The sequence below is a fragment of the Serratia sp. LTN-2 genome, from assembly GCF_059740205.1.
The window spans coordinates 357,141-413,183 of sequence record NZ_JCAXDO010000002.1 but is presented as its reverse complement, the minus strand read 5'-3'; the positions used below and the strand labels follow the sequence as shown (position 1 = coordinate 413,183).

General features: G+C 59.1%; 56 protein-coding genes (2 of these 56 running past the window's edge). 30 read left to right on the top strand and 26 right to left on the bottom strand.

Going from position 1 to position 56,043, the window contains the following annotated elements:
* The 5 genes from rlmF to AC6BYQ_RS05650 all read left to right on the top strand — a co-directional run.
* On the top strand, positions 1-232 hold the end of the coding sequence (gene rlmF / locus AC6BYQ_RS05670; protein WP_019454626.1) for a 23S rRNA (adenine(1618)-N(6))-methyltransferase RlmF. It extends 734 nt beyond the left edge of the window; only the last 232 of its 966 coding nucleotides appear in the window; its start codon lies beyond the left edge, outside the window; the stop codon is at positions 230-232.
* Between the two features lie 293 nt (positions 233-525).
* On the top strand, positions 526-1,830 hold the full coding sequence (locus AC6BYQ_RS05665; RefSeq protein WP_498056471.1) for a methyl-accepting chemotaxis protein: 1,305 nt from the start codon (positions 526-528) through the stop codon (positions 1,828-1,830).
* Positions 1,831-2,012: 182 nt separating this feature from the next.
* Positions 2,013-2,582 carry a TetR/AcrR family transcriptional regulator gene (locus tag AC6BYQ_RS05660; protein WP_498056470.1) on the top strand — a complete coding sequence of 190 codons (570 nt, stop codon included), beginning with the start codon at positions 2,013-2,015 and terminating at the stop codon, positions 2,580-2,582.
* Positions 2,583-2,593: 11 nt separating this feature from the next.
* A complete protein-coding gene (locus tag AC6BYQ_RS05655; RefSeq protein ID WP_154746783.1) occupies positions 2,594-3,232 on the top strand; it encodes a GNAT family N-acetyltransferase in 639 nt (212 codons plus the stop codon).
* A complete protein-coding gene (locus AC6BYQ_RS05650) occupies positions 3,220-4,230 on the top strand; it encodes an alpha/beta hydrolase family protein (RefSeq protein WP_498056469.1) in 1,011 nt (336 codons plus the stop codon). The genes AC6BYQ_RS05655 and AC6BYQ_RS05650 overlap by 13 nt, the downstream gene beginning before the upstream one ends.
* On the opposite strand, the gene ybiO is transcribed toward AC6BYQ_RS05650, so the two are convergent.
* The 6 genes from ybiO to dps form a co-directional block, all read right to left on the bottom strand.
* Positions 4,227-6,452 (bottom strand): mechanosensitive channel protein, encoded by a 2,226-nt coding sequence (gene ybiO / locus AC6BYQ_RS05645; protein WP_498056468.1) that lies wholly within the window; start codon positions 6,450-6,452, stop codon positions 4,227-4,229. The genes AC6BYQ_RS05650 and ybiO overlap by 4 nt on opposite strands.
* A 153-nt stretch (positions 6,453-6,605) precedes the next feature.
* Positions 6,606-7,328, bottom strand: coding sequence for a glutamine ABC transporter ATP-binding protein GlnQ (gene glnQ, locus AC6BYQ_RS05640; protein WP_025159986.1), 723 nt, complete (start codon positions 7,326-7,328; stop codon positions 6,606-6,608).
* Positions 7,325-7,984 (bottom strand): glutamine ABC transporter permease GlnP, encoded by a 660-nt coding sequence (gene glnP, locus AC6BYQ_RS05635; protein WP_019454487.1) that lies wholly within the window; start codon positions 7,982-7,984, stop codon positions 7,325-7,327. The genes glnQ and glnP overlap by 4 nt, the downstream gene beginning before the upstream one ends.
* A gap of 103 nt (positions 7,985-8,087) precedes the next feature.
* Positions 8,088-8,831 (bottom strand): glutamine ABC transporter substrate-binding protein GlnH, encoded by a 744-nt coding sequence (gene glnH / locus AC6BYQ_RS05630; protein WP_019454486.1) that lies wholly within the window; start codon positions 8,829-8,831, stop codon positions 8,088-8,090.
* A 338-nt stretch (positions 8,832-9,169) separates the two neighbouring features.
* Positions 9,170-9,436, bottom strand: coding sequence for a DksA/TraR family C4-type zinc finger protein (locus AC6BYQ_RS05625; protein WP_019454484.1), 267 nt, complete (start codon positions 9,434-9,436; stop codon positions 9,170-9,172).
* Positions 9,437-9,578: 142 nt separating this feature from the next.
* Positions 9,579-10,082 carry a DNA starvation/stationary phase protection protein Dps gene (gene dps, locus AC6BYQ_RS05620; RefSeq protein ID WP_016928514.1) on the bottom strand — a complete coding sequence of 168 codons (504 nt, stop codon included), beginning with the start codon at positions 10,080-10,082 and terminating at the stop codon, positions 9,579-9,581.
* A gap of 368 nt (positions 10,083-10,450) precedes the next feature.
* Between dps and AC6BYQ_RS05615 the strand changes: the two genes are divergently transcribed.
* Entirely contained in the window at positions 10,451-11,002 is a 552-nt protein-coding gene (locus AC6BYQ_RS05615; protein ID WP_019454483.1) for a shikimate kinase, read from the top strand.
* Here the strand turns inward: AC6BYQ_RS05615 and AC6BYQ_RS05610 are convergent.
* Together AC6BYQ_RS05610 and rhtA are read right to left on the bottom strand one after the other, a co-directional pair.
* Positions 10,984-11,451, bottom strand: coding sequence for a YhcH/YjgK/YiaL family protein (locus tag AC6BYQ_RS05610; RefSeq protein ID WP_063919023.1), 468 nt, complete (start codon positions 11,449-11,451; stop codon positions 10,984-10,986). The genes AC6BYQ_RS05615 and AC6BYQ_RS05610 overlap by 19 nt on opposite strands.
* Before the next feature lie 131 nt (positions 11,452-11,582).
* A complete protein-coding gene (gene rhtA / locus AC6BYQ_RS05605; RefSeq protein WP_019454481.1) occupies positions 11,583-12,470 on the bottom strand; it encodes a threonine/homoserine exporter RhtA in 888 nt (295 codons plus the stop codon).
* A 400-nt stretch (positions 12,471-12,870) separates the two neighbouring features.
* On the opposite strand from rhtA, the gene ompX reads away from it, so the two are divergent.
* On the top strand, positions 12,871-13,389 hold the full coding sequence (gene ompX / locus AC6BYQ_RS05600; RefSeq protein ID WP_019454480.1) for an outer membrane protein OmpX: 519 nt from the start codon (positions 12,871-12,873) through the stop codon (positions 13,387-13,389).
* Positions 13,390-13,476: 87 nt separating this feature from the next.
* On the opposite strand, the gene AC6BYQ_RS05595 is transcribed toward ompX, so the two are convergent.
* Positions 13,477-14,460: a nitrilase family protein gene (locus AC6BYQ_RS05595; RefSeq protein ID WP_063919024.1), complete on the bottom strand. Its 984-nt coding sequence runs from the start codon at positions 14,458-14,460 to the stop codon at positions 13,477-13,479.
* A gap of 91 nt (positions 14,461-14,551) precedes the next feature.
* Here AC6BYQ_RS05595 and AC6BYQ_RS05590 point away from each other — a divergent pair, with 91 nt between their 5' ends.
* A complete protein-coding gene (locus AC6BYQ_RS05590) occupies positions 14,552-15,424 on the top strand; it encodes a LysR family transcriptional regulator (protein WP_498056467.1) in 873 nt (290 codons plus the stop codon).
* A 4-nt stretch (positions 15,425-15,428) separates the two neighbouring features.
* Here the strand turns inward: AC6BYQ_RS05590 and AC6BYQ_RS05585 are convergent, their stop codons facing one another.
* Positions 15,429-15,959, bottom strand: coding sequence for a GNAT family N-acetyltransferase (locus AC6BYQ_RS05585; RefSeq protein WP_019454477.1), 531 nt, complete (start codon positions 15,957-15,959; stop codon positions 15,429-15,431).
* 690 nt (positions 15,960-16,649) lie between these two features.
* On the opposite strand from AC6BYQ_RS05585, the gene AC6BYQ_RS05580 reads away from it, so the two are divergent.
* The 7 genes from AC6BYQ_RS05580 to AC6BYQ_RS05550 all read left to right on the top strand — a co-directional run bounded on the left by AC6BYQ_RS05580 (position 16,650) and on the right by AC6BYQ_RS05550 (position 24,921).
* The gene (locus tag AC6BYQ_RS05580; RefSeq protein ID WP_063919027.1) at positions 16,650-17,489 is read left to right on the top strand and encodes a winged helix-turn-helix domain-containing protein; all 840 of its coding nucleotides are present in this window, start codon (positions 16,650-16,652) and stop codon (positions 17,487-17,489) included.
* 165 nt (positions 17,490-17,654) lie between these two features.
* Positions 17,655-18,284, top strand: coding sequence for a helix-turn-helix transcriptional regulator (locus AC6BYQ_RS05575; protein WP_019454475.1), 630 nt, complete (start codon positions 17,655-17,657; stop codon positions 18,282-18,284).
* A 429-nt stretch (positions 18,285-18,713) separates the two neighbouring features.
* On the top strand, positions 18,714-19,301 hold the full coding sequence (gene ecpA, locus AC6BYQ_RS05570; protein WP_004939148.1) for a common pilus major fimbrillin subunit EcpA: 588 nt from the start codon (positions 18,714-18,716) through the stop codon (positions 19,299-19,301).
* A 76-nt stretch (positions 19,302-19,377) separates the two neighbouring features.
* Positions 19,378-20,046, top strand: coding sequence for an EcpB family pilus assembly chaperone (locus AC6BYQ_RS05565; protein WP_498056466.1), 669 nt, complete (start codon positions 19,378-19,380; stop codon positions 20,044-20,046).
* Positions 20,047-20,096: 50 nt separating this feature from the next.
* Positions 20,097-22,616, top strand: coding sequence for a CS1-pili formation C-terminal domain-containing protein (locus tag AC6BYQ_RS05560; protein WP_498056465.1), 2,520 nt, complete (start codon positions 20,097-20,099; stop codon positions 22,614-22,616).
* A complete protein-coding gene (gene ecpD, locus AC6BYQ_RS05555; protein WP_019454472.1) occupies positions 22,606-24,243 on the top strand; it encodes a fimbrial adhesin EcpD in 1,638 nt (545 codons plus the stop codon). Before AC6BYQ_RS05560 ends, ecpD begins: the two co-directional genes overlap by 11 nt.
* A 9-nt stretch (positions 24,244-24,252) precedes the next feature.
* Positions 24,253-24,921 (top strand): fimbrial biogenesis chaperone, encoded by a 669-nt coding sequence (locus AC6BYQ_RS05550; protein WP_019454471.1) that lies wholly within the window; start codon positions 24,253-24,255, stop codon positions 24,919-24,921.
* On the opposite strand, the gene AC6BYQ_RS05545 is transcribed toward AC6BYQ_RS05550, so the two are convergent.
* Complete coding sequence (locus AC6BYQ_RS05545; protein WP_498056464.1) at positions 24,918-26,384, bottom strand: sensor histidine kinase; 1,467 nt, start codon at positions 26,382-26,384, stop codon at positions 24,918-24,920. The two genes, AC6BYQ_RS05550 and AC6BYQ_RS05545, sit on opposite strands and share 4 nt — an antisense overlap.
* A 3-nt stretch (positions 26,385-26,387) precedes the next feature.
* Positions 26,388-27,101, bottom strand: a complete 714-nt coding sequence (locus AC6BYQ_RS05540) for a winged helix-turn-helix domain-containing protein (RefSeq protein ID WP_019454469.1) — start codon at positions 27,099-27,101, stop codon at positions 26,388-26,390.
* A gap of 150 nt (positions 27,102-27,251) precedes the next feature.
* Here AC6BYQ_RS05540 and AC6BYQ_RS05535 point away from each other — a divergent pair, with 150 nt between their 5' ends.
* The 4 genes from AC6BYQ_RS05535 (at position 27,252) to AC6BYQ_RS05520 (ending at position 29,551) form a co-directional block, all read left to right on the top strand.
* Positions 27,252-27,863 carry a cytochrome b/b6 domain-containing protein gene (locus AC6BYQ_RS05535; RefSeq protein WP_498056463.1) on the top strand — a complete coding sequence of 204 codons (612 nt, stop codon included), beginning with the start codon at positions 27,252-27,254 and terminating at the stop codon, positions 27,861-27,863.
* Between the two features lie 10 nt (positions 27,864-27,873).
* The gene (locus AC6BYQ_RS05530) at positions 27,874-28,650 is read left to right on the top strand and encodes a molybdopterin-dependent oxidoreductase (protein ID WP_498056462.1); all 777 of its coding nucleotides are present in this window, start codon (positions 27,874-27,876) and stop codon (positions 28,648-28,650) included.
* Positions 28,651-28,709: 59 nt separating this feature from the next.
* On the top strand, positions 28,710-29,015 hold the full coding sequence (locus AC6BYQ_RS05525) for a pentapeptide MXKDX repeat protein (RefSeq protein WP_498056461.1): 306 nt from the start codon (positions 28,710-28,712) through the stop codon (positions 29,013-29,015).
* A 65-nt stretch (positions 29,016-29,080) separates the two neighbouring features.
* Entirely contained in the window at positions 29,081-29,551 is a 471-nt protein-coding gene (locus tag AC6BYQ_RS05520; RefSeq protein ID WP_019454465.1) for a YkgB family protein, read from the top strand.
* Positions 29,552-29,594: 43 nt separating this feature from the next.
* Here AC6BYQ_RS05520 and AC6BYQ_RS05515 read toward each other — a convergent pair whose 3' ends face one another.
* Entirely contained in the window at positions 29,595-31,634 is a 2,040-nt protein-coding gene (locus AC6BYQ_RS05515; RefSeq protein ID WP_025159984.1) for a choline transporter, read from the bottom strand.
* A 400-nt stretch (positions 31,635-32,034) separates the two neighbouring features.
* Here AC6BYQ_RS05515 and betI point away from each other — a divergent pair, with 400 nt between their 5' ends.
* The 3 genes from betI (at position 32,035) to betA (ending at position 35,927) form a co-directional block, all read left to right on the top strand.
* Entirely contained in the window at positions 32,035-32,637 is a 603-nt protein-coding gene (gene betI, locus AC6BYQ_RS05510) for a transcriptional regulator BetI (RefSeq protein WP_498056460.1), read from the top strand.
* A gap of 14 nt (positions 32,638-32,651) precedes the next feature.
* Positions 32,652-34,124: a betaine-aldehyde dehydrogenase gene (gene betB / locus AC6BYQ_RS05505; protein WP_019454462.1), complete on the top strand. Its 1,473-nt coding sequence runs from the start codon at positions 32,652-32,654 to the stop codon at positions 34,122-34,124.
* Between the two features lie 135 nt (positions 34,125-34,259).
* Positions 34,260-35,927: a choline dehydrogenase gene (betA, locus tag AC6BYQ_RS05500; protein ID WP_440529540.1), complete on the top strand. Its 1,668-nt coding sequence runs from the start codon at positions 34,260-34,262 to the stop codon at positions 35,925-35,927.
* A 110-nt stretch (positions 35,928-36,037) separates the two neighbouring features.
* Here the strand turns inward: betA and AC6BYQ_RS05495 are convergent, their stop codons facing one another.
* The 3 genes from AC6BYQ_RS05495 to AC6BYQ_RS05485 all read right to left on the bottom strand — a co-directional run bounded on the left by AC6BYQ_RS05495 (position 36,038) and on the right by AC6BYQ_RS05485 (position 39,175).
* Positions 36,038-37,663: an FMN-binding glutamate synthase family protein gene (locus AC6BYQ_RS05495; RefSeq protein ID WP_019454460.1), complete on the bottom strand. Its 1,626-nt coding sequence runs from the start codon at positions 37,661-37,663 to the stop codon at positions 36,038-36,040.
* Between the two features lie 183 nt (positions 37,664-37,846).
* A complete protein-coding gene (locus AC6BYQ_RS05490) occupies positions 37,847-38,437 on the bottom strand; it encodes a LuxR family transcriptional regulator (protein ID WP_025159982.1) in 591 nt (196 codons plus the stop codon).
* A 21-nt stretch (positions 38,438-38,458) separates the two neighbouring features.
* Positions 38,459-39,175, bottom strand: coding sequence for an EAL domain-containing protein (locus AC6BYQ_RS05485; protein WP_498056459.1), 717 nt, complete (start codon positions 39,173-39,175; stop codon positions 38,459-38,461).
* A gap of 514 nt (positions 39,176-39,689) precedes the next feature.
* On the opposite strand from AC6BYQ_RS05485, the gene AC6BYQ_RS05480 reads away from it, so the two are divergent.
* Genes AC6BYQ_RS05480 through AC6BYQ_RS05465 form a run of 4 tightly spaced genes read left to right on the top strand, consistent with a single transcriptional unit; the run spans position 39,690 to position 44,656 of the window.
* On the top strand, positions 39,690-40,232 hold the full coding sequence (locus AC6BYQ_RS05480) for a fimbrial protein (protein WP_498056458.1): 543 nt from the start codon (positions 39,690-39,692) through the stop codon (positions 40,230-40,232).
* Between the two features lie 48 nt (positions 40,233-40,280).
* Positions 40,281-40,967 carry a fimbrial biogenesis chaperone gene (locus tag AC6BYQ_RS05475; RefSeq protein WP_063919038.1) on the top strand — a complete coding sequence of 229 codons (687 nt, stop codon included), beginning with the start codon at positions 40,281-40,283 and terminating at the stop codon, positions 40,965-40,967.
* A 12-nt stretch (positions 40,968-40,979) separates the two neighbouring features.
* Positions 40,980-43,574, top strand: a complete 2,595-nt coding sequence (locus AC6BYQ_RS05470) for a fimbria/pilus outer membrane usher protein (RefSeq protein WP_063919039.1) — start codon at positions 40,980-40,982, stop codon at positions 43,572-43,574.
* A 14-nt stretch (positions 43,575-43,588) separates the two neighbouring features.
* Positions 43,589-44,656 (top strand): fimbrial protein, encoded by a 1,068-nt coding sequence (locus AC6BYQ_RS05465; protein WP_370520183.1) that lies wholly within the window; start codon positions 43,589-43,591, stop codon positions 44,654-44,656.
* A 73-nt stretch (positions 44,657-44,729) separates the two neighbouring features.
* On the opposite strand, the gene AC6BYQ_RS05460 is transcribed toward AC6BYQ_RS05465, so the two are convergent.
* The 5 genes from AC6BYQ_RS05460 to AC6BYQ_RS05440 all read right to left on the bottom strand — a co-directional run bounded on the left by AC6BYQ_RS05460 (position 44,730) and on the right by AC6BYQ_RS05440 (position 50,450).
* A complete protein-coding gene (locus tag AC6BYQ_RS05460) occupies positions 44,730-45,179 on the bottom strand; it encodes a helix-turn-helix domain-containing protein (RefSeq protein WP_046896967.1) in 450 nt (149 codons plus the stop codon).
* Positions 45,180-45,384: 205 nt separating this feature from the next.
* Positions 45,385-46,965: a malate:quinone oxidoreductase gene (locus AC6BYQ_RS05455; RefSeq protein WP_063919041.1), complete on the bottom strand. Its 1,581-nt coding sequence runs from the start codon at positions 46,963-46,965 to the stop codon at positions 45,385-45,387.
* A 461-nt stretch (positions 46,966-47,426) separates the two neighbouring features.
* On the bottom strand, positions 47,427-48,854 hold the full coding sequence (gene phoA, locus AC6BYQ_RS05450; RefSeq protein ID WP_019454452.1) for an alkaline phosphatase: 1,428 nt from the start codon (positions 48,852-48,854) through the stop codon (positions 47,427-47,429).
* 130 nt (positions 48,855-48,984) lie between these two features.
* Positions 48,985-49,692: a glutathione S-transferase N-terminal domain-containing protein gene (locus AC6BYQ_RS05445; RefSeq protein ID WP_498056457.1), complete on the bottom strand. Its 708-nt coding sequence runs from the start codon at positions 49,690-49,692 to the stop codon at positions 48,985-48,987.
* Positions 49,693-49,766: 74 nt separating this feature from the next.
* Positions 49,767-50,450 (bottom strand): ArsR/SmtB family transcription factor, encoded by a 684-nt coding sequence (locus AC6BYQ_RS05440; protein WP_498056456.1) that lies wholly within the window; start codon positions 50,448-50,450, stop codon positions 49,767-49,769.
* An 80-nt stretch (positions 50,451-50,530) separates the two neighbouring features.
* Here AC6BYQ_RS05440 and AC6BYQ_RS05435 point away from each other — a divergent pair, with 80 nt between their 5' ends.
* The gene (locus tag AC6BYQ_RS05435) at positions 50,531-51,550 is read left to right on the top strand and encodes a cytochrome P450 (protein WP_498056455.1); all 1,020 of its coding nucleotides are present in this window, start codon (positions 50,531-50,533) and stop codon (positions 51,548-51,550) included.
* Between the two features lie 12 nt (positions 51,551-51,562).
* Positions 51,563-51,913: an antibiotic biosynthesis monooxygenase family protein gene (locus AC6BYQ_RS05430; protein WP_498056454.1), complete on the top strand. Its 351-nt coding sequence runs from the start codon at positions 51,563-51,565 to the stop codon at positions 51,911-51,913.
* 29 nt (positions 51,914-51,942) lie between these two features.
* On the opposite strand, the gene AC6BYQ_RS05425 is transcribed toward AC6BYQ_RS05430, so the two are convergent.
* Entirely contained in the window at positions 51,943-52,674 is a 732-nt protein-coding gene (locus AC6BYQ_RS05425) for an isochorismatase family protein (protein ID WP_498056453.1), read from the bottom strand.
* Positions 52,675-52,806: 132 nt separating this feature from the next.
* Between AC6BYQ_RS05425 and AC6BYQ_RS05420 the strand changes: the two genes are divergently transcribed.
* Together AC6BYQ_RS05420 and AC6BYQ_RS05415 are read left to right on the top strand one after the other, a co-directional pair.
* Positions 52,807-53,703 (top strand): LysR family transcriptional regulator, encoded by an 897-nt coding sequence (locus AC6BYQ_RS05420; RefSeq protein ID WP_025159980.1) that lies wholly within the window; start codon positions 52,807-52,809, stop codon positions 53,701-53,703.
* 169 nt (positions 53,704-53,872) lie between these two features.
* A complete protein-coding gene (locus tag AC6BYQ_RS05415) occupies positions 53,873-54,370 on the top strand; it encodes a P-loop nucleotide/nucleoside kinase family protein (RefSeq protein WP_498056452.1) in 498 nt (165 codons plus the stop codon).
* Positions 54,371-54,402: 32 nt separating this feature from the next.
* Here the strand turns inward: AC6BYQ_RS05415 and AC6BYQ_RS05410 are convergent, their stop codons facing one another.
* The 4 genes from AC6BYQ_RS05410 to AC6BYQ_RS05395 all read right to left on the bottom strand — a co-directional run.
* Positions 54,403-54,909 carry a GNAT family N-acetyltransferase gene (locus AC6BYQ_RS05410; RefSeq protein ID WP_019454444.1) on the bottom strand — a complete coding sequence of 169 codons (507 nt, stop codon included), beginning with the start codon at positions 54,907-54,909 and terminating at the stop codon, positions 54,403-54,405.
* 63 nt (positions 54,910-54,972) lie between these two features.
* On the bottom strand, positions 54,973-55,230 hold the full coding sequence (locus AC6BYQ_RS05405; protein ID WP_063919048.1) for a YjhX family toxin: 258 nt from the start codon (positions 55,228-55,230) through the stop codon (positions 54,973-54,975).
* 233 nt (positions 55,231-55,463) lie between these two features.
* Positions 55,464-55,934 carry a cyanase gene (gene cynS, locus AC6BYQ_RS05400; RefSeq protein WP_019454442.1) on the bottom strand — a complete coding sequence of 157 codons (471 nt, stop codon included), beginning with the start codon at positions 55,932-55,934 and terminating at the stop codon, positions 55,464-55,466.
* A gap of 17 nt (positions 55,935-55,951) precedes the next feature.
* A protein-coding gene (locus tag AC6BYQ_RS05395) for a carbonic anhydrase (RefSeq protein ID WP_063919049.1) crosses the window boundary here: on the bottom strand, positions 55,952-56,043 show its end. Its footprint extends 562 nt past the window's final position; only the last 92 of its 654 coding nucleotides appear in the window; its start codon lies beyond the right edge, outside the window — the gene reads right to left on this strand; it ends in the stop codon at positions 55,952-55,954.

The window sequence follows — 56,043 nt, the reverse complement described above, 5'->3', positions numbered from 1 at the left end:
GCGCAAGATGGTGGAAGAGAGCGTCGGCAAGGCCAACAACTGCCTGTGGTTCACCTCGCTTATCTCAAAGAACACTACGCTGCCGGCCATCTACCATGCGCTGAAGGTGGCGGGCGCGGCCGAGGTGCGCACCATCGAGATGGCGCAAGGGCAGAAGATCAGCCGCTTCGTCGCCTGGACCTTCCATGACGCCGAGCAACAGGCCGCCTGGGCGGCCGAACGCTGGCGTTAATCCTTCCGGCGCCGGCTATCCTGTCGGCGCCGACAAAAATCCGCATTTTACCTTTCAATTTTCATGGCTTACGTTATTCTCAATACGAGTTTAATAATAAAAATCTTAGTCTGTTGGTTTATTTAAAATCGAATAATTACTTTACTGAATAAATAAATTTAATCCGGTTAATAGCAATAACCAGAAGGATCGGCGTTGCCCGCTCCTTCCGCAATGGCACGTCTGCGTGTGGGCGCGGCATGTGGCCAGGAAAATAAGAAAAGCGCCATCATCTGCCACAAGGACTACACCTTATGCTGTTACGATTCAGTCAGTTAACTACCCACACCGGCGCCGAACTGAGCGCGATAGAACACGCCGTGCCAATGATCGTATTCTCGCCAGAGGGCAGGGTATTGCGCGCCAACGATCTTTTTCTCAGCACGCTGGGATTTCAGCGTGATGACGTGATAGGCCAGCATCACCGTATTTTCTGCGATCCGAACTATGTCGCCAGCCCGCTGTATCGCAAACATTGGGAGACGCTGAATCAGGGGCAACCCATCACGGACACCATAAAGCGCATCGCGAAAAACGGCGAGGCGGTATGGCTGCAGGGCACTTACGCGCCGGTACTGAATAAACAGGGTAAGGTGGTGGAAATCGTCAAGATCGCCAGCGAAGTGACCGAGCGAGTGACCCAGGCGCAGGAACATCGCAGCCTGCTGGCGGCGCTGAATCGATCGATGGCGATGATCTCTTTTACGCCGCAGGGCGCCATTGTCAGCGCCAACGACAATATGCTGGCGCTGATGGGTTATCGGCTGGACGAGGCGCGTGGGCAGTCGCATGCGGTGCTGTGCCTGCCGGAGTTCGTCGCTTCCGACGACTATCGGCGGCACTGGCAGCGTCTGGCGCGCGGCGAGTTTATCACCGGGCGTTTTGAACGCATCAATCGGCGCGGTGAGCGGGTATGGCTGGAGGCCAGCTATAACCCGATCCTCGACAACGAAGGTCAGGTGGTGAAGGTGGTGAAGATTGCTCAGGACATCACCCGGCTGATGCAACAGCAGCAGCATGAAGAAGAAATGGTGCGCAGCGCCCATCACCTGTCGCTCGATACCGATCGGCAGGCGGCGCAGGGCGCGGCGATCGTGCAGCAGGCGGTGCAGGGCATGCAGCAGGTTGAAGCGGCGGCGCGTGAAACGTCGGCGGTGATCACCGAACTGGGCCAATGCTCTCAGCAGATTGGCACCATCGTCGAAGCCATTCGTAAAATTGCCGCCCAAACCAACCTGCTGGCGATTAACGCCTCCATCGAAGCCGCCCACGCCGGTGAGCACGGGCGCGGCTTTGCGGTGGTGGCCAACGAGGTACGCACGCTGGCGGAACAGTCGCGCAAGGCGGCGACCGAGATCGAACGCATGACCAAGTCTATCCAGCAAGGCGTGGCGGCGGCGATCGCCGGCATGGCGACCTGCGTGGAACAGGCCGGCGGCGGTGTGGCATTGACCCATGACGCCGGAGAAGTGATTAACCAGGTCAACATCGGCATGCATGACGTCGTGAAGCTGATGCAGGCGTTTACTTCGGTGAAGCAGGGCGACGCGCTGCACTGAGTTTGCCGGACGCCGCCCCTGAAAACGGGGCGGCATTTGTCCCCTCCCTCCGATCTCTGCGCCGTTGAGCTGCGGTTCAACGTTGCCATCCTATGCTATGCTTAAAAGTGAACGAACGTTCGTTCATTAATTTATATTCATTTGTGGCGCCAGGCGCCCCTTTCACCGTTTCGGAGCTGCCGATGGGAAACCGAGAAAAGATTGTCGACGCCGCGCTGCACAGCTTTACCGATAAGGGATTTCACCAGACCAGCATGCGGGATATCGCACAGGCGGCGGGCGTCAGCGTCGGCAACCTCTATAACCACTTTACCGGCAAGGAAGCGCTGATCGGCGAAATTGCGCTGCTTGAGAACGACGTATTCACCGAACTCGCCGCCGGATTGCAGGGGGACAGAAAACGGCCGAAACAGGCGCTGTCGGCCTTTTTGACCGCCTATCACGCCTTTGTCTCCGCCCCCGGCAATGTACAGCTGTCGGCTGAGATCGTGGCCGAAGTGGGGCGCAACCCGGCGTTGGCCGAGCCGTTCAGCGCCAACCAGCGGCAGCTGATTGAGGCGCTGGCGACGACGATCGCCGAGGCTCAGCAAACCGGCGAGATCGCACCGGCGGTCGCGCCGTTAGCGCTCGCGCAACTGGTGCTGGATGTGATCGAAAGTCAGGCCTGGCGGCAGGCGATCTTTGCGTCGCCTTCCCCGGAGGAGACCACGCCGGTGCGGCTGTTGGAACAGCTGCTCTACCGGCATCCTTAGTCGAGGTTGATATGCTGCACATTGAGCCGTATCGCGACGCTGACCGCCTGCAAACGGCGGCGTTGATCTACGCCGCGTTCTGCGACAAGTTCCAGCGTGCGCGCCGTTTGAGCGCCCGCCGGCAGTGGCGTCTGTTTTATCGGTTGTGGAGCTGGAAGCAAAGCGGCAGCCGGGAGCGCAGCTTCGTGGTGAAACAGGATGAGCAGGTGGTGGCGGCCTTTGCCCTCAATGCGGCCGCGGCAGAGGGCGACGCCGGGCCGCGCCCGCGCGCATTGCCGATTTGGCGGCTATGCCGCCGCTACGGTTGGCTGAACGTGTGGCGCATGTATCTGCAAATTGCGGTATTGCAGCATACTCCGGCGGCCGATGAGCTGTATCTCTCTTACCTGGCGGTGGCGGAGAGTCAGCGCGGTAAAGGGGTAGGCAAGCGACTGCTGCAGTGGATGAACGACTATGCCGCCGGACCGGGCGCGGGCCGGCGTCTGAGTTTGCACGTCAGCCGGCGCAACGTCGATGCGCAGCGTTTGTATCAGCGCTGCGGTTTTCAGGTGCGGCGTGAAGAGCACTACGCTTCGCTGGGGCTGCTGTTCGGCCAGGCCGACTGGGTATTGATGGAGAGACGCTGCGGGGAGGCGAGGTGCGAAAAATAGGGCTGTTCATCGTGGCGCCGCTCCTGGCGGTGCTTGGCTGGATAATTTACGTCAATGATTTTCGCTTCGTCACCGAGCCTGTGGCGGTGACCGCCGGCGGCAATCGGTTGACCGGCACGCTGGTGCTGCCGCAGCATGCGCCGGTCAAACCCGGCGTCGTGGTGTTCGTGCACGGTGATGGGCCGGCCAACGCCAGCCGCGACGAAGGTTACTACGCCATTTGGGAGACGATGGCGCAGCAGGGCTACGCGGTTTTATCCTTCGATAAGCCGGGCGTTGGCGGTTCCGGCGGTAATTGGCTGCATCAGACCATGGCGGATCGCGCGCGGGAAACCGCCGATATCATCGATTGGGCCCGGCGGGACGGGCGTTTCGATGCGCGCTGTGTGGGGCTGTGGGGCGCCAGCCAGGCGGGTTGGGTGATGCCGGAGGTGGCGCGCTTGCGGCCTGACATTGCTTTCACGCTTGCGCTCTCGCCGGCGATCAACTGGCTGCGGCAGGGGCGTTATAACACCCGGGCGGCGATGGCGGCGGCAGGGGATGATGAGGCGCTGATCCAGGCGCGCGAGGCGCACTGGCGCCATATCCAAACGCTGCTCGAACAGCCGGACGGCTACGCGCAGTACCGCCGTGACCATGACGGCGGCGCCCCATTGAGCGCCGACCGCTGGCGCTTTATTCGTGCCAACATGGCCAGCGACGCGACGGCGGGACTGGGGTATTTCAACACGCCGGTGCACCTGATTCTGGGCGGCCGTGACGTCAACGTGGACGCGGACGAAACCGAGCGGGTGTACCGGCAGAGGATCCCCGCCTCGCTGCTGACGGTGACGCGCATCGACGAGGCCGATCACGTGATGGTCAAGCCGCTGTTCGCCCGCCATCCGTGGCTGATCAACGCGGTTGGCCTGTTTGCCCCGCGCTCGGTGCAATACGATGCCTACCGGCAGGACGTGGCGGCCTTCCTGGCCGCCCAGCCCTGCGGCAGAGGGCGCTAACCGCCGGGAGCCGCGGGCGGTGTCTGTTCTTCATGCGGCTGCGGCGCGCGAGAGATCTGCATCGCCTGTTGCGGCATGCCGATGCCGGCCCGATCGAAATGGATTTTCACCAGCCGATCGAGGGCGTATTGCACCACCCACTGTTTCAGCGCCTGCGTGCGCACCGTCACGCGGGTGGTGAACGAGCGATCGCCCAGCGCCACCACGCCGTTGAAGACCGGCTCGCCAATCAGGAAATGCTTCACCTGTTCATCCTGCTTCAGCGCCGCGATGGCCTGATGCAACACCTCGTTGACCCGATCGATGTCCTCGTCGCGGCTGACGGTGTAGTTGGCGCGGTATACCCCGAACTCACGGGCATAGTTGGCCAGCGTGGCGATCGACGAGTACGGCACGATGTGATAGACGCCGTAGTCGTCGCGCAGGCCGATCGAGCGGATGGTCATGCGCTCCACGGTGCCGGTGATGCCGCTGACGGTGACGTATTCGCCGGTGTTCATGCCGTTTTCGAACTGGATGAACACGCCGGTGATCACGTCTTTCACCAGCGTCTGGGCACCGAAGCTGATGGCCAGCCCCAGCGCGCCGGCGCCCGCCAGCAGCGGCGCGATATTGAGCCCTACCTGCGACAGCACGATCATCACGGTGATGGTGCTGATAACGATAGCCAGCACGTTGCGAAACAGCGTCAACAGCGTGCGTTCGCGCGCGCTCGGCCGCACGCCGTTGCTCAGCTCCAGCGCCAGGCGATGCTCGATCATGCTGGCCATCAGCGTCCAACTGAACACGGCGATCAGCAGGATCAGCAGGATATGCACCAGCCCGCCGAGCGCCCGCTGGCCATTTTCGCTGCCCGCCCACTGGTACAGGTTGATCAGGTGCCAGGCGTCGAGCAGGAACAGCGTCACCGCCAGCACTACCATCACCCGCAGTATCTTCAGCCCGTTGGGGATATAGGAATTGATGCGCCGCTCGAGCATCGGGTAGCGCAGATTGACGTCGCTCGGCAGCGAAATGCGGCGAAAAATCCAGCGGGTCAGCATGCCGGACAGCAGGGCGCCGACGCCGATTACCAGCAGGCTTTTCACCGTGGCGCTCATCATAAAGCGCAGGCTGTTGCCGATGTCGAACTGCGACAGCACGAACAACACCAGAAAATAGGCGATCGCCAGCAGGTGCCAGATATGCCCCAGGCCGCGCAGGATCACGCTGAAAAACGCCATCGACCGCTCGGCCAGCAGATTGATCTGTTGCTGTATCGGCTTGCGGTTATGCAGGATTAGCCAGATGGCGTACAGCGTCAGCGCCAGCATCACCACCAGGTTGACGGCGGCGGCGGCCGGGTAGCTGATCTGCACCGCCACCACCGGCACCATCACCATCAGGCCATAGCCGATCAGGCCGCTGAGCCAGGCGAGACGGGTGTTCCAGTAGCGCGCGCTCTGGTCGCTGAAAGGAAAGGGGCGCAGATAGTCGAAGCCGGGAGCGAAAATCAGCCGCAGCACCGCTTTGAAGAATTCAATCACCGCGAAAGCGCTGAGAAACAGGGTCTGCAGCCGCAAAATGGTGGCGCTGTCGGCGTGGACGTGGCGGGCGAACAGGTTGCCCGCCGCCAGCGCCAGCAGCAGCACCAGCAGATCGATGGCGAAAGCGCCGAGAATGGCGGCGGGGCGCTTATACCATGGGCCGCGCTGCAGCCGAGCGTTGTGTCCCCAACTGCCCATGCGTTTGTACAGCGGCGCGATCAGCCGCCGGATCAGATGGAACAGGGCAAAGGTGACCGCCACCGTCAGCAGAAAGTAGCCCAGCGCGCGGAAAAAGCCGGCGGGATTGAAAACGCGCTTCGGGCCGGAATCGATCAGCTTTTGCAGCGCGCCGAGCTTCTGGTTAAAGGTGCCGATGCCTTCCTGCGCCAGCGAGTTCAAGCTGTCGCTCAGCGTGGCCGGCGTCGATGCCTCCTGGGCGGCCGGCGCGGCGGCGGGGGCGTCACCGGCGGCCTGTTTCAGATGGTTGATGAGGGCCGCGCGCGCCTGGTCGTCTTGCAGCAGATCGGCCAGCGCGGCATAGGCGGCCTTCTGCTGCTCGCTCTTGTCGGCGGGGGCGGGCGGCGCATTTTGTGCCAGGGCCGGTGGAGCGAAGACGCTCAGGGTCAGCGACAGCAGCAGGAAAAGCAGATGTTCTCGCAGATGAGAACCTCGTCGGGAGTATGCGTTTGGCGGCATTGTTCCTCTCTTTGGCGTTCTGTGATCGGCGGATGTCAGAGCAATACGATGAAAACAATGAATATAGTAGGAAAGGAAGCGCGATGATGCGTGGGAGAGCGTGCGGAATGAAAGCGGCGGGCGCGCGGCGCGCCCGCCATTAATCCGCCGGGATCAGGATACGTGTTGCAGGAACTCCCGCAGGCGCGGGCTCGGCGGATGGTTGATAAGATCGTGCGGATTGCCGTCTTCGGCAATCCGGCCCTTGTCGATAAAGATCAGGCGCGACGCCACTTTTTCGGCAAAGCCGACTTCGTGGGTGACGATGACCATCGTCATGCCTTCCTCGGCCAGATCCTGCATCACCTTCAGCACTTCGTGGCGCAGCTCCGGATCGAGCGCGGAGGTCGGCTCGTCGAACAGCATCATTTTCGGCTTCACCGCCAGCGCGCGCGCGATCGCCACACGCTGCTGCTGGCCGCCCGACAATTCGGACGGGTAGTGATGGGCGCGTTCCGCCAGACCGACCTTGGCCAGCAGCTCGCGCGCCAGTTTTTCCGCATCGGACTTCTTCGCGCCACGCACGCGAATCGGGCCGAAGGCGACGTTTTCCAGCGCCGTCAGGTGCGGGAACAGGTAGAACTGCTGGAACACCATGCCGGCTTCCTGGCGGATCAGCCGGTCGTCCACTTTCGGATCGTTGGCTTTCAGGCCGTCGACGATCAGATCGCCGCTGGTGACCTCTTCCAGCTTGTTGATGCAGCGCAGCAGGGTGGATTTGCCGGAGCCGGACGGCCCGATGATCACCACCACTTCGCCTTTGTCGATCTTCAAATCGATGTTGTGCAGCACCTGGGTTTGGCCAAAATGCTTGGAGACGTTTTTAAATTCAATCACAGGATTTTCATCCTTCTTTCCAGACGACGCAGCACGAAGCTCAGCACCAGGGTAATAATCAGATAGATAACCGCCACGGCGCTCCAGATTTCCAGCGCGCGGAAGTTACCGGCAATAATTTCCTGACCCTGACGGGTCAGCTCCGCCACGCCGATCACGATGAACAGCGAGGTGTCTTTGATGCTGATGATCCACTGGTTGCCCAGCGGCGGCAGCATGCGGCGCAGCGCCAGCGGCATAATGACATAGCGGATGGTTTCGCGGCGCGACAGGCCGAGCGCCAGGCCGGCTTCGCGGAAACCGTTATGAATCGACAGCACCGCGCCGCGGGTGATTTCCGCGATGTAGGCGCCGGAGTTGATCATGATGGTCACCACCGCCGCAGTGAACGGGTCGATGCGCAAGTCGCTAAATGCCATCGGCAGGGCGAAGTAGATGAACATCACCTGCACCACGATCGGCGTGCCGCGGATCACTTCGATAAACACCAACGCGATGTGGTTGGCGATCCAACCGCCGTAGGTGCGGGCAAAGCCGGCGACGAGGCCGATGATCAGGCCGCCAATCAGACCGAGGACCGAAATCCACAGGGTCATTTTGGCGCCCTCTAACAAGATAGGAATGGCGGGCCAGATGGCGCTCCAGTCGAACTGCATGATATTTCTCCCGGTGATCCCAAACGTGGGCATCAGATACAACGAAGCGCAGGGGGTTAAGCGACCCCCTGTGCTTAAGTTAATAACTTGCGAAATTCACAGCTTACTTAGGTTCGGTGCCGAACCACTTCTTGTAGATCTCGTTATAGGTGCCGTTCTCGCGCAGGGTTTTCAGCGCGCCGTTCACCTTCTCGCGCAGCGCGTCGCTGCCTTTAGGGAAGGCGATGCCATACTGCTGTGCTTCCAGCGAATCGCCTACGGTTTTGAACTTGCCGGCGCCGGCCGTCTTAATGAAGTATAGGATGTTTGGCGTGTCGTGCAGCACCGCATCGGCACGCTTGGTGCCCAGCTCCATGTAGGCGTTGTCGATGTTAGGGAACTGACGCAGGTCCTTGGTTTTGATGTGCTGTTTGGCGTAGTCCACCGAGCCGGTGCCGCTCTTCACCGCCACCACTTTACCGTTGAGATCGTCGATGCTCTTCACGCTGTTGTTGTCGGCATTGACCATCACCAGCAGGCCGCTTTTGTAGTAGCCGTCGGAGAAGTCGATGGCTTTCTTGCGTTCATCGGTGATGGTGATGCCGGCCAACGCCAGATCGACGTTTTTGGTCTGCAGCGCCGGAATGATGCCGCCGAAGTCCATTGGCTTCAGGGTGTAGTCCAGCTTAAGCTCTTTGGCGACGGCGGCCCACAGATCGATGTCGAAGCCGACGTATTTGTCGCCTTGCTTGAACTCAAAAGGAACGAAAGCGGTGTCGGTGGCAACCACCAGTTTGTCTGCTGCGTGGGAACTTACGGCAAAGGCCAGAGAGAGTGCGGCCAGGGAGACTTTAAAAATCGACTTCATGAGAGGAATTCCTGTACAGGTTGCGGATTACCCATTTTTTATATTGCAGTTGGTGCCATGAAAAAATCGTGCCATGTTTTCAACTACTATAAAAACAAAGAGTTATTGCGTGATGTTGTGCCGGTCAGGCGAATTGTTATGGTTATGCACCACAATGAGGCACCGAAATGGTGCGTAAGAATTATCTTGGTGCACGGGGCTATCATTAACCAAATTTTGGCTGTGAAACAACCGATCTTTAACCTTTTTGCTTCAATATTGATAACTAACTCTAACTTTCATGAAGCACTGACGGCGCAAGCGGGGCCGCGAGAGGGGGAAAAGGGGAGCAGATAATGCTAGCGCAACTGGCTGTCTTTGCTGCCGCGCCGGTTGTACAGGCCGTTGGCCGCGTGTTTTTTGTCCTGCTCGGCCTGGCAGGCCAGGCAAAAACGCACGCCGGCTAGCGCCTTGCGGCGCGCTTCGGGGATCGCTTCCCCACACTCCTGACAATAGCGTTCGCTTTCGCCGTGCCCGAGCGCACCACGCGCGCGCTGCACCGCGTCGTCGACGGTGGAGTCGATCTGATCTTGTACGGCGCCGTCCGCCGCCCAACCGTTAGCCATCATGACCTCCTTACCAGGTTACCTTAAGGTTAATATGGGGCGTTTTTTGTACAATGCAACGGTCGTGTAAAAGAAAACAGGCCGGGCAAGAGCCCAGCCTGTTTTTCCCGCGATGAGAGGCGGTCTGTAACGCCTTATGGCGTTATTCGATGTTGGATTCGATGAACCACAGGAACTTGTCCAGATCGCGTGAGGCGGCGGTGAACATATCGGCGGTGTCTTCGTCTTCCACTTCGGTAATGGCTTTACGGATGTCGTTCGCTACCGCGCCATAGCGATCGGCCAGCGCTTTCAGGTGCTCTTGCACGCTGTGGATATTGGTCGGGTAGCTTTTCAGCGGCGTCCGATCGTTAACGACCTGTACCGTGCCCAGCGCCACGCCGCCTAGTTGCACTACGCGCTCGGCGAAGGTGTCCTGGTGCTCGATGATGGCGGTGCGGAAGCCGTCCAGCATTTCATGAACCGCGATGAAGTTTGCGCCGCGCATGTTCCAATGCGCCTGTTTGGTGATCAACGAGAGATCGATGAATTGCACGACCTGATGGTTCAGCGCCTTAATGGCGGCCAGTTTGATTTTTTCGTCCAGATCGTTACGTGTATACAGCAGATCAGAAGATTTCGTTTTCACCAGTTTAGCGGTACTCATATCAGATATCCTCTTGATTAGTTGTTGTCCTATTTCGTTACGGGATCCATTATAGCAGGAGGATTTATTTTTGCCGTACGGAAATGGCTATTGCACAAATAGGAATAGCCTGGTGTAAATATTTTAACTCGGCTTTTGTTTTTTATTAATGTGTTGAATTTTATTGTTATTTTATTTTTTCTTTGCCGTAATTATTATTTACATAGGTGACGGTTTTTCTGGGTTATCTTATTTGCATTGAGCACGCTGAGCTCAGGGGAATATCCGTCTTGTTATCGTGGTGTTAAATTTAAGCCGATTCAGATTGATAGCCGCCATTGATGCCGTTACAGTAGTGAGATTATCCCCATTCTTTATATTGGCGAGTGATGAAAATTAACGTCGTCGGCACCAGCGGCAGCGGTAAAAGCACCCTGGCGCGCCAACTGGCGGAACGGCTTGGCGTTCCCTATATCGAGATGGACAGGCTCTATTGGCGGCCCGAGTGGCAGGGAACGCCCGATGACGCGTTTCTGGCGCGGGTTGAGCAGACGCTGGCTGAAGCGGGGGAGGGTTGGGTGCTGGATGGCAACTACAGCCGTTCGCAGCCAATCAAGTGGCGCGAGGTCGACTATATCCTGTGGCTGGACTACGGTTTCTGCCGCACGCTGTGGCAAGCCGTGCGCCGCGCGTGCCGGCGTGCGGCCAGCAAAAGCGAGCTGTGGCCGGGCACCGGCAATCGGGAGAGCTTCCGCCGCTCTTTTTTCAGCCGCGAGTCGATTGTGCTCTGGACGATCCGCACCTATGCCAAAAACCGGCGAAAATACCTGGCGGAGATGGCCCGAGACGATGTCGGGCACCGTTTCGTGCGCTTGCGTTCACCCCGCCAGACCGCCGATTTTCTACGGGCGCTGAGGCAGACTCACAGCAGCAGTCGGTGATGGATTTTCACCACCGCTTTCTTAATTTGCTGCGGCTGCTGCCACAAGCAGCCGGCTTTGTATGGCTCCATCTGGAAAAAAATCGCGAACATGCCGTGTGTCATATGCAGCGTTTGCGGGTGGCGTTTGATGTCCAGCAGCAGCAGGTCGCCGTTTTCCGCGTGGGGATGTTCGCGATGTCCGTCGCCCGCCAGACCGTATTCGATGCGCTCTTCGCCGCTGATCAGCAGGTGCAGAGTAATGTACTCCTGCTGCATTTCGGCCTGTTTCTCCGCCGCCGCTACCGTGGTCAGGGTCATCACGTCCATAAAGATGCTGTCGCCGTCGATCGGGTGTCGTCCCGGTGCCAGTTCGGGCAGGTCGCATCGGCGCAACTCGGTCAGGGTTGAAACCAGCGCCGGCGCGAGTCCACGGCCGAAGCGGGGGTTGAACAGACTGTTGTGAATCACTGTTATTCTCCATGTGAGCGAAAGTCCAAATAGCCTGCGTGCAGGCCAAGAGGAAGTATGCCGGCTTGTCTCGCGGAAAACAGTTAACCCGCCTGCATTCCCGGCGTTGCGGTATGCAGGCGAGCAGGCGCTCAGGAAAGGCTTTCGAGGCGTGGTTTGGGACGGATGGTCAGGGTGGAGCCCATGGAGGCGGCGATGATGGCCGCCAGCGCCAGCCATTGCACGCCACTCAGGTGTTCGCCGAGGAACAGCATGCCGGACAGCGCCGCCATCGCCGGTTCCAGGCTCATCAGGGTGCCGAAGGTGCGCGCCGGGATTTTGGGCAGGGCGATAATCTCCAGCGAGTAAGGCAGCGCGGTGGAGAGAACCGCCACCGCCAGCGCCACCGGCAGAATATCGATGTTGAACAGTGCGGCGCCGGTTTGCCACGCGCCGATCGGGCAGAACACCAGCGCGGCGATCAGCGAGCCGAGCGCCACCGTGCCGGGGCCGTGATCGCCACCGGCCTTCTGACCGAAGATAATATAGACCGCCCAGCAGGCGCCGGCCCCGAGCGCGCAGGCGGCGCCGAACGGATCGATCCCGGCCACGCCGTGGCCGAGCGGTAGCAGGAACCATAGCCCGGCGATCGCCAGTGCCACCCAGAGGAAGTCGATCGGTCGCCGCGACGAAAACATGGCCACCGCCAGCGGGCCGGTGAACTCCAGCGCCACGGCGATGCCGAGCGGCACCGTGCGCAACGACAGATAGAACAAGTAGTTCATCGCGCCGAGCGACAGGCCGTAGATCAGCAGCGGCAAGCGGCTGCCGGCGGTGATGCGCATGCGCCACGGGCGGAAGATAATGAACAAAATCAGGGTGCCGAGGAAAAGACGCAGCGTGGTGATGCCTTCCGCGCCCACGATCGGGAACAGGCTTTTGGCCAACGAGGCGCCGCTCTGGATCGACACCATGGCGATGATTAATAAACAGATAGGCAGCAGCGCGGAGGGCGCTCTGCCGGAAGTAGATAACGACATCCTTAACGGGCCTTTTATGCGCCGTTCCTCAGCCTTGAGAAAACGGTCGAAATGGGGATGTGAGCAGTGTAAATGAAATGACGAAAATCTGTCTGAGAAAAGCGCGTATCGCGGTGAAATCCGCCGATCCTCGGATGAGATGTGGCGAATTTGGTCAAAAAGTGCGCTTTTTCTTAAGAATTATCTGGATATTAAATAGGTGATTTTTGTCACAGAAAGCCGTAGAATACGGCCGAAAATAGAGCGAAAAGAAGAGGATACACTGTTCTTGAAATCTTCTGTTACACGATATAAAGCATTAGACACTCATTTCAAGGCAGAGTTTCACGCTAATTTTTGTTATATTTTCAAAGCATGAACAAATGGATGTACTTAATAATAAAACGCGTTTGAGGTGGTTATGAAAAAAATTGCATGTCTTTCCGCAGTAGCAGCTTGCGTATTAGCAGTTAGCGCAGGTACCGCATTCGCTGGTCAGAGCACCGTATCCGCTGGCTATGCGCAGGGTGATTTCCAAGGCGTTGCTAACAAGGCCGACGGTTTCAACCTGAAATACCGTTACGAGTTCGACAACAACCCACTGGGCGTAATCGGTTCCTTTACCCACCTGGAAAAGGACGGTTCTCAGGACGGTTTCTACAACAAAGCTCAGTACAACTCTATCTCTGCCGGTCCAGCATACCGCATCAATGACTGGGCGAGCATCTACGGTCTGGTTGGCCTGGGTTACGGTAAATTCACTACCAACGCTCAGAACGGCACTTCTCGTCACGACACCGCTGACTACGGCTTCACCTACGGTGCCGGTCTGCAGTTCAACCCAATCGAGAACGTTGCCCTGGATGTTGGTTACGAGCAGAACCGCATTCGCAGCGTTGACGTTGGCACCTGGAACGTTGGCGTAGGCTACCGCTTCTAAGTGTGTTCGTGCCTGCGGGCATGAACCTGCGGCAAGCTTTGCCGCACTCGATAAAAAATCCGCCTCCGGGCGGATTTTTTTTATCTGTTACTTGCCGCCGCGCTCCGTCGGTTGCGTCGAGAACCGTGCGCTGCGGGCATCGCGCTCGTAGCCCTGCGGCTCGGTCAATAATCCATACAGCTCGGGGCGTCGTCCGTAAATCCAGCGGCGACCGGTGCTGAGCGGGATCAACGTCAGATCGAGTTCTGCGCTGACCATCCGGTCTTCCGCCGCCCAGGTCTCTGCCACGATGCGGCCGTAAGGATCGAGGATCATGGCGTTGCCGGTGCGTATCTCATCATCATCGCGGCCCACGCCGTTGCTGAACAGCAAAAACACGCCATTGTCGTGAGCGCGCGCCGGTAGCCAGCGCATCAGCCAGCCGCGGCCGTGTTCGCCGCGAAAAGCGGCTTCGATCGCCTGCGGATCTTCCGCGCGCCGCTGCCACAGCGCCTGCGGGATCGGCTTCATGCCGTGCGGGCTACGCGAGTGGGTGCCGCCGGTCTGGTGCGGGGCGATCAGCACCTCCGCCCCCAGCAGCGCCGTTGCGCGCACATTCTCAACCAGATTATTGTCCCAGCAGATCAACACGCCCACGCGCACGCCCCAGGGCGTATCAAACACCGTATAGCGGTCGCCGCTGGCGATGGCCGGGTGCTCGAAGGCGTGCAGCTTGCGGTGCACGTGCAGTTCGCCGTCCGGCAGGCAAACGGCGTAGGCGTTGTAACAGCGGCCGTCGTCGCCCAGCTCGATCAGCCCGACGCCAATCGCCATGTTGTAACGCTCCGCCAGCGGGCGAATGCGCGCCAGCGAAGGGCTGTTCGCCATCGGTTCCGCCAGCGCCCGCACTTCGGCGTCGGACAGATGGCGCACGTGCCAATAGCCGGTGATGCACATTTCCGGGAAGGCCAGCAGCTGTATCTGCTGCTCGGCCGCCTGGGCGATAAAGCGCTCGATGATCGACAGGTTGTAATTCTTATCGTTGGCGCGATGCTGGAATTGCACCGTGGCGGCGCGTAATGAAGGGGTCATGGTCTCTCTCCGGTTGGGGTCTGCGTTGATTACAGCAGGCAGATTGATTACTGTATAATCAATTAAATTCCCTATTCGATAACTTGATGGAATGGATATAAAACAACTGCGCGCCCTGGTGGCACTGGCCGAACAGGGCAACTATCGCCAGGCGGCGAGCCAGCTGTGCATCAGCCAACCGGCGCTGAGCAAGCAAATTCAGGCGCTGGAAACCCAGCTCGACGTTCGGTTGTTCGAGCGTGGCCGGCAGGGGGCGGTGCTCACCGCCGGCGGGCAGCGGCTTTACCCGGAGGCACAGGCGCTGGTGGAGCAGTACCAGCAGTTTCAGCGGCGCGCGCGAAAGGTAGCGTCAGGAGAGGCGGGGCGGTTGGCGCTGGGGTTTGGCCTCTCCAGCTTTCATCTGGCGCCGCAGCTGGTGGCCGCTTTCCGCCAACGCTTTCCCGAGGTGGCCATCGGCCTGGAGGACATGCCGTCGGAGCGGCAGTATCAGCTGCTGCTGCAGGGGGCGTTGCAGGCGGGATTCGTGCGCTTGCCGGTCAATACGCCGCTGTGCGGCGTGGCGTTGCTCTGTGATCGGTTGGTGCTGGCCGCGCCGGGCGCGCTGGCGCTGCGAGCCGACGATCTGATGGCGCGTTTCAATCAGCTGCCGCTGTTGCAGTTGACCCCTAAACGCGGGCGCGGATTGAGCGATCAGTCGCTGCGGTTTATCGCCGCTCACCGCCTGACGCCGAACGTGGTACAGCAAGCAGGCGATATCCAGACGCTGCTGGCGTTGGTCGCCGCCGGCGTCGGCGTCGCGCTGCTGCCGCACAGCATCACGCATATCGCGCCGGCCGGCATCGATATTTTAGCGCTGAGCGGCGAGGAAACGGAGTGGCAGGTCGGTATCGCCTGGGATCCGCAGCGCACCGATGCGCTGCGGGACAACTTCGTGCAGACGGCGCTGGCGGTACAACGCGCTTAGGCATTCAAAGCGGACAATGCATCACCACGATCGGGCTTTGATGGTACTCGCTGCGGTGGCTTTCGCTGAAGCCGACCTTTCTCGCCAGCGCCAGCGAAGCCTGGTTGTCAGGCGAGATGATGCAGACGGTTTTCTCCCCCGGCAGGTGCGTTTTACCCCAGGCCAGCGCCGCCCGCAGCGCCTCGGTGGCGTAGCCTTTGCCGTGCGCCGAGCTCACCAGCGTCCAGCCCATCTCCGGCGCGTCGAGCGCCGGGGCGATGTCGCGCAGGAAGTTGGAGAAGCCGATGCTGCCGAGGTACTCGCCGCTCTGCTTATCGCGCACCGCCCAATATCCGTAGCCTAACAACGCCCAGTGGCCGACGTAGCGCATCAGACGTCCCCAGGAGTCTTCCCGGTCGCGCGGCGTGCCGCCGATATAGCGCACGACCTGCGGATCGGCCCACAGCGCGGCCAGCGAGTCGAAGTCGTCCAGCGTGTGCGCATCCAGCCTCAGGCGTTCGGTGACAAGCGTCGGCGCGGTGTTGATTACGGTCATGTTGCTGCTCCTGCACAGGGTGAAAGGCGATGAAAAACAACGGCGTTCAGTATGCCAGAGAAATCACGCCGCCAGCCACCACCGCCGGATGAACCGGAAGCCGCCCAGGCCGAGTTGGGGCGCTAGCGGCCAACGGCGCGCGACGAATCCAAACAACGGTGTCTCAGGCTCGCGTCGCTAATAATATGGCGGGCAGGCATTGCCGATATTCGTAAGTTTTCCCTTTCATTATTATTTGCCATCAACCCTGGCTGAACCTAAATTTTAACATTTACGTCGTGACGAGCGCGTCAATTCATCAGGCTAATGCGGGTGGCCTGCAGTATGTGATTATGCTCAACATTCACTTGTTATTATTTTTTTATTAAAATTTAGTTCGGCGGTCTTTTTTTGAGATGATTTTCCTTAAAATTGATAATTTGCGATACAAAAAACTAACTTTATGGTTTTTGGCGCGTCAATATATCAATGGATGTGGTGATTGGTTAACCTTTGGTTATGGTTTGCAAGAAAAATCCTATATAAACGATGGTGAGGTGAAAAAGCGTATTTCGTGGCGTTAATTGAGTGGTTTTTCTTGCCTGTACTTGGGTATTTTCGCGAATTACCTGATTAAATATTTATTTAATATTTCATTAACATTTGACGCCAAACTATAAATGATCGCTATAGTGAAAACATGTGAATAAAATGAAATATAGATTTAATGACCATATTCTCTTTGACGCAGACACCAGAACCCTTAGTCCAACAGATTTTTCTGACGATCCCATATCCATATCCAGTCCTTCCAAACGGTTGCTGCTGCTGTTGATTGCCCACCATGGCGAAGCCGTAGGGCGTGAACTGATATTCAAGAAGGTCTGGGACGATTACGGCATGGTTTCCAGCAATAATAATCTTAATCAATGCGTCAGCAAATTGCGGCGGGTGATTAAAAATCTTGGCGTTGAGGATGAGGTCATTGTTACGGTCCCTAAAGTGGGTTTTATGTTGCGTGATGAGATTACCATCGAGTCTTATGAAGATGCGGAAGATATTAACGACGCAGAGCCTGCCGCGATGTTGCCGGGATCTGCCCCCGAAGCGGCGGTAAATCCGCCGCCCGAAACCGTCATCAATGGGGCCGACTCTCAACCTGGTTATTCCCGCCGCTGGTGGCTGATGCTCAGCGCGTTGGTTCTGGGGGGGCTTTTCGTGGCTATTGCGATGACGACCTATTTCAGCGGTTCGGGGGCCCGGCAGGAGAGCTACCTGGGAAAGTCGGGCAATTGTAAGGTGTTCATGTCGCTGCCTGATGCCTCAAGCTCGGTCAGCGCCAGCCTGAATCGGGACATTCTGGCTTACGCCGCGCACCAAACGGGAGAATGCAGCGGCGATGAGTTTTTGCTGGTAGTGCGCAGCAATCAGGTCAGGGCTTACATTTCCGGCATATCCCGTTTATTCCTGCTGCGCTGCAAGATCTTGCGTGAACATAAGATGGAGATCTGTTCCGGTTTGGAAAGCGACAATGCCGAGTTTATTAATTGACCATTGAAGCCATTACTCAACGCGATTGAAAGGGCGACAAATATGACAAAAATATTACAGCGTTGAAATAGAACGTTTGATTTCATTTGGCGAGTCGCCGTGTGGCGTTTATCGAGAGGTATTTCCTTTTTTCTACCGCTTACTACCTAATTATGGTGATTATGTATGGTTAAAGCCGATTTCGGTGATGCGTTGCTATTCTTTGAACCCAGCTTTTTAGTGAGAAGAGGAATGAAAGCATTTCTCGTTACCCGATCAAGCGACAGGTATTTTATCGATACTTTGACGGCGCTGGAGAGGGCATTGAAAGAGGGAAAGCCTCATGCGCTAATTATGGAGTTATATCATCATAGCGAATATTTGTATGATGTATTACGGTTCGTTCTGACGGCAAAAAATGTCTGGCCGGAAATTCCCCTGGTGATTTTCACCGCTGTAGAACACCCCGGCATATTAGCGTTGTTGGCGACGGATGCGCGCATAGCTATCGTGGCAAAGGATGATCCTTTGCATTGTCTGAGTGACGCCATTGCGGCTGCCGGTGAGTTCTCCGGCTATCTTTCCCCACATATTCGCGCCCGGTTGACGCATTCGGCCACCGCATTATCTGACAGCGAATGGCGCGTTTTAGCCATGATGGCTGCCGGTGCTTCTCCAAGAAGCATCGCCAATGTGACCCGGCGAAGTTACAAAACCATAAGCTCCCATAAACTGAATATTATGCGAAAGTTGGGTCTCAATCAGGCCGGCTTTATGCGGCTAATTCTTACCTTGAGAACCCGATACCCTTCCTGAAACGTGGCGAAAAGCCACCTTTTCTCTACGGCGGCCGATCTTGATTGGCTGCTGCCCCCCCCTGTGTGAATCTCATCAATCTTCCCTCCCAACGAATAACGCCGGCGCTGAAATTCTGCGCGGGTATGGGAGTGAGGGACAGGGCTGCCAAATGGCTAAATAATCGCCGCCTGATGGGGTTAAACCACAATGTGATTGTGCTTTCATCAAATGCTTAACCCGCTTTTTAATGTGATTGACGGGGAGATAAAACATTAATTATGGAATTTAAATCTAAATATTTGAACTTTAATAGTTAATGATTCTTTTTTGATCGAATGGGGATATTCTTGTGGCGTCAAGCAGACTGGCTAAACGCAGTGATGCAAACGGCTGGCTGAGAATGGACGAAAGAAAGAAAACATATTCAACATTGAAGGGAGTTACACCATGAAGAAAATGACACTGGCTCTGGCGATCGTTTCCGCCTTTGCAGCGGTCAGCACTGCACAAGCCGCCGACGTTACCGCTCAGGCGCTGGCAACCTGGTCTGCAACCGCCAAGAAAGACACCACCAGCAAACTGGTCGTGACGCCGATTGGCAGCCTGGCCTTCAACTATGCAGAAGGCATTAAGGGTTTCAACAGCCAGAAAGGCCTGTTTGACGTCACCGTGGAAGGCGATACCACGGCAACCGCTTTCAAACTGACCTCAAAACTGGTCTCCAATACGCTGACTCAGCTGGATACTTCCGGTTCTACTTTGGAAGTCGGGGTGAACTATAACGGTGCGGTGGTCGGGAAAACGGCTGAAACCACCATGATCGACACCACCGCCGGTATTTTGGGCGGCAATCTGAGCGCCTTGTCCAACGCCTACAACCAGGCCGGCCGCACCAGCGCGCAGGATCAGTTCACCTTCAGCATCATCGGCGCGACGTCAAACGGCACCACCGCCGTCACGGATTTCAGCACGCTGCCGGAAGGTATCTGGAGCGGCGATGTCAGCGTCGAATTCAACGCGACCTGGACTTCCTAATCCCCTAACGATCTGCATCTGGCAGGGGGGAGACCTCCTGCTATTTATCGCCCATCAACGCCAGTGGAATACCGCAATGACACGCTTTTCTCTCGCCGTCACCCTGATGTTAATGCTGCTGCAGCCGGCTTTGGCTCTCGATGTGGGTGAGATCAGCTCCTTCATGCCGGGCGACAGCGCGCGTCTGAGTAAGGAAATCAAAAACACCACCGACAGCGGCCGGCTGGTCAACATCAGCATCGAACGCATTTCCAGCCCCCTGGCCTCCGGTACGGTGATCCCGATGAGCAGCCGGGATGAAATGCTGCTGTCGCCCGCCAGCCTGATCTTGCCGGCCAACGCCAGCGATGTGATCCGCTTTTACTACAAAGGGCCGAACGACGCGCAGGAGCGCTATTACCGCATCATCTGGTTTGATCAGGCGCTGAGCGAGGCGGGGCAAAATTCGGCTCGGCGCAATGCCGTGGCCACCACGTCGGCGCGCATCGGCACCATTTTGGTGGTGGCGCCCCGGCAGGATCGCTTCGCCTATCAGTTCGCCAATGGGCGGATCAAAAACACCGGCAATGCCACGTTCAAAGTGGTGGCCTACGGCAATTGCAGGAACAAGCAGGACGGCAGCGACTGCAAGGAAAACTATTTCGTGATGCCGGGGAAGGATCGCGCCTTCAGCAAGGTTGACGTCAACGATAAAAAAGGGCGTGTCGCGCTGTGGCACGGCGAACAGTTTATCCCGGTGAAGTAATGCGCGCGTTATCCACGATGGATGCAAAACAATCACGCAAGGAGTGGCATGTGAACGCTGTGCTGTTGAAAACGCTTTTGGCTGCCGGTGCGCTGGCGCTCCCGACGCTGTTGCCTGGCCGTATGGCGATGGCGGCCGGCTTGAAGCAGATTAACGGCGTGCTGATCCCGCAAACCTTCAGCCTGGCGTTGCGCGAGGGGGTGAGCATTCCGCTGTTGCTGCATTATGAAAAGAGCGATGGCGTCAAAGATGACAGCCGCATCGGCCACGCCTTTCTCTACCTGGATCAGGACAGCTTAAAGATTCGTCGGGTGACGCTGGAGGATAACGACGACGGCGCCCGGCTGACGGCGGCGATCGCCGCTCAGCTGCAGGCTTTGCAGGATGCGCCATTCGATCGCCGGCAGCATATCCGGGTCGCGGACGACGCCTGGTTGGCGCTGGATTTCCGGCAGCTCAACCTGCAGCTGGTGGTCAAGGAATCCGCCTTGGGAACGGTACTGCGCAGCCGCTCCAGCGATATCGGCGCGTCCAGCGTAGATGCCGTGAGCAGCACGCTGGATTATAACCTGGGGGTCTACGACAACCGCGCCCGCGCCAGTGAAGGCAATACCTCCAGCTATTTATCGCTCAACAGCGTCACTGCGCTGCGTGAACACCACGTGGAGTTGAACGGTTCAATCTACGGCATCGGCAGCGGCGATGAAAACGCCACGCTGTACAAAGCGATGTACGAGCGCGATTTCGCCGGCCGCCGTTTCGCCGCCGGCATGCTGGACAGTTGGAACCTGCAGTCGCTGGGGCCGGTCACGACGCTCAACTCGAGCAAGATTTATGGTCTGTCATACGGTAACCGCGCCAATTCGACGGTATTCGATAACACCCAATCGTTGACGCCGATCGTGGTGTTTTTCCCATCGGCCGGCGAAGTGCATCTGTCGCGCGACGGGCGGCTGCTCAGCGTGCAGAACTTCGCCATGGGCAACCATGAAGTGGACACCGGTAGCCTGCCCTACGGCATTTATGACGTCGAAGTGGAGGTGGTGGTCAACGGCAAAGTCGTGGATAAACGCATGCAGCGAGTGAATAAACTGTTCAGCCCCAACCGCGGCGTCAATGCGCCGCTGGCCTGGCAATTCTGGGGCGGGATGCTGCGCATGGACGACTGGCGTGGCGAGCGGGAACGCCACCGCCCGGCAAAGGATTCTTATTTGCTTGGCGCTTCGGCGACCGGCAATCTGCAAACGCTGAATTGGGCGCTGTCGGGGTACTCGTTTGACGGCAACGCCGTCGGCGAGAGCCGCATCAGCCTGCCGGTGACCGAGTCGATTCAGTTCAACCTGCAAAATATGGCGGCCTCCGATCGTTCCTGGAGCCTGATCAACAGCGTCAGCGCCGCGTTGCCCGGCGGTTTCAGCAGCCTGTGGGTCAACCAGGAGAAAATGCAGATTGGCGATCGTCTGTTGCAAAATGACGCCTATAACCGCGCCGTTGGCGGCAGCCTCAATCTGGGGGCGCTGTGGTCTCCGCTGGGCACCCTGAGCGTCAGCTACAACGACGATAAAAAGAACGACAGCCACTATTACAACGCCGACTATTACCAGAATATCTTTACCGGCCGTTTCGGCACGCTGGGCGTGCGTGCGGGCGTGCAGCGCTACAACAACGGCAGCAGCAACGCCAATACCGGCAAATACATCGCGCTCGATTTTTCACTGCCGATGGGCAACTGGCTCAGCGCGGGCGTCTCCAACCAGAACGGCTACACCACCGCCAACCTGGCGGCGCGCAAGGACATCAAGGACGGGCCGATTCGCACCCTGGGCGCCAACCTGTCGCGGGCGATTTCCGGTGATACCCGCGGCGACAATAGCTTTAACGGCGGCGGCTATGCGCGCTTCGACACCAAATATTCCACCGGCACGCTCAACGTCAGCAGCTCCGCCGACGGCTACGTCAACAGCAGCCTGACCGCGAGCGGCAGCGTAGGCTGGCAAGGGCGTGATATCGCCATCAGCGGCCGCAACGAAGGCAACGCCGGGATCATCTTCAACACCGGCATCGAAAATGACGGTCTGCTGACCGCGCGGGTTGACGGCCGGATGGTGAAACTGAGCGGCAATAAGAACTACCTGCCGTTGTCGCCTTACGGCCAGTACGACGTTGAGTTGATGAACAACAAAAACTCGGCGGAGAGTTTCGACATCGTGACCAAACGCAAGAGCAAGCTCACTTTGTATCCGGGCAACGTGGCGGTGATCTCGCCGGAGATCAAACAGATGGTGACGGTATTCGGCCGCATCAAGGCGGAGGACGGCACGCTGCTGGCCAACGCCTATATCAAGAACCATATCGGCCGCACCCGCACCGATGAGAAAGGCGAATTTATCATGGATGTCGACAAGAAATTCCCGGTTATCGATTTTACCCACAGCGGCAATCAGACATGCGAAGTGGATTTGGATCTGAGCAAGGCGCAAGGCGCAGTGTGGGTCGGCGACGTGATCTGCACCGGGCTGAAAACCTATGCGGGCAATGTTTCATCCGGGGAGTTTGACCATGAGAGCTAACGTTGCGCTGTTGTTATTGCTGGCGCTGATGGCCCCTGCGCTGCAGGCGGCGGTCAGCCAGACCAACTGGCCGGATGCGGCGGTCATGAAATTTGTCTTCGTGGAAAACAACGCCGACGACAACTTTTTCGTCACGCCCGCCGGCGGGCTGGATCCGCGCATGACCGGCGCCAATAAATGGACCGGGCTGAAATACGGCGGTTCAGGCACTATCTATCAGCAAAGCCTGGGGTATGTGGATAATGGCTACAACACCGGGCTGAATGCCAACTGGCGTTATGACATGTGGCTGGAAAATGCGCCGATCAAGAATCCGTTCCTCGGTTTGCGCTGCATCAACTGGTATGCCGGCTGTAATATGGATACCAGTTTGATCCTGCCGCAGACCACCGACGAAAAGGGGTTTTACGGCGCGGTGGTCACGACCGGCGGTGCAAAATGGATGCACGGCATGATGTCGCCGAGTTTCTATCAGTATCTGAAACAGATGGCGGCGGGCGAAGCTTTCAGCATGCAGATCAACGGCTGCCAAACGTCGGTGGCGTACGACGCCTCAGCCGGCGGCCGCTGTCGGGATCAGGCCAGCGGCAGCTGGTACAAGCGCACCGTCACGCACAGCAAGGCGGCGCACCTGCGTTTTATCAACACCAACGCCGTCTCGGAAGTGTTCGTCAACAGCGATGGGGTGCCGATCATCGGCGAGGGCAATGCCGATTGCAAGAACCAGACCATCGGCGCCCGCTCAGGCATCATGTGCAAAATGGTCAGCTACGATTTGCAGACCGACGGCAGCGTCAGCAACACCTCGATTCATATTTTTCCGGCGATTAACCATGCGGCGCTGTCTTCAGCGGTGAATGCCGCCGATCTGCAGTTCAGTCTGAACGGCAACACCTGGAAAAATACCTCGGGCACCGGCAGCTACTATACCTTTAACGAGCTGAAGAGCAGCAACGCGGTTTATGTGTTCTTCTCCAGCAACTTCTTCAAGCAGATGGTCGCGCTGGGGATATCCGACAGCGGCACCCGCGATCTGATCAATTTCCGCTTTCAGAACACCACTTCGCCGGAGTCGGGGTGGTATGAGTTTTCCACCTCAAACCAGCTGATTATCAAACCGCGCGATTTCAGCATCAGCATTATTTCCGATGACTACGACAACAGCCCACACCGTGAAGGGTATGTCGGCCCGGCGGAACCGGCGCTGGAGTTCGGCTATTTCGTGACCACCAGCGGCAAAACCGCCGCCGATCAGGTGAGGGTGATGGCGACCGGGCCTACTCAGGCGATCAACGGGGTGAACTATTGTCTTTTTTCCTCTGCGGATAACAGTACCCGGGTGCCGTTCCCCGCTACCCTCGGCATCACCACCAGCACCAACGGCCAGCAGAGCTTCGCCGCCGGCTGCGATGGCCAATGGCACGACATGACCAACGCGCTCTGGAGCAGCACCCCGTGGAATGATATTTCCGGCGAAGTGGGGGTGCTGAACAAGACCCGCGTGACGTTCAGCATTCCGATGAATAATCCGATCTCGCTGAGAACCGTCGACGGCAACGGTTGGTACGGCGACGTCAGCGCCGCCGGTGAAATTCATGTCGAAGCCACCTGGCGCAACATTAATTGAGGACAGCGTGTGAAACGGGTGCTGATAGGATTGCTGTGTCTGTCTTTTCCCTTTACCGCCGCCGCGATCAATGTCGGCACCCTGACGTTCGCCATGGATCAGGACCGTTCATTCACCGCCAAGCGAGTGTTGAATAACAACCGCAGCGCGCGCCTGTATCAGGTGAGCATTCGCGCCATCGATCGGCCGGGAGAGCGCGAGGCGCGCAGCCGGCCGGCGGATGGCGAACTGCTGTTCGCCCCACGTCAGCTGACGCTGCAGGCCGGGCAGGCGGAGTACTACAAGTTTTTCTATCACGGGCCGCAGGATAATCGCGAGCGTTATTACCGGGTCTCATTTCGCGAAGTGCCGACCCGATTGTTCGAGCCGGGGCCGCGTCAGGGCGCCGGCGTCAACCTGGAGCCGATCGTGGTGATGGACACCATACTGGTGGTGCGCCCGCGTCAGATAAACTTTGCCTATCGGCTCGATGCGCAACGCGGCACGCTCACCAACACCGGCAACACCTACTTCAAGTTCCTGCTCAAACCGGGCTGCAACAGCACGGATGAAGAGGGCGTCACAGAATACCTGCGCCCCGGCGATACGCTGACCCATCCCGGCATTCGGCTGAAGGGACAGAAATTCATTATCTATAACGACAAATTTATCAGCGTAGACCGCAGCTGCCTCGATTAACGCGGCGGAATGGCGAAGCGGAAGCAGGCACCGTTTGGCGCTTGTTCGATCAGCTGAATGTCGCTGTCGTGCAGCTGCAGAATGCGCCGCACGATCATCAACCCCAGCCCGCCGGCAGGGCGCCGGGCGCCGCTGATGATCGACGGGCGTACAAACAGATCGGCGCGCAACGCCTGCGGAATGCCGGGGCCGCTGTCGCTGACCTGCACCATCACCTGGTCTTCCTGCCGCCACAGCCGCACGCCGATATCGCCGCCGGGCGGCGTATGGCGAATGGCGTTGTCCAGCAGGTTGGTCAGCACCCGCTCAATCATGCTGAGATCGGCGAACACCGGCGGAATGCCGGGAGCGATGTCGGCGTGCAGCCGCTGGTTACGCGCCTCCGCCGCCAGCTCGAATTTCTGGAATACGTCCTGCAGCAGTTCGCTGAGGGAGAAGGGCTCTTTCTGCGGTTTCACCACGCCGTATTCCAGCCGCGCCAGCTCAAACAGCTCCTGCGCCAGCTTGCCTACCTTGCGGCTCTGCGCCAGCGCGATCTCCAGATAGCGCCGCCGATCGGCTTCGCTCAGGGTGGCGGCCTTGACCGACAGCGTTTCCAGATAACCGTGCAGCGAGGTGAGCGGGGTGCGCAGATCGTGCGAGACGTTGGCGATGAATTCACGACGCAGCCGATCCTGCTGCGCCAGCGTTTGCCACTGTTCGGCAAGGCGCTGCGCCATGCGGTGGAAGGCCTGTTGCAGCTGGCTGACCTCGTCACGCCCGGCCGGCGTCGCCGGCTGCGCCGCGTAGGCCTGCACCGCCTCAATGCCGCCGTTGTCCAGCGCATTGACCTGCCGGGTCAGGCGACGGATGGGGCGCGTGACCCAGTAGAAAGCGAAACCGCCGGCCAGCAGGCTGAACAGCACCATCACCCCGGAGGTCCACAGCGCCATCCTGACCGCCGAGTTGAACTGGGCGTTGCTGGCCAGCGAGGTATAGTCTTCCCCGAGCAAGACCACATACAGATAGCCTTCGATTCGGCCGTCGACCTTTAGCGGCGCGACGCTGAACACCTTGCGCCCGTCCGCGCTGCGCGGATCGTCGCCATACACCGGCATCTGCGCGCCATCGAGCAGCGCCTGCAGCGGCGGCAGCGCGACCCGCTGCCGTTTCAGGTGCCCGGCCGGCGCGGCATTGCCGATAATCGCCCCTTGCTTGTCGAGCAGGTATACCTCAACGCTGGGATTCACCGCCATCAGCTGATCGAACAGGGTGTGCACCGCCTGCGGATCCGGGCCGTTCGCCCCCAGCAGCGGGTTGCTGTCGGCGATGTGCTGCGCCAGGCTGCCGGACAGGCGTTGGATCACCGCCTGACTGTATTGGGTGCTGCTGCGCACCTGCATCCAGCCGGAAAAGGCGCAGCCGATGACGATCAGCAGTGCGAAGATCAGCGTAAGGCGTGGCGCTAACGTAAGGTTTTTCATGGCTCACTCTTGCGGCGTGGCCGCGAATTTATAGCCCATGCCCCACACCGTGAGGATGCGCTCGGGTTCCGCCGGGTTGCGCTCGATCTTGATGCGCAGCCGGTTGATATGGGTGTTGACGGTGTGCTCATACCCTTCGTGCTGATAGCCCCAGACCTGATTCAACAGGCTGAGGCGGGAGAACACCTGGCCCGGATGGCGGGCGAAAAAATACAGCAGGTCGAATTCGCGCGGCGTCAGTTCGATCGGCTGCTGCTGCAGGCGCACCTCGCGGGCGATAGGGTCGATGGTCAGATCGTTGAAGCTGAGCACGCCGGCGTCCATGCGCAGGTTGCGGCTCATCGCCTCCTGGCGGCGAAACAGCGCCTTGACCCGCGCCACCAGCTCCAGCATGGAAAAGGGTTTGGCCAGATAGTCGTCGGCGCCCAGCTCCAGCCCCAGCACGCGATGCACCTCGCTGGAGCGCGCGCTGGTGATGATGATCGGCGTGTAGCGCGTCATGGTGCGCGCCCGGCGGCAAATCTCCAATCCGTCTACGCCCGGCAGCATCAGATCGAGGATCAAAGCGTCCCAGCCGCCCTGTTCCAGCATCGCCATGCCCTGATTGCCGTCGGCGGCGTGGCTGATGGCGTAACCCTCGTCACGCAAATGCAGCTGCAGCAGTTCGGCGATGTCGCCATCGTCCTCGACGATCAAAATGCGTTTTGGCTTTTCCATTCTCATTACCGCTGATTGCCCGATTCTCTCTGAAGTCTACACAACCCCCACCGGTGGAGTTATCACATTTTATTTAACTTTGCGTGAGGTCTTGGGGAACAAATCCGGGGAATACTCGGTTCATCGCATCATTAGTCGGCAGGAATCGCCATGAATCTCACTCTCACCCCGGAACCACGCCAGACCGTGCATCCGCTGTGGCTGCGGTTGACGCATTGGCTCAATGCGCTGGCGATGCTGATCATGGTGACCAGTGGCTGGCGCATCTACAACGCTTCGCCGCTGTTCAACTTCAGCTTTCTCAACGAGCTGACGCTTGGCGGCTGGCTGGGCGGCGCGTTGCAGTGGCACTTCGCCGGCATGTGGCTGTTCGGCGTCAACGGGTTGTGCTACCTGCTGATCAACCTGGCCAGCGGGCGTTTCAAGCGTAAATATTGGCCGCTCAGCCCGAGGCAGTTTCTCGCCGATTTCGGCGCGGCGCTGCGCGGCCGGCTGCAGCACGCCGACTTGCGCCACTACAACATGGTGCAGCGCGTGGCCTATTTGTCGGTGATGGTCATCGGCGTGCTGAGCGCGTTGTCCGGATTGGTGTTGTGGAAGTCGGTGCAGTTTCCGCTGCTGCGCACGCTGCTCGGCGGCTATGAAGCGGCGCGCTATATCCACTTTTTCGCCATGTCGGCGCTGGTGGCCTTCGTGGCGACTCACCTGGTGATGGTGGCACTGGTGCCCCGTACGCTGCTGGCCATGCTGCGCGGACGTTAAGGAGTTCACGATGGAAAAGGATAAAACGATCATGACGATCGGCGAGGGACAGGCGATCGTCAAAGAAGCGCAGCGCTTGTTGACCGCGTCGTCTCGCCGCCGCTTTCTGCGCAATGGCCTGACGCTGGGCGGCATCGCCATGCTCACCGGCTGCGATCTCAGCGACAACGCCAACGTCGAACAGGCGCTGAGCCGCATTTCGCGTCTCAACGATCGGGTGCAGGGCTGGTTATTCAACGGCGAGCGTCTGGCGCCGGTCTACCCGGAATCGATGATCACCCAGCCGTTCCCGTTCAACGCCTTTTACGCCGAGGAGGAGGCGCCGGATATCAACGGCGACGACTATCGGCTGGAGGTGGCCGGGCTGGTGCGGGACAAGCGCGCCTGGAGCCTGCCGCAGCTGCACCAAATGGCGCAGGTCAGCCAGGTGACGCGGCATATCTGCGTCGAGGGTTGGAGCGCCATCGGCAAGTGGGGCGGCGTGCCGTTTGCCACCTTTCTCAAGGCGATCGGCGCGGATCTGAGCGCTCGCTACGTCAGCTTCAAATGCGCCGACGACTACTACACCAGCATCGACATGGCCACCGCGCTGCATCCGCAGACGATTATCGCGCTGACCTATGACGGCCAGATCTTGCCGCGCAAGTATGGCTACCCGATGAAGCTGCGCATGCCGACCAAGCTGGGCTACAAGAATCCGAAACACATTCAGGTGATCGAGGTCACCAACCGCTTCCCGGGCGGTTACTGGGAAGACCAGGGTTACAACTGGTTTGGCGGCAGCTGAGGCGGCCGCCGGCCATTCTCCGGCACTCCGGTGCCTTTGACATGACGGAAGGAAATACCATGAAAAAGTTATTCGCAATGATGATGTGCAGCGCGTTGATGTTGGGTGTGGCCGGCGCCAACGCCGCGGATGGCATGAGCAAAGACGCGATGAAAAAGGACGGCATGAGCCAGATGTCGCACGACGGCATGGCGAAAGACGGCATGGCGAAAGACGGCATGAAGAAAGATTGCATGGGCAAGGAGTGCATGAAGAAAGACAAGATGGCCAAAGACGCCATGAAAAAGGATGGCATGGCGAAAGACGGTATGGCCAAAGACGGCATGAAGAAAGACGAGATGAAAAAGGACGCGATGGGGCATTAAGCCGCCGCGATCCGCGGCCGGAAGCGGGCGTTCCGCTGCGGCCGCGGACAACATAAGGAGAGGGGATGATGCAGGCGACATGGCTGCGGCGCTTTCAGCGCTCGAACGGGGACGTTATCTTTATGCGCGCGGCGCTGGTGGTGATCTTCGCCGCCTTCGGCTACGCCAAGTGGTTTGATTACGAGGCGCAGGGGCTGGTGCCGCTGATCGGCAACAGCCCGCTGCTGAGCTGGATGCATCAGGCGTTCGGCATTCGCGGCGCCAGCTATGCGCTGGGCGTCGCCGAATGGAGCTTCGGTTTATTGCTGCTGGCGGGATTCTGGTCGCGGCGTCTGGGCCTGCTGGGGGCGATCGGTTCGACGGTGACCTACCTGACTACGCTGACGCTGATCTTTTCCACGCCGGGCGCTTGGGAGCCTTCCGCCGGCGGTTTCCCGGCCATGGCTGGGGCCACCAGTTTTTTAATCAAGGATCTGGTGTTGCTGGCCGGCTCCCTGGTGCTGCTGAAAGCCGATTTGCCGGCCGAGCAGGCATAAAAAAGGGCGTAGCCTGGCTACGCCCTCTCTCCATCGCCGGTTATCACATATCCGGGAAGGTCAGGGTGCCCCCCGGCGCTTCGCGATGAATGTGCAAGAAGTTCAGGTGCTTCTCGTACTGGTCGAGGATATCGCCAATCACCTGTTCCTTGCTGTAGTCCATCAGGTCGTTGCCCTGGGTGCCCTCCATCAGGAAGGTCTCCAGCCGGTAGTAGTGCGACTTGCCGGAGCGGGCACGGTAGGTGAAGCCCGGCACCGAGTAGCGCATCGGCCAGATCTGATAGATAAAGTTCTGTTCCTCGCCCAGGTGCACCAGCAGCTCCAGGTGATTCAGGCGTTCGTCTTCGGTCGGCGGCACTTCGCTGAACTCCACCTTCGCGCCGCGCAGCGCCAGCTCGCGCGCCACGTCCTGCATCGCCGGGCGGCAAACCTTATCCAACATTTTCTGCGTGTACTGCGTGCCCGGGTAGTTCATCACCCGCGACAGGCGCTGTTTCCAGTTGAGCACGTCGTGGCTGGAGACTGGCACCGGCGCCAGGGTGCTGAGCGCGCTGGCCTTGCGGTAGTCTTCCACCCGCAGCGATTTATACAGCCCGGCCATCACGAAGAAGATCACGAAGCTGAACGGCAGGCCCATGATCACCGTGGTTTTCTGCAGCGCCGGCACGCCGTCGGTCATCAGCATGCCGATGGTCAGCAGGCCGATGGCTACCGACCAGAAAATCCGCAGCCAGTTCGGCGCATCATTATTGATGTCGGCCAGCCGCGAAGTGAAGTTGCCCAACACCAACGAGCCGGAGTCCGCCGAGGTGACGTAGAACAGCAGGCCGGTGATGGTGGCCACCGAGGCGCTGAAGGTGAAGCCGGGATATTGCGCCAGCAGGCTGTAGAAGCCGCGCTCCGGGAACTGCATCACTTCCTGCGCGAATTCGGCGTTGCCGTGAATGATCTGATACAGCGCGCTGTTGCCGAAGATAGACAGCCACAGCAGGGTGAACACGAACGGAATAATCAGCGTGCCGACCACGAACTGGCGAATGGTGCGCCCACGCGAGATGCGCGCCAGGAACAGGCCGACGAACGGCGACCACGCCACCCACCAGGCCCAGAAGAACAGCGTCCAGTTGTTCATCCACTCCACCGGCCGATCGAAGGCGAAGCTGTTGAGCGTCATGCCCATAAAGCGGTTGACGTAATCGCCGACGTTGAGCACCAGCGCATTGAGCAGGAATTCGGTGTCGCCGAAGAACAGCACGAACAGGATCAGGCCCAGCGCCAGCAGCACGTTCAGCTCGGACAATATGCGGATGCCCTTGTTGACGCCCGAAGTGACCGAGATGGTGGCCATGATCACCGACAGCAGGATCAGCGAGCCCTGTACCGTCAGGTTTTCCGGGATCTCGAACAGCACCTTGAGGCCGTAGTTGAGCTGCACCACGCCGATACCCAGCGTGGTGGCGATGCCGAAGATGGTGCCGAGCACCGCGGCGATGTCCACGCTGTGGCCGATCGGGCCGTTGATGCGTTTACCGAAGATCGGGTACAGCGCCGAACGGATGGTCAGCGGCAGATTGTAGCGATAGCTGAAGTAGCCGAGGGCGATGCCCATCAGCGCATACATCGACCAGCCGGTCAGGCCGTAGTGGAACAGCGTCCAGACCATCGCCTGGCGCGCCGCCTCCAGCGTTTGCGCGTCGCCTTCCGGCGGCATCATGTACTGGGTCACCGGCTCGGCGACCGAGAAGAACATCAGATCGATGCCGATGCCGGCGGCGAACAGCATCGCCGCCCAGCTCATCAGGCTGAACTCCGGTTTGGACTGTTCCGGCCCGAGCTTGATCGAACCGAAGCGCGAGGCGGCGATAAACACCACGAACACGATGTACAGCGTCGCCGCCAGCAGGTAGTACCAACCGAAGGTGGTCGACACCCAATTCAGCGTGCGGGTGATCCACTGCCCGGAGAAGTCGGTGAAAAAGATGGTCATCAGCGAGAAGGCCAGGATCAGCCCCGCCGAGGTGAAGAAAACCACAGGGTTGAGGCGGTCCTGCTGCGGTTTGGAGGAGGTTTCGCGTGTTGTCATCGTCATCCTCTGAACTGAGTAAAATCGTGCCGCTCCGCATTCTGGGGCGCGTTGGCGCCGCCGGAAAACGGGCGAATGAAGGCGGCGGCCATCCCCACGGGGATGGCCTGAGTGATGCCGCTTTCGCCTGTTGCTGAAGCGCCGGAGCGCTTCGCGGCGGGAACCGCTTACAGCCACTGATTTTGGTCAGATTCGTTAATTACCTCACAAAAATCAGCCAGTTCCACAACCAGATAGTACAAATTTTTAACCAGGCGGCAATAAAATATATGCAATTTTTATTGAACGTTCAATCAAAAAAAAGTTTAATAGTCCGCATGATGACCTGAATCACGGGCGAAACGGCAGAGAAATTTGCCCGCTGAGATAAGGCCGAAGTCGGTTTTGTGAGAGTCGAAATATGCCAAAGGTAGGAATGCAGCCAATCAGAAGGCAGCAGTTGATTGATGCCACGCTCGCCGCGGTAAACGAAGTGGGAATGCATGACGCCACCATTGCGCAGATCGCGCGGCGGGCCGGCGTTTCCAACGGCATCATCAGCCATTATTTCAAGGATAAGAACGGCCTGCTGGAAGCCACGATGCGCTACCTGATCAGCCATCTGGGCGAGGCGGTGAAGCTGCGCTTGCAGGCGCTGACCGACCACAGCCCTGCGGCGCGGCTGCAGGCGATTGTCGCCGGCAACTTCGACGATAGCCAGATCAACAGCGCGGCGATGAAGACCTGGCTGGCCTTTTGGGCCAGCAGTTTGCATCAGCCGCAGCTCAATCGGCTGCAACAGGTGAACGGCCGCCGGCTCTATTCCAACCTGTGCGCCGAGTTTCGCCGCGTCATGCCGCAGCCGCAGGCACGCCTGGCGGCCAAGGGGCTGGCGGCGCTGATCGACGGACTGTGGCTGCGCAGCGCGCTGCGCGGTTCGGTGTTCAATCAGGCGCAGGCGTTGGCGCTCACGACCGAATACATCACGTTCCAACTCCGGGGGCAAACGCCGCCTGGAGGATAACCCAAGGAGATCCTATGTCCCGTTTTGGCTTGCAGAAGCTCTATATTCATGGCGCCTATGTAGACAGCACCGCTGGAAAAACCTTCAACGCCATTAACCCGGCGAATGGCGAAGTACTGGCCGAAGTCCAGTCCGCCGGCGCTGAAGACGTCGATCGTGCGGTGGCCAGCGCGGCCAGCGGGCAGAAAGTGTGGGCGGCGATGACGGCGATGGCGCGTTCGCGCATCCTGCGTCGCGCGGTGGATATTCTGCGCGAGCGCAACGATGAGCTGGCGGCGCTGGAAACGCTGGATACCGGCAAAGCGATGTCGGAAACCACCGCAGTGGACATCGTCACCGGCGCCGACGTGCTGGAGTACTACGCCGGCCTGATCCCGGCCATCGAAGGCGAACAGATCCCGCTGCGCGATACCTCGTTCGTTTACACTCGCCGCGAACCGTTGGGCGTGGTGGCCGGCATCGGCGCCTGGAACTACCCGATTCAAATCGCGCTGTGGAAGTCTGCGCCGGCGCTGGCGGCGGGCAACGCGATGATCTTCAAACCGAGCGAAGTCACGTCGCTGACGGCGCTGAAGCTGGCGGAAATTTACACCGAAGCTGGCCTGCCGGACGGCGTTTTCAACGTGGTGACCGGCAGCGGCGCGGAGGTGGGGCAGTACCTGACCGACCATCCGGGCATCGCCAAAGTGTCCTTCACCGGCGGGGTGAAAACCGGCAAGAAGGTGATGGCCAACGCGTCGGGGTCGACGCTGAAGGAAGTCACCATGGAGTTGGGCGGCAAGTCGCCGCTGATTATTTTCGACGACGCCGATCTGGATCGCGCCGCCGATATCGCCATGATGGCCAACTTCTACAGCTCCGGCCAGGTGTGCACCAACGGCACCCGCGTCTTCGTGCCGGCGGCGCTGCAGGCGCAGTTTGAGGCGAAGATCCTCGAGCGCGTGAAGCGCATTCGCCTCGGCGATCCGACCGATCCGCAGACCAACTTCGGGCCTCTGGTCAGCTTCGCGCACATGGAGTCGGTGCTGCGCTTTATCGAGAGCGGTAAAAACAGCGGCGCGCGCCTGCTGTGCGGCGGCGAACGCGTCACCCACGGCGAGTTCGGCAAGGGCGCTTACGTGGCGCCGACGGTGTTCAGCGACTGCCGCGACGACATGGAAATCGTGCGCGAGGAGATCTTCGGGCCGGTGATGAGCATCCTCAGTTACCAGAACGAAGAGGAAGTGGTGCGCCGTGCCAACGACACCACCTTCGGCCTGGCGGCGGGCGTGGTGACCAACGATCTGGCTCGCGCGCACCGCGTGATCCATCAGCTGGAAGCCGGCATTTGCTGGATCAACACCTGGGGCGAGTCGGCGGCGGAAATGCCGGTCGGCGGTTACAAGCAGTCCGGCGTCGGCCGCGAGAACGGTCTGACCACGCTGGAGCACTACACCCAGATCAAATCGGTGCAGGTTGAGCTGGGCGATTACGCCTCGGTATTCTGATTTTCCCGTCGTCTTTCGAGCCGCAGCCGCGTTGGCTGCGGCCGACAATTCCCAGAGAGCCAAATACACCGCCTGTTGCGGATCCGCGCTTCGCGTTTTCGTCTCATGCAGGCCTATAAAGTAAGGAGATAATGAATGGAATTTGACTACATCATTATCGGTGCCGGTTCCGCCGGCAACGTGTTAGCCACCCGATTGACCGAAGACGCCGACGTCAGCGTCCTGCTGCTGGAAGCCGGCGGCCCGGATTACCGGATGGATTTCCGTACCCAGATGCCGGCCGCGCTGGCGTTTCCGCTGCAGGGTCGCCGCTATAACTGGGCGTATGAAACCGACCCTGAGCCGCACATGAACAATCGCCGGATGGAATGCGGCCGCGGCAAAGGGCTGGGCGGTTCGTCCCTGATCAACGGCATGTGTTACATTCGCGGCAACGCGATGGACTTCGACAACTGGGCCAAGGCGCCTGGCCTGGAAGATTGGACCTATCTGGACTGCCTGCCGTATTTCCGCAAGGCGGAAACGCGCGATATCGGCCCGAACGATTACCACGGCGGCGAGGGCCCGGTGAGCGTCACCACGCCGAAAGCCGGCAACAACGAACTGTTCCACGCGATGGTGGAAGCCGGCGTGCAGGCGGGCTATCCGCGTACCGACGATCTGAACGGTTACCAGCAGGAAGGCTTCGGCCCGATGGATCGCACCGTGACGCCGAAAGGGCGCCGCGCCAGCACCGCTCGCGGTTATCTGGATCAGGCGCGTTCGCGGCCAAACCTGAAGATCGTCACCCATGCGCTGACCGATCACATCGTATTCGACGGCAAGCGCGCGGTGGGCGTCAACTATTTGCAGGGCGACAGCAATCAGCTGACCCACGCCAAAGCGCGCCGCGAAGTGCTGCTGTGCGCCGGCGCCATCGCCTCGCCGCAGATTCTGCAGCGTTCGGGCGTCGGCCCGGCGGCGCTGCTGAACAGTCTGGATATCAAGGTGGTGCACGATCTGCCGGGCGTGGGGGAAAACCTGCAGGATCACCTGGAGATGTATCTGCAGTACGCCTGTAAGAAACCGGTGTCGCTGTACCCGGCGTTGCAATGGTTCAACCAGCCTAAGATCGGCGCGGAGTGGCTGTTCAACGGCACCGGCATCGGCGCCAGCAACCAGTTCGAGGCCGGCGGCTTCATCCGCAGCCGCGAAGAGTTCGCCTGGCCGAACATTCAGTATCACTTCCTGCCGGTGGCGATTAACTACAACGGCAGCAACGCGGTGAAAGAGCACGGTTTCCAGGCGCACGTCGGCTCGATGCGTTCGCCGAGCCGCGGCCGGGTGCAGGTGAAGTCGAAAGATCCGCGTCAACACCCGAGCATTCTGTTCAACTACATGGCGACCGAGCAGGATTGGCAGGAGTTCCGCGACGCCATTCGCATCACGCGCGAGATCATGGCGCAGCCTGCCCTGGACGAATACCGCGGCCGCGAAATAAGCCCGGGGCCGGAGGTGCAGACCGACGAGCAGTTGGACGCCTTCGTGCGCGAGCATGCCGAAACCGCTTTCCACCCGTCCTGTTCGTGCAAAATGGGCGAGGATGAGATGGCAGTGGTCGACGGCCAGGGCCGGGTGCACGGCATGGAAGGATTGCGGGTGGTGGATGCGTCGATTATGCCGCTGATCATCACCGGTAACCTGAACGCCACCACCATTATGATCGCCGAGAAGTTAGCCGATCGCATTCGCCAGCGCGCGCCGCTGCCGCGCAGCACCGCCGACTATTACGTCGCCGGCGATGCGCCGGTGCGCAAGCAGTAACCGACACGCCCTCTCGCCGTTGAGGGGGAGGGCCGCCGTAGCAAGCAACCCCTCTCCATATGCTCTTCCCCAAGGCGAGGGGGCAACTCTCTTTTTTATCCCTTATCCCATCATGCCGCCGGCAGCGAGATCGCCTGATCGAAACTGGTGGGCGTCGCCATGCGCCACATGCGGGCGTAGAACTCGCTTTTGATCTCCGGCTGCAACAGCGCGCCCGGCTCCAGATAGTAATAGATATCGGCGTATACCTTGATCTCGGTCGGCGTGATGCGACGCAGCATATGGTGCGAGGTCAGCTGCTCCGGGCGGCTGACGCCGGCCGCCGCCAGCATGTCCGCCAGCGCTTTCACCGTATTTTGATGGAAGTGATAGACGCGCTCCGCCTTGTTCGGCACCACCAGCGCCTTTTGCCGCAGCGGATCTTGCGTCGCTACGCCGGTCGGGCAGTGGTTGGTGTGGCAGCTTTGCGACTGGATGCAGCCGACGGCGAACATAAAGCCGCGCGCCGAGTTCACCCAGTCTGCGCCGAGCACCAGCACGCTGGCGATGTCGAAGGCGCTGATGATCTTGCCGCTGGCGCCTATCTTGATTTGGTCGCGCAGGCCGCAACCCACCAGCGTGTTATGCACGAACAGCAGCCCTTCGCGCAGCGGCATGCCCATATAGTTGGAAAGCTCGAGCGGCGCGGCGCCGGTGCCGCCTTCCTTGCCGTCCACCACGATGAAGTCCGGCAGGATACGGGTGTGCAGCATCGCCTTGACGATGGCGACGAACTCCCACGGGTGGCCGATGCACAGCTTGAAACCGACCGGCTTGCCGCCAGACAGCTCGCGCAGCTGCTGGATGAACTGCATCATTTCCAGCGGGGTGGTGAAGGCGCTGTGCGAGGCCGGCGAGATGCAATCGACGCCTTGCGGCACGCCGCGGGTGGCGGCGATTTCCGCATCCACCTTTTTCGCCGGCAGAATGCCGCCGTGGCCCGGCTTGGCGCCCTGGCTGAGCTTGATTTCAATCATTTTCACCTGCGGGCTTTGCGCCTGTTCAGCAAAGCGGCGTGGATCGAAATGACCGTCGGCGGTGCGGCAGCCGAAATAGCCGCTGCCCAGTTCCCACACCAGATCGCCGTTGTTTTCGCGGTGATAGCGGCTGATGCTGCCCTCGCCGGTGTCGTGGTAGAAGTTGCCCTTGGCCGCGCCGAGATTGAGCGCGCGAATGGCGTTGGCGGAGAGCGCGCCGAAGCTCATCGCCGAAATGTTGAAGATTGACGCGGAATAGGGCTGGCGGCAGTCGGCGCCGCCGATAGTGATGCGGAAGCTGGTCGGGTCGGCGGCTTCCACCGGCCGCATGGAGTGACCGATGCACTCATAGCCGGTTTGGTACACGTCCAGCAGGGTGCCGAACGGCTTGTCGCCCATCTCGTTCTTCGCCCGGCGATACACCAGCGTGCGCTGGGTGCGCGAAAACGGGATCTCTTCATTATCCTGTTCAAGGAAATACTGGCGCAGCTCCGGGCGGATGAATTCAAAGAAGAAACGCAGGCGGCCGATGATCGGGTAGTTGCGGCAGATGGCGTGGCGCTGTTGCGTGAGATCGTAGATACCCAGCACCATCAGACAGCCGCAGGCCAGGGCCGGCAGCCAGAACCACGGATGGTTGTGCATCATGATCAAGAAAACCAGGGTGAGCAAGATGCTCAGCACAAAGCAGGTATAGCGGCTGAATAAGGACGACTTCATAACATCTCCTGATGTTTATTTTAATCCACACGACATGACTCACGGATAGTCCGTGTGCAAATCGTAGCCAACAGGAGATGATGTTGTGTGTCTGTTGCTGCTTTGTCGCCGGTTGTTACATTAATTTAACGCGGCGAGGGGGCGGGTTGCCGCGCGGCGCACCGCGCAACAAGCCAGGGCAGGTTATTTGCCGGCGACGAAGATGGTGCTCATGCTGCGCAGCCGCAGCTTTTTCATCGCGCTGTATTTCTGCGAAAAGATGGTTTTCGGGTGCGTACCGCGCTTTTCCGCAATGTGCAGCAGGCTGTCGCCGCGCAGCAGATTGAAGATCACGTCGCTTTCCGCCGGGCTGAGCTCGCGGGTTTTCTGCACCTTGATGCCGCCCGGTTCTGTGCTTTCCAGCAGCCGCTGGATTTTTTCCTGCAGCGAATAAAGCGGAATGCGGGTGGAGACCAACTCGACGGAAATCCCCAGGATCGACAGCAGTTTCACCACGCGTTCGTCGTCATAGAACACCAGCAGGCGCGTCTTGCTGTTGTACTGCTGGTGCAGGGACACCAGGCTTTCTATCACGTTGACGCTCTGTTCCAGATTTTGCGAGGTGAAAATCAGCGCAATGTCGTGCTTGGTGATCTTCTCTGCTTTGGCGCCGCCGTGCATGAAATCGGAAAACAGGCGGATATCGTAGGCGCCGTAATGTTTCTTCAGCAGCACCGACAGGCCAACATAGCTGTACTTACACTCACTAATCACAAGAACGTTGTTTTTAGACATAGGGCAAACACCAATACCGAGTTAAAAGTATTCAGCTGTAAGAAGCGAGTTCAAATCCTTGATGCTGGATTCCTTCCACAGCTTTCCCTGCAGTGCGTAATATGGCATTTCATCCAGCCATTTCTTGTGTTCGGGAGTTTCAACTCCTTCGATAATTACCTTGTAATGATTAAGGTAAAAGAAGCGCAGCAACGCGCGCATCAAGCCCTCGCCGCCGGACTTTTTCATAAAGTCCCAAAGCAGAAAACGATCGAGCTTAACGAAGCGGAACTGACTGTTGTACAACGCGGAAAAACCCGCATAGCCAGAACCAAAATCATCGAGCCAAAATGAATAACTATTCAATGACGGATCGCCGTGTACGCGATCTTTCACTAGCCGGGTTGAATTCTCACTGATCTCGAAATGAATACAGCGCAAAGCATTAATTCTTTCGGCAAAGTGACTATTCGCCAGCGATTGCAGGGAATAATCGTCAACATTCAAAGTGACTATCACTTGGTTTTCATGAAACCAGTGTTTGTATTTATCGATCAGATTGATCTGATCCATCAAAATCGCAATCCGGGTGGCGCTGTCGGCGTGGCGAAAGAACTGTTCAGGAGAAAAATGGGCATATTCGCTATTAAACGTAAAGCGAGACAGACATTCAACGGCCAGCAATTGTCCCGATTTTGCGAACATTGGCTGAAAAACATAATTAATGCCGTTATTTTTCTCTCTGAAAGAACCGCTCATTTCCCAATCCTTGGATTGATATTTAACCTGTTGATTTTAAATGATAAAAAAGAAAATTACTCCGGGGTTATTGGTAAATTTCTTATTTAAAGCGCCAGAATGGCCGAAGCGTGTCGACAGACCATTTAACGCGTAATTCGTGCCAAAGTCCAAACGTCGCAATCTGTTACTAAATGTAAATATTCGGGATAATATTCTGATTTTCAGGCCTTATCGCAAAATCTTGAACTCTGCAGCTTTCCCAAACACAGATTATTCCTATTCGTATGAATCGTCAACATCGATCGATAGGTATTCGCCGATAGTTTATTCCTATCAAGAGGGGCCTTATGAATGTTTTAAACGATTTAACATTAAGAATATGCTTAGTCTATATTTCGTCCGGCAATGAGTTCATCGAGGCAACGCTCCTTTTCAGCAAGGGAGTGCTATCGCTGAGTGTATGCTCAGTGGCGGCAATATATATATAAGCCCGCCACTGAATCGATTATTTTATTGTTCTATGGAGCTGGAAATGAAAAAAGTATTATTGCCTTTGGCTGCCCTGGTATTGTCTGCAACTGCTTCCAACGCAATGGCAGCAAGCGGCACTGTTAAATTCACCGGTGAAATCAAACAGTCTACCTGCCAGGTAACTAGCGATACTCAGAATAAAGAAGTTTACTTGGGTACTTACCCAACTTCTGCTTTCCCAACCGTGGGTTCTAAATCCGCTTCTAAAGCTTTCCAGATCTCTCTGGAAAAATGTGATGCCGGCGATTACAGCCTGCGCTTCGACGGTAACACCGTTGCTGGCAACCCAGACCTGCTGTCCGTAAGCAACGTTGGCGGCACTGGCGCAGCAGCTACCGGCGTGGGTATCGAAATCACCGATAACAATGGCAAGCCATTCGCTATCGGCGACGGTTCCAACATCAAAGACGACGTAGCGAAAGTCACCATCGCTGCTGACGGTAAAGCGACCTTCAACCTGCAGGCTCGTTACCGTTCATTCGATAGCAACGTAACTGCAGGTCTGGCTAACGCTACCAGCCCGTTCACTATCGAATACAAATAATCGTCTTTCAGGACACACACGGCCAAGGATGGCCCGTAGAGGAAACCGATGAAAAAGTTCTTTGCTGCTCTGCTGATGCTGGGCGCCTTTAACAGCTACGCCGGTATCCAGGTAGATGCCACTCGCGTGATCTATAAAGGCGATGACAAATCCGCCTCTCTGCCGATTCATAACGATGCTTCAGAAGCTTATATGGTGCAGACCTGGCTGGACACCGGTGACAGAAACCAAGTGCCGAAAAATCTGCCTGTCGTTGTCGTTCCACCGATTCTGAAATTGGACGCTGCTAAAACTGCAGTTCTGCGCTTTATCTATTCCGGTAATGGCTTACCTCAGGATAAAGAAACCCTGCTGTGGATTAACGTGCAGGAAATTCCACCGGCGCCGAAGCAAGAAAACGTGCTTCAGGTTGCGGTGCGTACCCGAATCAAACTTTTTTACCGGCCGGTGGCGTTGAAAACGACGCTGGACGAGCAAGTGCAAAACTTGCGTTGGCAGCGTGAAGGTTCACGTCTGCAAGTGGTTAACGATGGGCCGCTGCATATTACCTTTGGGGCGCTGCACTTGAAAAACAGCGCAGGCAAGACCGTGGATGTGGACGCCAACATGGTGAGCCCGAAAGATCGCTTATCGATCAACATTCCGGCGGGCGTCAGCGTCGGCAACAAGATTGCTTTCAGTTATATCAACGATTTTGGCGGTAGAACGGAAGTCAAGGACGTTCCAGTACAATAAGAGAGACAGGGAATGGCAAATCAACGAAAAGTAGCAGGCGGAACGACGCGGCTGACACAGCTGATCCGAATTGCAATCATTGCTGCCAGTGCGCCGATGTTATGGAGTGAAGCGGCGTTGGCAGAGTTTAACATGTCGTTTATTCACGGCGATGAAAACCTGAGCAACGCGGAAGCGGTCGCCCAGGGCGATGCTTTGCAACCGGGCGTTTACCCATTCGACATCTACGTCAACCTGACCCAGGTCGATCATAAGGATGTTACTTTTCGTCAGGTTAAAGGCCAGACCGCGTCTCAACCCTGCCTGAAAGTTGAAGACCTGCGCAACTACGGCATCAAACTGCCGGAAACGCTGCAGGCCGGCAGCTGTGTTGATGTGTCTGAGTTGATTAAAGACGCCACCGTCAGCTATGACGCGGCGGTGCAGCAGATCAACATTTCCGTGCCTCAGACCATGATGGATCTGAGCGCGATCGGGGCGATCCCGCCAAGCATGTACGATGAAGGCATCAACGCGCTGTTCGCCAACTATAACTTCAACTACAACAAGAACAGCTATCGCCGAGATGACGCCGACGACAGCGAGTACATGTTCCTCGCGCTGAACAGCGGCCTCAACCTGGGCAGATGGCGCCTGCGCAACAACTCCACCTGGGACAAGCAGAGTGGCAGTAGCAGCAACTGGACCAACGTCTCCTCCTGGGCCGAGACCGATATCGTGCCTTGGCGCAGCCGTTTGGTGATGGGCCAGGCGAGCACCAACAACAGCGTGTTCAACAGCTTCCAGTTCCGCGGGGTGCAACTCTCCAGCGTTGACGACATGCTGCCGGACAGCCTGCGCGGTTATGCGCCGGTAGTGCGCGGCGTGGCGGCGACTAACGCCCGCGTCGAGATCCGCCAGAACGGTTACGTCATCTATAGCACCAACGTCGCGCCGGGTCCTTTTGAGATCCACGACGTCTATCCGCATACTAACAACGGTGACCTGCAGGTCACCGTGAACGAGGCCGACGGTTCGCACAAAACGTTCAGCGTCGCCTACTCTTCCGTGGCCAACATGCTGCGCGAAGGCATTTGGAACTTCCAGCTGACCGCCGGTAAATACCACAACGGTAACGGCGGCTATCAGCCGAAACTGATTCAGGGTACTGCGGCATACGGCATGAACTATGGCCTGACGCCGTTCGGCGGCGCCATCATCGCCGAGCACTACCGTTCTGCTGCCGTGGGTATCGGTAAGAGCCTGGGATCATGGGGTGCCATCTCCGTGGACGGTTCTATCTCTGATACCGAGCTGGCGAATGGCGATCGCAAGCAGGGGCAGAGCTTCCGTTTCCTGTACTCCAAGTCGCTCAACCAGATGGGCACCAACTTCCAGTTGGCGGGTTATCGCTATGCGACTTCCGGTTACTACGATCTGAGCGATGCGGTCCAGGAGCGCAACAGCTGGCGCAACGGCATTTATGCCAACGATTACTGGGATCCGAACGATCTGCAGCCGGGCCAGCCTTCCTGGAGCAACAACCAAAAACGTACCCGATACACCGCGCGCTACGGCAACAAGCGTGAACGCGTCGAGCTGTCGCTCAGCCAGCAACTGTGGGCGGGCGCCAGCCTGTACGCCAACGTGAGCCACCAGAACTACTGGGGCGTGTCCGGCAACGATCGCACGATTCAACTGGGTTACAATGACGGCTTCAAGCGTATTTCCTACGGGGTTTATCTGCAGGATACGCGCGGCCAGTACGGCTATTCCGATCGCAGCGTGAACTTCACAATGTCGATTCCGCTGGATTGGGGCCAGAGCAACAACTCGACCACCGCCAACTTCAGCGCGGCGCACAGCAAACAGAGCGGCGACAGCTACTCGACCGGCATCAGCGGCACCATGCTGGACGACCGTCGCATGAACTACTCAGTTTCCACCGGGCATACGCAGTCCTCCGGTCAGAGCAGCAACCTGAACCTGGGCTACAGCAGCAGCATCGGTAACATCGACGGTAGCTATGCCTACAGCTCGAAATACCGCCAGGAAGGGCTGGGCGTCTCCGGCGGCCTGCTGGTGCACTCCGGCGGCGCGACCCTGACGCAGCCGTTGCAGAACACCATCTTGCTGGTGGAAGCGAAAGACGCCAAAGGCGTGCGTCTGGAAAACCAGCCGGGCGTGACCATCGATCGCTTCGGTTATGCGGTTGTGCCGTCGGCCAACCCGTACCGCTACAACTATGTGGCGCTGCGCACCGAAGATTTCGGCCCGGGCCTGGATGTGCCGGTGGCCAGTAAGCAAGTGGTGCCGACCGAGAAGTCGGTGGTGAAGGTGAGCTTCGATACCTTCAAGGGTGTCAGCCTGCTGATTCACGCTCGTCTGGGTGACAACGGTTATCCGGCCATCGGCGCCGGCGTGTTCAACGAGTCCGGCCGCAACAGCGGCACCGTGGGCCTGGAAGGCGCAACCTATGTTTCCGGCGTGAAAGCGGGTGAGAAACTGACGATCAAATGGGGTCCGAAAGCCGATCAGCAATGCGTACTGCCGATTCCGGCGGACGTGGGCGACAAACAAGCGGCCATGGGATATCAGGAACTGACCCTGCAATGCCAAAAACTGTAAGGTACACCATGAACTTGAGCAAATTAGCACGTAACACACTTCTGTCGGTGGTGGGGCTGGCGGGGTTGGCGATGGCGCAACAGGCGGCGGCGATGCAGTGCCGCTTCGGCAACTCGACGGGTTCAAAAAACCCGGTTGGCAGCGTAACGCAGGATATCGACGTCGGCCGCCCGATCGTGCTGGCCGCCAGCGACTTCGTCAAAGGCAACCTGATTTGGCGTTCGCAGAACTTTACCTCGACCTTTACCTGTTGGGATACGGATAACTACCCGCGCGGTGAGAACGCTTATATCTATTGGAACCCGCAGAACTCCTTTGGCGCCCTGGATAAGTCGTTGGAAATCGGGGTATCGATCAACGGGCGTGATTATGATGCCATCAACCTGAAGCAAAGCTCCAACCGGCCGACGGGCCCTGATTTGGGGCCGGGTACCAAACCGGGTAGTAACAGAAGAAAAGCCGATCCTCAGGCGGTGACTGCCACCTATTCGGTGTATATCAAAGCCACCGGGGTGAAACCGCCGGCGGGTAACTTCCCGCCATTGGCGCGCGCGTCGCTGTTCCAGATCGATGGTGAGTTGGGGCTGAACGCCACCAAAGACAGCAACTTTAACGCCTATATAAAAGGGTTGGACAAGATCCGCGTGATTCAGTGCAACCCGCAGATCACCGTATTGGCCAACAACGGCGCCAGCGTCGATTTCGGCGTGCTGACGACTTCCAGCGCCAAAACCGGCACTATCGCCAAACAGGTGCCGTTCGACATCAAGGCCAGCCTGAGCGGCGGCGAGTGCGCCGGCCAGTCTCTGCAAGCCAGTTTTAGCAGTACCAATGCCGATCCGTCAGACAACACGCAGATCCTGCCGACCACCCAACCGGGCGTGGCAATCTTCCTGACGCAGCAGCGCGACACCAGTAAAAAACCGATCCCACTGCAAACCAACGTGGATTTCGGCGGTGTGCTGCAGGATAAGCAGAACGAAGTGAAAGAGACCTTTATCGCGAACCTGAAGTGGTTGACCAATACGCCGAAGACCGGGGTGTTCAACGCCACTGCCAACGTCGACGTCACCTTCAAATAATCCGGTGTCGCTTCAATAAAAAGGGGTCAGTTCGCGCGAACTGACCCCTTTTTTGTACCTTATACCGTGCTGATTAACGCAGCCCCATCCAACTGGTGCAGACGCCTTCCGGCAGTTTGCCGGCAAACCAGCGCGGTAAGGCGGGGGCGTCGCGGTGTTGCTCAGCCTGCGGCTGCGCCGGCCATTCGGCGACGTCCCAGCGGGTAGTGCGGCGATACACCGCCGGGGTCTTGCCGAACTGTTTCTTGAAGGCACGCGAGAACGAAGGCTGAGAATCGAAGTGGTATTGCAGGGCGATATCCAGGATCGGGCGTGGAGTGGAGCGCAGCGCCTGTGCCGCCTGCGACAGGCGCCGCTCGCGGATATAGCTGCCGAGCGCGTGGCCGGTGGTGCTGCGGAACATGCGCTGCAGGTGCCATTTGGAGTAGCCCGACTTGGCGGCGACGTTGTCCAGCAGCAGCGGCTGATCCAGATGAGTTTCAATCCAGTCTAGTAAATCGTGAATGATATTGACGCGATCCATGGTTTTAGTTCTCCCGCAAAAACGACATTCAGGTCACAGTGACTTAGCTTAATTATCCAAGAATATACTTTGATAATAGGCGCGAGCACGCCGTTACGCAAGGGTGAAGCGGGGGTAAAAAGGTGACCAAAAATGCTCTTTGAGCGGCAGGGGTATAGAAAAAAGGCCGCATAAAGCGGCCTTTTCAGCAAGAAATGATGGGAAATCAGTTGGTTTCCGGTTTCACTTCAATGTAGTTCAGACCCAGCACGCTGCTGGTGTAGCCGCGGATCTTGTTGGTCATCTCGATATCGCCGTTCAGCTTGTGGCCGTAAGACGGGATGATCTCTTTCAGCTTGCTCTGCCATTCCGGCGTCGCCACTTTGTCTTTGAACACGGTTTCCATCAGATGCAGCATGATCGGTGCAGCGGTGGAAGCGCCCGGCGAAGCGCCCAGCAGAGCGGCGATGCTGCCGTCTTCGGAGCTGACGACTTCGGTGCCGAACTGCAGCACGCCGCCTTTATCCGCGTCTTTCTTGATGATCTGCACGCGTTGGCCTGCGGTCCACAGCTTCCAGTCTTCCTGCTTGGCGTCCGGGAAGTACTCTTTCAGCGCGGCGAAGCGATCGTCGTCGTTCATCATCAGCTGGCCGACCAGGTATTTCACCAGATCGAAGTTATCCAGACCGACGTGGGTCATCGGCATCAGGTTCGAGGTGCTCAGCGAGTGCAGCAGATCGAACAGCGAGCCGTTCTTCAGGAACTTGCTGGAGAAGGTGGCGAACGGCCCGAACAGCAGCACGCGCTTGCCGTCCAGCATGCGGGTATCCAGGTGCGGCACGGACATCGGCGGCGAACCTACGCTGGCCAGGCCGTACACTTTGGCCAGGTGCTGGTTGGCGATCTCCGGATTGGTGGTGACCAGGAACTGGCCGCCGACCGGGAAGCCGCCGTAGCCGTCGGCTTCAGGGATGCCGGATTTCTGCAGCAGGGTCAGGGATGCGCCGCCTGCGCCGATGAACACGAACTTGGCGTTAACGGTGGTTTCTTTACCGTCGCGGTTCAGATCGGCAACGGTCACGCTCCAGGTCTGGTCGGCGTTGCGCTTGATGTCGCGCACTTCGTGGCTCAGGTTCAGCTTGAACTTGTCGCTGGTGCTCAGTGCGTCAACCAGCTGGTGGGTGATCACGCCGAAGTTGACGTCGGTACCCAGCGGCATGCGGGTGGCGGCGATTTTCTGCGCCGGATCGCGGCCGTTCATCACCAGCGGTGCCCACTGCTTGATTTGCGCAGGATCTTCGGAGTATTCCATGCCGCGGAACAGGGTGCTGTGCTGCAGCGCCGCGTAGCGTTTACGCAGGAAGTTGACGTTGTCGTCGCCCCACACGAAGCTCATGTGCGGCACGCTGTTAATGAAGGATTTCGGATCTTTCAGGACATCGTTTTTCACCTGATAAGACCAGAACTGACGGGAGATTTCGAAAGACTCGTTGACCTTCACCGCCTTGCTGATGTCGATGGTGCCATCGGCTTTTTCCGGCGTGTAGTTCATTTCGCTGAAGGCGGAGTGGCCGGTACCGGCGTTGTTCCAGCCGTTGGAGCTCTCTTCCGCCACGCCGTTCATACGCTCGTACATGTCGATGGTCCAGGTCGGCTCCAGCTCATGCAGATAGGTACCCAAGGTGGCGCTCATGATGCCGCCGCCGATCAACACCACGTCGACGGTTTTATTCTTCTCTTCAGCCGCCGCCTGCTGCGTAACGCTAAACAGGCTGAGACTGAAAATCAGGACGAGTAATTTTCTCATTGAATTAAATCTCTTGTGTGTAAATTCTACTCATTGCAGGTGAAAGAATTTAGCGGGAGTTACCCTGGAAAATAATGAAGCCGATCGCCCGGCGTGAGCCGATAGGCAGCGATAATGCCTTTTTGTTAATAGGGTTTTTAACGAAAAGTGAACTATTGCAGGCCGTCCGGATGCAAATTGATCGGTTCACGTTACTGGCGGGGTATTATTGTTTGCGAGAATGTTAAAAACTACTTTTGTAACTAAAAAAAATGAATATAAGCAAAAAACGGCCGGTTGTTGTCGCAGGAATAAACAGAGAGGGCAGAAGGGCTATATAACCGCGTTATTTCCAAGGGTTAATTGTCGCGCAATTAAACGTTATTTCGTTATCACACAATAATTGCGGTTAAATTGCAAATACGCATCGGTAACCAATAATAAATGGCCGCCATTGCGGGCGGCCAGGATTCGCAAGGCGGTTACTTGATGCCCATCGCATCGCGCATGGTGAAGAACAGATCGGTCTGATCGGTCAGGCCCACCACGTTGGCGGCGTGCGGGCCATAGGCCGCAACGCGCAGCTGGGTGCCGGTGTGCCCCTGCGACTCCTCTTCCGAGTTGCCGTAACTCAGGGTCATCGGCGCGCCGTCTTTGGTGGTCAGCGTCTGGGTCAGGCCCGGCGCTTTGGCGTCGGCGGCGACGATCTGGCTGGAATGCGCGTGGTCGGCGGTGACGATCACCAGCGTGTTGCCGTCGGCGCGGGCGAAGGCCAGCGCTTTTTGCACCGCTTCATCCAAATCGACGGTTTCGCCAATCTGCCCGCATGGGTTGGCGGCGTGATCCTGCTTATCGATCGACGCGCCCTCTACCTGCAGGAAGAAGCCGTTCGGGTTGTCTTTCAGCAGCGCGATCGCTTTTTCGGTCATCGCCGCCAGCGTTGGCGTGGCGGCGGTGCGCGCCGGGTTGTTTTCGCAGGTTACCGCCGGTTTGTCGAGGTTGCCGTGGTAGCTGGCTTTCGGCCCCAGCCAGCGCACCGGCATGTTGCCGTCGGCGAACAGGCCCAGCAGCGGTTTTTGCTGGTTGGCCAGGGTGACGGCCTGCAGTTCATCCGCGTTGCTGACCCACTGATAGCCCTGCGCCGCCGCCTGGTCTTTCAGCGATTTCCCCTGCCATTCGCCGCTTTTCGCCAGCTGGTTGAAGGATTTCGCACCGCCCCCCAGTGTGACGTCGGCGCGGGTTTTCAGCAGCTGTTCGGTGATGGAGCCGCGGCCGCCGTTTTCCAGCGCGTTAGCGGCGCATTTCTCGCTGGTTTCCTCCGGGCCATAGCATTTGCGCGAGGTGACGTGCGACACCAGCGCCGCCGGCGTGGCGTCCTGCAGTTCGGCGGTGGAGACGTTGCCGGTGGCCTTGCCGGCCGCCTTGGCGATCTCCAGCAGCGTCGGCTGGTCTTTGCCGTTCACGTCTACGCCGAGCGCGCCGTTATAGGTTTTCACCCCGGTGGCCCAGGCGGTGGCCGAGGCGGCGGAGTCGGTCACGTAATCCGGCTTGTGGGTTTTCTTGTCCAGCGAGTAATGCGTGTATTGCCCGGTCAGCGGCAGGGCGTCGATGCCCTTGAAGTAACCGCCCGCGCCTTCAGCGTAGTTGCGCGCGGCGGTGATCTCGGAATCCCCCATGCCGTCGCCGATCAGCAGGATCACGTTTTTCGCCGGTTTGTCCGACAGCGACGCCTTCAGCGCGGCGGTCTGATCGCCGGCCAGACGACGGGCGCCACCCGGTTCGACGAGGTTGCCGCGCGCGGCGCGCTCGGTCAGGCCATCGGCATTGGCCGAGGTTTCTGCCGCGAGGGCGGAGGAACAGAGCAGGGCGGACAGCACGGCGCCGGCGATCAGGGATACAGCAGGTTGCATGGGGTAAGCTCCTTGTCGTAATACAACAATGTAAATAACATCAAATTGTTACGTAAGGAGAGTAGAGCAGAGGGATGACAATTTTATGACAGCGAAAATGGGACGACCCGACGGTCATCCCGTTTGGCATTCAGGCTGCGCGCGCCGGGATCGCGAGCCCGCGCTGCACTGCCGGCCGAGCCAGACCGCGCTCCAGCCACTGCGCGACGCGCGGGAAGCTGTTGAACTCTACCAGCTCGCGCGCCTCATAGAAGCCGATCAGATTGCGCACCCAGCCCAGCAGCGAGATATCTGCGATGCTGTAGTCCGCCCCCATGATCCAGTCGCGGCCTTCAAGGCGCGTTTCCAACACGCCGAGCAGGCGTTTCGATTCATTTTTGTAACGCTCCAGCGGCCGCTTGTCTTCATATTCGCGCCCGGCGAATTTGTGGAAGAAACCGAGCTGGCCGAACATCGGGCCGACCGCCGCCATCTGGAAGAATACCCACTGAATGGTTTCGTAACGCTGCGCCGGATCCTGTGGCAGAAAGCGGCCGCTCTTTTCCGCCAGGTAGAGCAGAATAGCGCCGGATTCGAACAGCGGCAGCGGCCGGCCATCGGGGCCGTCGGGATCGATGATAGCCGGGATCTTGCCGTTCGGGTTCAGCGCCAGGAATTCCGGCGTCCAGGTTTCGTTGTTGCCGATGTCGATCAGGTGCGCTTCATAGGGCAGGCCGATCTCTTCGAGCATGATGGACACTTTGACGCCGTTCGGCGTCGGCAGAGAGTAGAGCTGCAGCCGTTCCGGATGCTGAGCCGGCCAGCGTTTGACGATCGGGAATTGGGTGGAATCGAGCATGGAAACTCCTCGGGTTGGCGGGATCGTTTAAGCGTACCCCTTGAGTATTGCAGTAAAACTACCCCGACGCAGAGCTACAGCGTGAGTTCAAAATGTGCGGCCAGCGCTTTTTTACCGGCGTCGGTCAGCTGCAGCTCGCGGCTGTCGAGTTGGCGCAGCATCCAACCGCGTTTGATAAAGGCGTTCAGCAGCGCAGCGCCAAGCGCGCCGCCGAGGTGGACGCGGCGTTCGCTCCAGTCCAGGCAACCGCAGGCGAAACGGCGGCGGGTGGGGGCGGGGGAACAATCGACGCCCAGCCGCGCCAGCGCGGCCTGACCGGCGTCGCTTAAGCGGTAGTCTTCCTCGCCGCTCAACCAGTTCAGCGCATGCAGCCGATCGTGCAGCTTCACCGCTACCTCGCCCGCCATATGGTCGTAGCAGGTGCGGGCATATTGCAGCGAGGTCGGCGTGCTGCTCTTCACCGACGGGCGCGGCACGCCCGTCAGTGCCATCAGGCCTTCCAGCGCGGCGGCCACCGGTTGCCCGGCCAGCCGAAAATAGCGGTAACGCCCCTGTTTGAGGCAGGCGATCAGCCGCTGTTCCAGCAGTTTCGCCAGATGCGCGCTGGCGGTGGAGGGAGCAACCTCGACCGCCGCGCTGAGCTCGGTGGCGGTGTAGGCGCGCCCGTCCATCAACAGGCACAGCATGCGCGCCCGGGTGCGGTCGGCGATGGCGGCGCTGAGCGCCGCTAAACGATCTTCTATCTCGATGTTATGCATACTTCGAGGTTAGACGAAGTATGACGGCGCGTCCATCGCTAGCCTGTGGTTATCGCCATCTGGCTACGAGGGAGAAAGCCATGTCCGTGTGTCCTTATGCCGCCGCGCTCGCCGCCGAGCCGCAGGCCCATTATCGCGCTCTGCCGCCCCTGAGCTGGGATAGCGCGTGGCAATGTTGGGTGGCCGCGGCGCCGCAGCTAGTGAGGGAAGCGCTGCTCAATGCCGATCTCGGCGTGCGGCCGGCCGATGAGCCGGTGCCGGTGGCCTTGCTGGAGACGCCGATGGCGCCGCTGTTCGCCGGGCTGGTGCGGATGCGCGACGGCGAACAGCACCACGCGCTTAAAGCGGCGCTGCAGCGGGCGCTGGCCGTCTGTTCGGATGCCCTGATTCAGCAAACCGCTGCACAATGCGCTGAGTGGTTAGCGCCAAAGGTGCCCGATGCGGCGGCGATCACTCGCTTTAACTACGGATTGCCGCTCTGCAGCCTCGGCGCATTGTTGGGTGTGCCCAGGGCGCAATGGCCATGCCTGATCGACGACGGTCTGGACTTCGTCCGCTGTATCGCACCCGGCAGCACACCGCCGCAGCTGGCGCGGGGTATAGCGGCTGCGCAGCGGCTCAGCGCCCAACTGATGGCGGAGCATGGCGTGCTGCGCAAGGCTTTGGAGCGGGAGATTGGCGATGCCCGGCTTGAGTTGGCCAATGCGCTCGGCCTGCTGTTTCAGGCCTGTGAGGCGACGGCGGGCTGGATCGGACAGGCGTATTGGCTGGCTCGGCAGAACGGTGAAGTGGACATTGCGCTGGATCGGGTACGGGCGCTAACGCCGCCGATCCAAAACACGCGCCGTTTCGTCTTGCGCGAGACGCAGCTTGGCGGTTGCACGCTGCGCGTGGGGGAGACCGTCTTGCTGCTGCTCGGTGCCGACGGCGAACTGGCCTTCGGCGCGGGGGCGCACCGCTGCCCGGGCGAACGTTGGGCGAGGATTATCGCGCGCTGCGGCGTTGCGCATCTGTGTTCGCTGGATATTGATGAGCGGGCGTTGAAATCGGTGCAGTGGCGCCGTTCGCTGAATGCGCGCGTGCCGGAATTTTACCGTTGAGAGGAGACGAGGATGATTGCCGTGATTTTTGAACTGCAGGCCGCCGACGGGCAGCGCGATACCTACCTGGCGCTGGCGGCGGAGCTGAAGCCGCTGCTGGCGCAGATCGACGGATTCATCTCCATCGAGCGCTTCCAAAGCCTGGCGGATCCTGCGCGCCTGCTGTCGCTCTCTTTCTGGCGCGACGAGGCGGCGGTGCAGCAGTGGCGCAATCTCGAACAGCACCGGGCGGCGCAGGCGCGCGGCCGTGGCGAGGTGTTGGCGCAGTATCGGCTGCGGGTGGCGGAGGTGGTGCGGGATTACGGGCTGGACCAGCGCGAGCAGGCGCCGCCGGACAGCCGTTGCTATCACGCACCTGAGTAAAAGCCCACCGGCGGCGGGCTTTCATCCACTTATTTCGCCTCGCTGCCCACCTTCATCGCTCCGGCGTAGCTGGCACCCATTCCCCAGGCGGCGCCGTGGTCGCGGGCGATCTGCAATACGCCTCCCGCCGTGGCCTTGCGGCTCCAGTCTTGCTGCCATTCCAGCATCAGCGCCACCCAATTGATGGGGGTAGCGCCCGCTTGCACCAGACGCTGCATGGCGTTGTTTTGCGTGTCTGGCGTAATATCGCCGGTGACGTCCGACAGGATATAAACCTCATAACCCTCGCCCAGGGCGGACAGCGCCGGCAGCATCACGCAGCTGGCGGTCCATAGCCCGCCGATGATGATTTTCTTGCGGCCGGATTGCTTGATCAGATCCGCCACGCGCCGGTCCTGCCAGACATTGATGGAGGTGCGATCGTACACCTGCAGGTCTGGGCGCGCCTGCGTCACCTGCTGGAATACCGGTCCGGCGAAGCTTTTGGCGTTGGCCGATGCCAGAATGGTCGGCACATTGAATACCTTGGCGGCCTTGGCGATACCGGCGGCGTTATTCACCAGGTTGGTTTGATCGATAGAAGAAACGGTCATGCCGAACATGTCCTGCAGATCGACCAGCAGCAACAGGCTGTTGTCGGCGGTCAGCGGTTGCACATAACCCGCCTGACGGCTGTCGGCGACAGGGGATTGCGCCAGCGCGACGACGGGGGCGGTGGCGGCGCTCAGGCCGAACATCAGGGCGAATAGGGGCTTTTTCATTATTAACTCCATGATTATCAGTAAATTAAGTTCATTTACCACTCAGGGAAGCGGTTGGATAAAGTCTACTGATGTTGATGGGGTTAATAATCTGTGGTTTATTGAATTTATAATTAACCATTGGGACATAATATGGATGTGCTACTGACGATGCGCGCCTTTCGCCGCGTGGTCGAACGCAACAGTTTCTATAAGGCGGCGGAGGATCTGGCGATCACGCCGGCGGCGTTGAGCAAGCAGATTAAGCAGCTGGAAAATCGATTGGGTACGCTGTTAATCGTGCGCACCACTCGCAGCATGAGTCTGACCGAAGCCGGCCAGCTCTATTACCAGGAAGCCTGCCGGCTGCTCGGCGAATTCGACGCGCTGGAACAGACGGTGGCGGCCAGCACGCAGCAGGTTTCCGGCATGCTGCGGGTTAATGCGCCGCTCTCGTTTGGCCTGACGGTGCTGTCGCCGCTGTTGCCGCTGTTTATGCAGCGTTACCCGCAATTGCAGGTAGAACTGACGCTGGATGATCGCGTGTTGGACGTGGTGGCGGCCGGTTTCGATATCTCACTGCGCATTCGTCGGCGGTTGCCGGATTCATCGCTCAGCGCGCAGGCACTGGGGGAGATACAGCAACGGATTTGCGCCGCGCCCGGTTATCTGGCGCAGCACGGTGCGCCACAGGCGCCGGAGGAACTGCAGCGGCACAGTTGCCTGGCGTATTCTTTGGCGGAAAGGCCGGGACAATGGCAGTTTAGCGCCGGCAGCGACAGCCTGAGCGTGGCGTTAACGCCGCGCTTCACCGCCAACAACAGCCTGATGTTACGCGATATGCTGGTGGCGGGGTTGGGGATCGGTTCACTGCCGTCGTTCGTGGCCGATCCCGAGATCGCCGCCGGTCGGTTGGTGCCGCTGTTCCCCGCAATGGCCGCCGAAACGCACCAGGTGTTTGCGGTGTATCCGACGCGCCGGCATTTGCAGCGGAAGGTGAGGTTGTTCACCGAGTTTGTGCGTGAATGTGGGCTGAGAACGCCGGATTGACAACGGTATTGGATTGTCATATTCATTAGACATGAGCAAATCTTACCGCCCATTCGCGCAAATTATTATCACCTTTCTCCGAAGGGTGGGATAGCGCGTCTGTCGCAAATAAAAAACCCGCCGGCAAGGCGGTTTTTTTATCCCCTTCCGGCAAAGACCGGAGAACATTATGAAAACCCACCCTGCAGTTTTACACCTGATGTGCGGCAAGGCCGGCGCGGGCAAATCGACGCTGGCGCAACGTTTGGCGCAGCAGCCGCAAACGCTGCTGCTGGTTGAAGATGCGTGGCTGGCGACGCTGTATGAACAGGAGATGACCACCCTGCAAGACTATGCGCGCTGTTCCGCCCGATTGCGACGGGCGCTGGGCGGGCACATCGTTCAACTGCTGCGCGGCGGCTGGTCGGTGGCGCTCGATTTCCCGATGAATACGCCGGACCGGCGGCGCTGGGCCAAAGCTCTGGCGGAGGAGGCCGGCGTCGCGCACTGCCTGCACTATCTCGACGTCAGCCATGCGCAGTGCCTGAGCCGTATAGCGTTGAGGAATGCGCGCGGCGAGCATCCGTTTACCCTGAGCGAAGCGGAGTTTGAGCACCTGGCGCAGTACTTCGTTTCTCCGACGGAAGAGGAAGGAATGACGGTGGTACGCTATGGTGAACAGGACTGAAAACCGGCGCCGTAATGGCGCCGGTAACAGGGTTAGGCTTCGGCGTTAAACGCGGCGTGGAAAGCGACTTCAGCACGCGGCAGCCCACCCTGGAAGGCGACGGCGCGGAAGTACTCTTGCGGTACGCCCGGCAGGGTCAGGGCGGTCTGCGCCTGGAAGCCGAAACGGCCGTAATAGTTCGGATCGCCCAGCACCACGCAGCCTGCGGCGCGCTCTGCTTGCAGCTCGGCCAGCAGTTGGCGGATCAGGCGGCTGCCGATCCCCTGGCCTTGGTAAGCCGGCAGTACCGATACCGGCGCCAGCCCGTACCAATCGGCGGCGCCGTTGCTGAGTACGACCGGAGAGAGGGAGGCGTGCCCGATCGGTGTGCCATGTTGTTCGGCGATCAGCGACAGGGTGAGCGCGCCCGCTGCGCGCAGCGCGTTGACGATAAACTGCTCGGTGTGGCTGCTGTGTTCGGCGTGCAGGAACGCGGCGGCGGTCAGGGTGGTGATGGCGCTGACGTCGGCCGGCGTTTCGTGGCGTAAAATGATGCTCATAGTCTTTTCCTTATACGGATAAGGGGGTGCCGGCCGGGCAGCCTGCCCGACCGGCATCGATGATTAACGGTTATCCAGCTGCGCGCGCACGGCCTTGAGCCCGGCGACGGTGACGCGATAAGGGCGCCCCTGGCGAGAGAGGATCAGGCGTTTGGTTTTGAGCTTGGTGAAGACGGCCAGCGAGCAGTCGGCCAGGCCGAGCCCTTCGCGGGTGTAGCATTCGACGCGGGTGACGTGACCGGCGTCGCTGCGGGTGAAGGCGATATAGCCGCCTTTGGCCAACACGTGCAGCACGCGTTGTTCCGCTTTGGAAATGTTCATGTTGGGAGATCCTGTAATAACCCCAGATACGCGCATCCCCGCGCAAACGCGCGTCGGATACGTCAGAGTCCCTCGCCATACGGCAAGGAAGCGACTATCGGGTGGTTACAATCTCCAACATACAGGCCTCGGGCAGTGAAAAACGCCAGGGCGGCGTTTCAGCGCGGTTACTGTAGCCAATGACCGATTGGCTGTCAATCCGCCGGCGACGCGGGCCGCCGGCGAAAAGCCCATTAGAAAGGCTTGGTCGGCAGGTATTTGCCGTCCAGGGTGATCACCGCGCGTTCGCCGCCGTCCGGGTCGGCGACCTTCTTGATATCCAGCTTGAAGTTGATGGCGCTGATGATGCCGTCGCCAAACTGCTCGTGCACCAACGCTTTCAGCGTGGAGCCGTAAACCTGCAGCATTTCATAGAAGCGATAAATGGTCGGATCGGTCGGCACGCCGCCGGGGATGCTGCCGCGCAGCGGGATGGTTTGCAGCAGCCGCACCGCCTCTTCGTCCAGCCCCAGCTTGGCCGCTACCGCGCGCGCCGCCGGTTCCGGCAGCGCATGCTGCCCGAGCAGCGCGGCGGTGACGAATGCCAGACTGAGGCCGGTGCCTTCGGTCAGCGCTTCGAACGTCAGGTTCTGGCGGATTTTGGCAGCCATGATGGTGTCGGTAAGCGCTTCGCGCGGGGCGGCGTTATGCAGAGAGTGTGTCATATTGGCTCCTTGTTGGCTTAAAAACGGGCGATCGCCGGCGTGGCGGTCACCTCGGGATGGGTGGCGAGCGGCACGAAGCGGCGGGTTTCACCGTCCAGCGCCTCGATAG

Coding starts and splice junctions, on each gene's coding strand:
- AC6BYQ_RS05425 (WP_498056453.1), bottom strand. CDS start 52,674: ATGAAAAAGCCCCTATTCGCCCTGATGTTCGGCCTGAGCGCCGCCACC.
- AC6BYQ_RS05460 (WP_046896967.1), bottom strand. CDS start 45,179: ATGGATCGCGTCAATATCATTCACGATTTACTAGACTGGATTGAAACT.
- AC6BYQ_RS05415 (WP_498056452.1), top strand. CDS start 53,873: ATGAAAACCCACCCTGCAGTTTTACACCTGATGTGCGGCAAGGCCGGC.
- AC6BYQ_RS05615 (WP_019454483.1), top strand. CDS start 10,451: ATGAAAATTAACGTCGTCGGCACCAGCGGCAGCGGTAAAAGCACCCTG.
- AC6BYQ_RS05580 (WP_063919027.1), top strand. CDS start 16,650: ATGAAATATAGATTTAATGACCATATTCTCTTTGACGCAGACACCAGA.
- AC6BYQ_RS05485 (WP_498056459.1), bottom strand. CDS start 39,175: ATGAGCGGTTCTTTCAGAGAGAAAAATAACGGCATTAATTATGTTTTT.
- AC6BYQ_RS05565 (WP_498056466.1), top strand. CDS start 19,378: ATGACACGCTTTTCTCTCGCCGTCACCCTGATGTTAATGCTGCTGCAG.
- AC6BYQ_RS05515 (WP_025159984.1), bottom strand. CDS start 31,634: ATGACAACACGCGAAACCTCCTCCAAACCGCAGCAGGACCGCCTCAAC.
- AC6BYQ_RS05445 (WP_498056457.1), bottom strand. CDS start 49,692: ATGCTCGATTCCACCCAATTCCCGATCGTCAAACGCTGGCCGGCTCAG.
- ecpA (WP_004939148.1), top strand. CDS start 18,714: ATGAAGAAAATGACACTGGCTCTGGCGATCGTTTCCGCCTTTGCAGCG.
- AC6BYQ_RS05420 (WP_025159980.1), top strand. CDS start 52,807: ATGGATGTGCTACTGACGATGCGCGCCTTTCGCCGCGTGGTCGAACGC.
- AC6BYQ_RS05405 (WP_063919048.1), bottom strand. CDS start 55,230: ATGAACATTTCCAAAGCGGAACAACGCGTGCTGCACGTGTTGGCCAAA.
- cynS (WP_019454442.1), bottom strand. CDS start 55,934: ATGACACACTCTCTGCATAACGCCGCCCCGCGCGAAGCGCTTACCGAC.
- AC6BYQ_RS05585 (WP_019454477.1), bottom strand. CDS start 15,959: ATGACCGTAATCAACACCGCGCCGACGCTTGTCACCGAACGCCTGAGG.
- AC6BYQ_RS05590 (WP_498056467.1), top strand. CDS start 14,552: ATGGATATAAAACAACTGCGCGCCCTGGTGGCACTGGCCGAACAGGGC.
- AC6BYQ_RS05660 (WP_498056470.1), top strand. CDS start 2,013: ATGGGAAACCGAGAAAAGATTGTCGACGCCGCGCTGCACAGCTTTACC.
- betB (WP_019454462.1), top strand. CDS start 32,652: ATGTCCCGTTTTGGCTTGCAGAAGCTCTATATTCATGGCGCCTATGTA.
- AC6BYQ_RS05525 (WP_498056461.1), top strand. CDS start 28,710: ATGAAAAAGTTATTCGCAATGATGATGTGCAGCGCGTTGATGTTGGGT.
- phoA (WP_019454452.1), bottom strand. CDS start 48,854: ATGCAACCTGCTGTATCCCTGATCGCCGGCGCCGTGCTGTCCGCCCTG.
- AC6BYQ_RS05595 (WP_063919024.1), bottom strand. CDS start 14,460: ATGACCCCTTCATTACGCGCCGCCACGGTGCAATTCCAGCATCGCGCC.
- AC6BYQ_RS05435 (WP_498056455.1), top strand. CDS start 50,531: ATGTCCGTGTGTCCTTATGCCGCCGCGCTCGCCGCCGAGCCGCAGGCC.
- dps (WP_016928514.1), bottom strand. CDS start 10,082: ATGAGTACCGCTAAACTGGTGAAAACGAAATCTTCTGATCTGCTGTAT.
- AC6BYQ_RS05545 (WP_498056464.1), bottom strand. CDS start 26,384: ATGAAAAACCTTACGTTAGCGCCACGCCTTACGCTGATCTTCGCACTG.
- AC6BYQ_RS05530 (WP_498056462.1), top strand. CDS start 27,874: ATGGAAAAGGATAAAACGATCATGACGATCGGCGAGGGACAGGCGATC.
- AC6BYQ_RS05575 (WP_019454475.1), top strand. CDS start 17,655: ATGGTTAAAGCCGATTTCGGTGATGCGTTGCTATTCTTTGAACCCAGC.
- AC6BYQ_RS05490 (WP_025159982.1), bottom strand. CDS start 38,437: ATGTCTAAAAACAACGTTCTTGTGATTAGTGAGTGTAAGTACAGCTAT.
- AC6BYQ_RS05625 (WP_019454484.1), bottom strand. CDS start 9,436: ATGGCTAACGGTTGGGCGGCGGACGGCGCCGTACAAGATCAGATCGAC.
- ybiO (WP_498056468.1), bottom strand. CDS start 6,452: ATGCCGCCAAACGCATACTCCCGACGAGGTTCTCATCTGCGAGAACAT.
- AC6BYQ_RS05470 (WP_063919039.1), top strand. CDS start 40,980: ATGGCAAATCAACGAAAAGTAGCAGGCGGAACGACGCGGCTGACACAG.
- AC6BYQ_RS05430 (WP_498056454.1), top strand. CDS start 51,563: ATGATTGCCGTGATTTTTGAACTGCAGGCCGCCGACGGGCAGCGCGAT.
- AC6BYQ_RS05455 (WP_063919041.1), bottom strand. CDS start 46,965: ATGAGAAAATTACTCGTCCTGATTTTCAGTCTCAGCCTGTTTAGCGTT.
- AC6BYQ_RS05535 (WP_498056463.1), top strand. CDS start 27,252: ATGAATCTCACTCTCACCCCGGAACCACGCCAGACCGTGCATCCGCTG.
- rhtA (WP_019454481.1), bottom strand. CDS start 12,470: ATGTCGTTATCTACTTCCGGCAGAGCGCCCTCCGCGCTGCTGCCTATC.
- AC6BYQ_RS05410 (WP_019454444.1), bottom strand. CDS start 54,909: ATGAGCATCATTTTACGCCACGAAACGCCGGCCGACGTCAGCGCCATC.
- ompX (WP_019454480.1), top strand. CDS start 12,871: ATGAAAAAAATTGCATGTCTTTCCGCAGTAGCAGCTTGCGTATTAGCA.
- betA (WP_440529540.1), top strand. CDS start 34,260: ATGGAATTTGACTACATCATTATCGGTGCCGGTTCCGCCGGCAACGTG.
- AC6BYQ_RS05495 (WP_019454460.1), bottom strand. CDS start 37,663: ATGAAGTCGTCCTTATTCAGCCGCTATACCTGCTTTGTGCTGAGCATC.
- AC6BYQ_RS05655 (WP_154746783.1), top strand. CDS start 2,594: ATGCTGCACATTGAGCCGTATCGCGACGCTGACCGCCTGCAAACGGCG.
- betI (WP_498056460.1), top strand. CDS start 32,035: ATGCCAAAGGTAGGAATGCAGCCAATCAGAAGGCAGCAGTTGATTGAT.
- glnH (WP_019454486.1), bottom strand. CDS start 8,831: ATGAAGTCGATTTTTAAAGTCTCCCTGGCCGCACTCTCTCTGGCCTTT.
- AC6BYQ_RS05480 (WP_498056458.1), top strand. CDS start 39,690: ATGAAAAAAGTATTATTGCCTTTGGCTGCCCTGGTATTGTCTGCAACT.
- AC6BYQ_RS05540 (WP_019454469.1), bottom strand. CDS start 27,101: ATGGAAAAGCCAAAACGCATTTTGATCGTCGAGGACGATGGCGACATC.
- glnP (WP_019454487.1), bottom strand. CDS start 7,984: ATGCAGTTCGACTGGAGCGCCATCTGGCCCGCCATTCCTATCTTGTTA.
- AC6BYQ_RS05475 (WP_063919038.1), top strand. CDS start 40,281: ATGAAAAAGTTCTTTGCTGCTCTGCTGATGCTGGGCGCCTTTAACAGC.
- AC6BYQ_RS05520 (WP_019454465.1), top strand. CDS start 29,081: ATGATGCAGGCGACATGGCTGCGGCGCTTTCAGCGCTCGAACGGGGAC.
- ecpD (WP_019454472.1), top strand. CDS start 22,606: ATGAGAGCTAACGTTGCGCTGTTGTTATTGCTGGCGCTGATGGCCCCT.
- AC6BYQ_RS05440 (WP_498056456.1), bottom strand. CDS start 50,450: ATGCATAACATCGAGATAGAAGATCGTTTAGCGGCGCTCAGCGCCGCC.
- AC6BYQ_RS05665 (WP_498056471.1), top strand. CDS start 526: ATGCTGTTACGATTCAGTCAGTTAACTACCCACACCGGCGCCGAACTG.